Source organism: Rhizobium sp. NFACC06-2, assembly GCF_900101425.1.
Taxonomy (GTDB): domain Bacteria; phylum Pseudomonadota; class Alphaproteobacteria; order Rhizobiales; family Rhizobiaceae; genus Agrobacterium; species Agrobacterium leguminum.
This window is the reverse complement of record NZ_FMVA01000003.1, coordinates 344,038-401,329: the sequence shown is the minus strand read 5'-3', so window position 1 is coordinate 401,329 and position 57,292 is coordinate 344,038. Positions and strand designations below refer to the sequence as shown.

Here is a 57,292-nt window from a genome sequence, read left to right as displayed (position 1 = left end):
ACACCGATGGCGATGGGATTGGTGCCGTGGAAACGCATGGCGCCATCGTGCAGGCGCACGAAACTGTCGGAGTTGCAGAAGGTGAGGCCGATATAGCCCTGCCGCGCCGCTTCCAGCGCATAAGCGCCGGCCGGGCCGAAATGCGATGAGTTGCGGATCGCCACCGCGCCAATGCCGAATTTTTCCGCGAGCGTCATGGCGCTGTCCATGGCCGCATAGGTGGCGCGGGCGCCATGGGCGTGGTCGGCGTCGATCGTCTCCACCGCGCCGAAGCCCGAAACGCGGCGGATCTGCGGCCGCCGATTGAGACGCCCGCCTTCGAGCGCGGTGATATAATGCGCGAGCAAGCGCACACCGTGGCTGTCCACACCAAGCCTTGTGCCATGCATCATGGCGCGGGTCGCCGCATCGGCCGTTTCGTCATCGGTGCCAGCGGCCAGAAAAACGGTGCGGCAAAACCGCTCCAGCTCACCCAGGCTCGCCAGAACGGTGGCTTTTTCATTGCTGTGCGCCATGAGGGAATCCTCCCAATTCCAGAATCCATGCCGCACAAGCTATTCACGGGGCGCGTTTTTGCAATCGAATATCGCGCGCCCCGAAGGCTCAATCAGTCTTCCGCTCCCATGGCATCGTAAGAAGAGCGTTCGCCGGCGATAATCGCACGTTTGCCGACATGGTTGGCAGGCCCGACAATGCCTTCCTGTTCCATGCGCTCGACCAGCGAAGCGGCACGGTTATAACCGACAGACAGGCGGCGCTGGATATAGGATGTGGAGCACTTCTTGTCGCGCATCACCACCTTGACGGCCTTTTCATAGAGATCGTCGCTGTCGTCCTCACCCATGGCGGTCTTGTCGAAAACAGCGGCTTCCTCTTCCGCCTCTTCGTCGGTTTCGTCGGCGTCTTCGGTAACGGTGCCGAGATATTCCGGACGTCCCTGCGTCTTCAGATGCGCGACCACCTTTTCCACTTCCTCATCCGAAACGAAGGGACCGTGGACGCGGGCGATGCGGCCGCCGCCCATCATGTGCAGCATATCGCCCTGGCCGAGCAGATGTTCCGCGCCCTGTTCACCAAGGATGGTGCGGCTGTCGATCTTCGAGGTCACCTGGAAGGAGATACGGGTCGGGAAGTTCGCCTTGATCGTACCGGTGATGACATCTACCGACGGGCGCTGGGTTGCCATGATGAGATGGATGCCGGCCGCACGCGCCATCTGCGCCAGACGCTGGATCGCACCTTCGATTTCCTTGCCGGCCACCATCATCAGGTCGGCCATTTCGTCGACGATGACGACGATATAAGGCATGGCCGTGAGGTCCATTTCCTCCTGCTCGTAGACCGCCTCGCCGGTGGCGCGGTCAAAACCACTCTGCACGTTGCAGAACACCGTCTCGCCCTTGGCGCGGGCAGCAGCGGCCCTTGCATTGTAGCCGTCGATATTGCGCACGCCGAGACGCGACATCTTGCGATAACGGTCTTCCATTTCGCGCACGGCCCACTTCAACGCCATGACCGCCTTTTTCGGATCGGTAACCACAGGCGTCAACAGATGCGGAATACCGTCATAAACGGACAGCTCGAGCATCTTGGGATCGACCATGATGAGACGGCACTCTTCCGGCTTCAGACGATAGAGCAGCGAAAGGATCATGGTGTTGATGGCAACCGACTTGCCGGAGCCGGTGGTGCCGGCGACCAGAAGGTGCGGCATCTTCGCCAGTTCGGCGATGACAGGTTCGCCGCCGATGGTCTTTCCGAGGCAAAGCGCAAGCTTCTGGCGGGTTTCAGCGTAATCGGTCGCTTCGATCAACTCGCGCAGATAAACCGTCTCACGCACCGGATTCGGCAGTTCTATGCCGATGACATTGCGGCCGGGCACGACGGCGACGCGGGCCGAGAGCGCCGACATGGAGCGGGCGATATCGTCCGAGAGACCGATGACGCGCGAGGACTTGACGCCGGGGGCGGGTTCGAACTCATACAGCGTGACGACGGGGCCCGGACGGACATCGATGATCTCGCCCTTGATGCCGAAATCCTCCAGCACGCTTTCGAGAAGCCCGGCGCTCTGCTCCAGCGCTTCCGGCGTCATGGTCGTGGTCTGCTGGACGCGGGCCTCCTGCAGAAGATCGATGGAGGGGTACTCATATTCCCCTTCGGCAAAAACCGGAGCTTCGCGGAACATCGGCTGCGAGGCCTGGATGGGCGCGCGCGGCGTGAAGCGCGGCTCGGCCGCAACTCTCTCAACCGGCTGAACCTGCTCCACAGGTCTCGGCGTTTCGACAACCATCGGCGCTTCCGCGACGGGCAGCGGCGCGACTTCCTGTTCTACCGCCGGAAGGGCGGCAGGAACGACGGACTGGCGCACGCCGATCTCGCGGTAAAGCCGGATTGCGGAACCGCCCGGCACGGTGACGACCGGAGGTTCGGACGAAAGCACGATCGCAGCCGCTGCCGGCGACAAGACGGCTGCCGGCGCGACTATCGCTGGCGCCGTGACGACCGAATTTGCAAGAACGGCGCGCGTGGACGCAGAAACGCCCTCGCCGGCACCGCCCGGCAGATCGAGCGTCATCACTTCCCAGAAAAGCTCATCCGGCAGATGGGCGGCGAAAGCCGGAATGGCGGCCTGAGCGGCCTCGACAGCAGGCGCGACGGATTGCGGGTGAACCGACGGGGATGCCTGCGGCACAGGCGCTTCCACGGCTACGGAGATACCCTCCTGAACCGGCATCTGCGCAGCGGCAGCCGCCTCCTCCGCCTGCTTGCGGGCAAGCTCCAGCCGCAATTTGTAAGTCAGCGCCCTGGCGCCCCGGGCCTCCGGCGGCTGCGGCAGAAACGGCATGCGCGGCGGCGGCACGCGCTGCTCCGCCGGTTTCACGACCGGTTGGGAGACAGGAGCAACCTTCTGCTGCGCAGCCGCCGCTTCCTGCTCCACCGTTTCAGGCAGCGCTACAGCCGGCATTTCCTCTTCCGGAATATTGGGTGTCTCGACCGGCATGCGCCGGGCAAAGGCGCTTTCCGGCGTGCGGGTGAAACGCACATTCGGGCCGAGCACGAAAGCATTCTGCCAGCCGGGCATCTCGGCGCGGCCTTCAATGGCATCGGCTGCGCTGACATCGGCATTCGGCCGGGATGCCGCGCCCGCCTTCATTCCCGCCGTCTGCTGACCGGCAACCGACTGGCCGCCGGCATGACGAGCCTTCTCGCTCCCCTCCCCTACGCTATTGGACGAATTCTGGAATCTGGATCGGGAGAAACTCATGGCAGCGTGCACACTCATCATAAACGTACATATTTCGGTCTCCCTGAAATAGAAAATAAAGGTTAATTACCCCTTTCCAAACGGGGCCGCCGCGGCAGATTTTCGCTCCGCCCACAGGCGCAACGGGACACACACGGCCGAAACGCCGGTGTCCCAACCACCTAATTTCATTGCGTTAAATCAATTTTCCGGAACATCGCCGCCGGCAGGACCGCAGCACGAGAAAAGCGCATTGCCGCCAGAAAGCATATTGTTTCCGCAAAGGCCCACGCAACGTAAAATCATTGCTGTAAAGCCCGCGAATTAACGTGGACACTGCCGAGGTTGCAGTCTTAAGATCGGCCGCCGCGGACCAAGTGGAAAGGCCCGCCCAGCCCTCGTTTCCGGAGTGAATCATGTCGCCTGTCCACCTGTCCCGTCGCTCGCTTCTCAAGACGTCACTCCTTCTTGCCGCAACCACGGGTTTGGCGGGCATCGCCGCCGCGCAACAGGCGGCACCCGGCGGAAGGCTGATCGTCGCGGCCGATTCGGAGCCGAAGAACCTCAACCCGGCGATCGTCGCCTCAAACGGCGTGTTTTATATTGCCAGCAAGATCGTCGAGCCGCTGGCCGAGGCCTCCTTCGATGGCAAGGACGGGCTCATGCCGCGGCTTGCGACCGAATGGCAGGGATCGGATGACGGTCTCAGCGCCACTTTCAAGCTGCGCGAAGGCGTGTCCTGGCATGACGGCAAGCCGTTCACCTCGGCGGATGTCGCCTTTTCGGCGCTCTCCATCTGGAAACCGCTGCAGAATCTCGGACGGCTGGTCTTCGCCAATCTCGAGAAGGTGGACACGCCGGATGAACACACGGCGATCTTCCGCTTCTCCAAGCCGACACCCTTCCAGCTCATCCGCAACGCGCTGCCGGTCGTTACCAGCGTCGTGCCGAAACATCTTTATGAAGGCACCGATATCGCTACCAACCCGGCCAATACCAAGCCGGTCGGCACCGGGCCTTTCGTCTTTGCCGAATACAAGCCCGGTGAATATTACCGCCTGACCCGCAATCCCAATTACTGGGGCAAGGACGAACCGCAGCTCGAAGAGATCATCTACCGCGTCCTGCCGGACCGGGCGGGTGCGGCCTCCGCGCTCGAAGCAGAGGAAATTCAGCTCGCCGCCTTTTCGGCCGTGCCTCTGGCCGATCTCGACCGCATCTCGAAGGTGCCTGGCATCAAGGTCATTGCCGATGGTTACGAGGCGCTGACCTATCAGCTGGTGGTCGAAGTCAACCATCGCCGCAAGGAACTGGCCGATCTCAAGGTCAGAAAGGCCATCGCCCACGCCATCGACAAAAAATTCGTCATCGACAAGGTCTTCCTTGGTTACGCCACGGCATCCACAGGCCCGGTGCCGAAGAACGCCCCTGAATTCTACACCGACAATGTCGAGACCTATGATTTCGATGTGGCCAAGGCCAATGCCCTGCTGGACGAGGCGGGTTATGCGCGCGGCCCGAACGGAACACGTTTCTCGCTGAAACTTCTGCCGGCGCCCTATTTCAACGAAACGAGGCAGTTCGGCTCCTATCTTCGTCAGGCGTTGCAGGAAATCGGCATCGATGCCGAGTTGGTCAACAATGATTCAGCCGCTCACCAGAAGGCCGTCTACACCGATCATGCCTTCGACCTCGCCATCGCGCCGCCGGTCTTCCGCGGCGACCCGGCAATTTCCACCACCATTCTCGTGCGTTCCGGCATTCCGGCGGGCGTCGGCTTCTCCAACCAGGGCGGTTACGAGAACAAGACGCTGGACGAATTGATCGACAAGGCGGCGATAACGGTCGATACCGCCGCGCGCACGGCGCTTTACAAGGATTTCCAGAAGCAGGTCGCCGCCGATCTGCCGCTGATCAACGTTGCCGAATGGGGCTTCATCACGGTGGCGCGCGATACCGTCAAACATGTCGCCAGCAATCCCCGCTGGGCCGTTTCCAACTGGGCGGATACGGCGGTCGATACGTAAGGACGCATCGTGAAGCGTGCAGTAACATTGCTGAAGCGAAGAGCAGTCAGCGCCATTCCGGTGCTGCTGATCGTTCTCATCTTCACTTTCGTCCTGCTTGAAAATGCATCCGGAGACGCGGTGGACGCCTATCTCGTCTCCATTGGCGGCGGCGATGCCGGGCTCAGGGATGTGTTGCGCGAACAATACGGCCTGAACGGTTCGGTATTTGCCCGTTTCTGGCTCTATGCCAGCTCGGTGCTGCGGCTCGATCTCGGCTGGTCCCTTGCCTTCGACCGACCGGTGCTGGGGTTGATCCTCGAGCGGCTGCCGAACACGCTTCTCCTGATGGGCAGCGCCACCGCATTCGCCTTCATCCTCGGCACCGGGCTTGGCATCGTGGCCGGCGCACGTCCCGGGGGGCTGACGGATCGCGTGCTTTCAACGCTTTCGCTGGCACTTTACGCCACGCCCGGCTTCTGGCTCGGCCTTGTGCTGGCCATCGTCTTTGCCGTTCAACTCAAATGGCTGCCCACCTCAGGCATCGAAACCATCGCCTCGGGCAAGCAGGGATTTGCACGGGCGCTCGATATTGCCCGCCATCTCGTGCTGCCGGTCGCCAGCCTCGGCCTCATTTATCTCGCGCTGTTCCTGCGCGTCATGCGCACTGCCATGGCGGCGGTCTGGCCGCTGGATTTCGTGCTTTTTGCGCAATCCAAGGGGCTTTCCAAACGGCGGATCGTGCTGCGCCATGTCGCGCGCAACGCCGCTCTTCCGCTTGTCACCGTGCTGGGCCTGCAGGCTGCAACCATGCTGGGCGGCAGCGTGGTGATCGAAAGCGTCTTCGCCATTCCCGGTTTCGGCCGGCTGGCGCAGGAGGCGGTCAGCGGCCGCGACACGCCGCTTTTGATGGGCATTATTCTGACAAGCGCCGTCTTCGTCATTCTCGTCAATCTCGCCGTCGATATTGTCTATGCCGTTCTCGATCCGCGCATCGGCAGCGGGGAGAGACAGGCATGAGTTTCGCTCTCCGGCTGCTGCGCAGTTTCGAAGGCGCCACGGGCACCATCATTCTGGTGCTGCTTGCCGTGGCGGCGCTTGCCGCCCCCCTCCTCTTTCCGGGCGACCCGCTGGCCATTGTCGGCGAACCGCTGATCGCGCCCTTTACGGATGCCACCCTGCCGCTGGGCACCGACCGGCTGGGCCGCAATGTGCTGGCCGAGCTTGCCCATGGCGCGCAGGCCTCCCTGCTCGTCGGCATGGGCGCCGCCGCCGCCGCGCTGGTGATCGGCACCGTCATCGGCACCATCGCCGGTTTTGCGGGCGGCCTCGTGGACGAAGCATTGATGCGCGTCACCGACGCTTTCCAGATCGTGCCGAATTTCCTGCTCGCGCTTGCCTTCGTCAGCACCATCGGACCTTCCATGCCCATCGTCATTCTCGCCATTGCGCTCGGCGCATGGGCGGATCCCGCGCGGCTGATGCGGGCGCAGGTGTTGAGCATCCGCGAGCGCGACTACGTGCAATCCGCCCGCGCCATCGGCATGCATCCGCTGGAGATCGCCTTCCGGCAAATCCTGCCCAACGCTCTGCCGCCCGTTCTGGCGTTGGCCGCCATCATTGTCGCGGCAGCCATTCTTACCGAAGCGGCGCTGTCCTTTCTCGGGCTTGGCGATCCCAATATCGTCACCTGGGGTTCTATGATCGCCGAAGGACGCAACGTCCTGCGCTCGGCCGCGTTTTTGTCCGTCATCCCCGGCATCGGCCTTCTGGTCACGGTTCTCGGCGTTTATCTTCTCGGCGAAGGCATCAACAGGGCGATGGCGACGAGGAGGCTAGCGCCATGAGCGGAAATGCGCTGTGCCGGATCGACGATCTCAGCGTTTTTTATGCGGCAGGCGATGCGCCGGCCTTGCAGAATGTCTCGCTGACGATCCGGCAGGGGCAAAGGCTGGCGATCATCGGCGAAAGCGGTTCGGGAAAATCCACGCTCGGCAGAGCCATTGCCGGGCTTCTTCCCGGCAATGCGCGGGTTTCCGGCGATATTTCCTGGAGCCGCGATAACGGCCTGTTTCACGCCAGGCCACAGCCGGGGCGCGATATCGGCACGATCTTTCAGGATACCGGCGCGACACTCAACCCGGTTCTCACAATCGGCGAACAGGTGGCGGAAGGCGCCGTGCGGCATCTCGGCCTGTCATGGAGGCAAGCGCGCGATCTTGCCCGCGACCTTCTGGACCGGGTGCGGCTGCCGCACCCTTCCCATCTGCTCACCGCCTATCCGCACCAGCTTTCCGGCGGCCAAAGGCAGCGCGTGGCGATTGCCGCCGCCATTGCCGCCAGTCCTTCGATCCTGGTTGCCGACGAGGCCACGAGCGCGCTCGATACGGGCAGTCAGGCCGCAATCGCCACGCTGCTGGACGATCTGGTGCGGCAGGAAAACAAGACGCTGGTCTTCATCACCCATGATATCGGCCTCGCCTCCAGCCTTGCCGACGAGATCGCGGTTCTGCGCGCGGGGCTGCTGGTGGAACACGGCCCGACGCGGCGGGTGCTTTCCGCACCCAGCCATGACTATACGCGTGCGCTGCTTGCCGATTATCTCGATCTTTCCACGCCACCGTTCATCAGCGAGGCCGCGTCATGAACGAAGCCCTTCTGAGCGTCGACGGACTATCGAAAACCTATCGCACCGGCGCAAGAACGGTGGCGGCGCTTTCCGACATCTCCTTTTCGCTTCAGCCCGGCGAGACCCTGGGACTTGCCGGTCCCTCCGGCTGCGGGAAATCGACGCTGGCGCGCATTCTGATGCGGCTGATCCCGGCCGATGAAGGCACGATCCATTTCAAAGGCCTTGACTGGCTGGCGCTTGACGGCGGCAAGCTTCGCGCCGCCCGCCGGCATATGCAGATGGTGTTTCAGGACACGCATGGCGCCTTCAATCCGCGCGCCAGCGTCGAGGATGCCATCAGCGAACCGTTGCGCATCCATCGCATGGTCAACAGACGCGAGCGTGCGGCGGAAATACGCCGCCTTCTCGAGCGCGTCGGCCTGCCAGCCAGCTATGCCGGCCGCTCGGTCTTCAAGCTTTCCGGCGGCCAAAGGCAGCGTGTCGCGATTGCACGGGCGATTGCACTCAAACCGTCGCTTCTCATTCTGGACGAAGCCGTCTCCGCGCTCGATGTTTCGGTTCGCCGGCAAATCCTCGAACTGCTGGTGGAAATACAGCGGGAGACGGCCGTGTCCTGTATTTTCGTTTCCCATGATCTCGCAGTCATCCGCGCCGTCTGCCACCGCGTCGCCATCATGGAAGCGGGGCGGATCGTTGAAATCGGCAGGACGGGAAATATCGTCTCGGCGCCGCAATCCTCGACCGCCAGAACCCTGATCGACGCCGCACCGCGCCTGACCATTGCCACGTAAGGAAAAGACATGCCCGTTCCGGATTATGCATTGCTGCTCGACCCACCCGCTTTTCCCGCGGAGCGTTACGCCATTCTGGCTGATCGATTGGCAGCCTTGATGGGCACGGGCAACGACGTCCTTCTCATACAAGCGGAAGCCGTGCTGGCGCTTGAGGCGGCGGCGACAAGCCTTGCCCGACCGGGTCTTAGAGCGCTCAACATCGTTACCAGCCCCTATGGCGCATGGTTCGGCGGCTGGCTCGCGAGAGGCGGTGCGACGGTGCGCAACCTGACCGCCAGCCCGGCAAAGCCGGTCACGCTGGAGGAGGTGGAACGGGCGCTGAACGAGGGTCCGGGCTTCGATCTTCTCGCTATCGTCCATGCGGAATCGGCAAGCGGCATTCTCAACCCCCTGCCCGCCATTGCCGCGCTCGCTCGGCAAAGGGGCATCGTGACCCTTGTCGATGCCGTCGCCTCCATCGGCGGCCATGCCTTCGAGGTCGACCGGCTGGGTCTCGATATCGCCGTCATCGGCCCGCAAAAGGCGCTGGCCGGCCCGGCGGGGGTTTCCGCCATTTCCGTCAGCGAAAAAGCGTGGGAACTTCTTTCGCATGGTGAGGCGCCGGAAAACTCCATGCTCTCGCTTCTGGACCAGAAAAAACTCTGGCTCGATGCCGGCCGGGGCGCGCTGCCCGGAACGCCTGCTCCACTGGAATTCTACGCGCTGGAGGCCGCCCTCGACCGGATAGAGACGGAAGGTCTGGCATCCGCCAACGAACGTCACGAAAGGGCGGCGGCCGCCACCCGGAATGGCATCAGGGCGCTCGGTATCCCGACCTGGGTGGAGGAGACACACGCCTCCGCCCTCGTTTCCACGGCGATCCTGCCGGATACCGTGGAAGCAAAGGCGTTCCTCGCTGCTGCATCCCAAAAGCACGGCGCAGATATTTCCGCCGGTGTCGGCCCCGGCGCGGAACGGCTGATAAGGCTCAATCACACCGGTCGGAGGGCGCATCCGGAGGCGGTGAAAGCCAATATCGCGGCCTTCTCCAGCGCCCTGAAGAGCCTCGGCCATGCCGCAGATGCCGATTCCGCACTGGAAGCGACTGAAAAGGTCTATTCTGACACCCCTGCCAACGGCGTCTAACGCCGTTAATAAACGTTCGTTGCGCCAAATCCGGCAGCGTTGGAATGTCAGTCACGACATTGTTGTTAAAAATGGTAGACAAATTCTTCGACCAATCTTGACGAAATCATGGCAACGCGCGAAACTTAACGCTACGTTAACTCGCGTGAAGAAGGGAAATGGCCATGGTAGCAGGGTTCAACATGCTCTCCTTTGACCTCTTTGGCATCGGCCGAAGGATGCCCGTCGTCAATGAGCGGGTGGAGACCGAGTTTCAGGACAAAACACCGCGCAGACCCGATGACGAGTCGCACGATGACGACCGCGATCAGGAATATGAACTGTTCTTCTGGTCGCTTTATCCGGTGATCTGAGCCATTCACAGCGGCTTGCGGGTATGAACCTTGCCAAGCACCGCCGGTTCATTCAATGATTGCCGCATGCGCCGGCCCGAAAAGAACTCTGCGAACAGAGACTTGCAACTGTTGCGCCGCCTTCTGCGGGCCAAGGATCATATGGACGCGGCGCCCCATGAGGCTTGGCCTGTTTCACGCCTTGCAAGCGTCAGCGGTGCCTCGCAGGCGCACTTCGCGAGATCGTTTCGCGATGCTTTCGGCATACCCCCTCACCGCTATCTGCTGACCCGCCGCGTGGAGCGCGCCGTGGCGCTGTTGCGTGACACGGACCTTCCGATCATCGACATCGCGCTGCAAACCGGCTGGAACAGCATCGGCACGTTCGGCCGTGTTTTCCGCGACGTGACGGGGGAAAACCCGAGTGAATTGCGGCGCAGGATGCGGCTTTTGCCTGCCGAGCTTGAGCAGGTTCCCCATTGCTTCGTCAGCGCCGCGCATCGTCCCCATCTCACAATCGCAGTTTCGGAGAAGCGCCGGCGAACGGAAAGCGGTAGGCACGGTGAGTGAAAGGGAGATAGCTCATGAAAAATGGTGTTCAACTTGTCGGCCTTTATGTTCATGACCAGGACGAAGCGCTGCAATTTTATGTCGAAAAAGTCGGATTTCGTCTGCATACGGACGCACGCAACGGCGATTATCGCTGGTTGACCGTGCAGCACCCGGACCAGCCGGATTTCCAGCTGGGCCTGTTTCGGCCGCAGGCCCCGACCGTTGATGAAGCGACGGCACAGGATCTGAATGAAGCCGTGGCCAAAGGCGCCATGCCGCCGCTGGTTCTGGTGGTCGAGGATTGCCAGAAAGCCTTTGACGCCATGCACAAACGCGGCGTCGAATTCACCCAGGAACCGATCGCCCGCTACGGCTCGGTGGATGCGAGCTTCCGCGATCCTTCCGGCAATGGCTGGAAGCTCGTTCAGGCCCGCTGAAGCGCCGATGTGTCACATTCCATCATGGATGTTTTTTCTTGGGGGCGACTTTGATCTTGCGAAACTGGATAAGGCAGGGCCATCGGTGGCTGGGCATTCTGCTGACCGTCACCATTCTGGCGAACTTCGCTTCGATGGCCTTCGGCCCGACGCCACCGGTGATCGTCTTTGCTCCGCTGGTGCCGTTGACTTTGCTTGTTCTCAGCGGGCTTTACATGTTCTTCCTGCCATATCTGGGAAAGCCGCCAGCCCCATCGGGGAAGTAAGCAGGTAAGCAATGAGGCTATCGCGCCCTTCGGCCGCCCGCACGGTTCACGCGGTTGCGAAGCACGGTATCCAAAATGTTTCGGCCCCGGGTTTTACCCCGGGGCCGATTAAAACGCGGTCGGCAAAAACTGCCTTGTCTTAGTGGTTGTCGCGCGGCAGGCCCTTGGTCTGGGCGATGCGCTGATACTTCACGGCCGGTTCCAGAACCGCGCCGGTTTCCATCTGGCTGACGATACCGCGCTGGATTTCCTGCCATGGCGTCTGGTGATCGGGGAACTTGTAACCGCCCTCGGCGGAAAGCGCCTCGTAACGCTTGGCCAGTTCCTCGCCGGAAATCAGGATATCCGCCTTACCGCGGCCCACGTCGATGCGGACGCGGTCGCCCGTCTGCAGGATGGCGAGACCGCCGCCGGCCGCCGCTTCGGGCGAAGCGTTGAGGATGGACGGGCTGCCCGACGTGCCGGACTGACGACCATCGCCGATGCAGGGCAGCGAATTGACGCCTTCCTTCAGAAGATAATCGGGCGCGCGCATGTTAACCACTTCCGCCGCACCCGGGTAACCGATGGGACCGGCGCCGCGCATGAAGAGGATAGTGTTGGCGTCGATCTTCAGCGACGGATCGTCGATGCGGTGATGGTAGTCCTCCGGACCGTCAAACACCACGGCGCGGCCTTCGAAGGCTTCCGGGTCGTTCGGGTTGGAGAGGTAACGGTTGCGGAACTCTTCCGAGATCACGCTCGTCTTCATGATGGCGGAGGAGAACAGGTTGCCGCGCAGGACGCGGAAGCCGGCACGTTCCTTGAGCGGCTGCTCATAGGGACGGATGACCTTCTCGTCTTCGATGATCGCGCCACGGCAGTTTTCGCCGATGGTCTTGCCGTTGACGGTCATGGCGTCTTCCATGATCAGTCCCTGGTTCATCAGCTGATTGACGACAGCGGGAACACCGCCGGCATGGTAATAATCCTCGCCGAGATATTCGCCTGCCGGCTGCAGGTTGACGAGCAGCGGCACATCTTCGCCATAGGTCTGCCAGTCATCCACCGTCAGCTCGACGCCGACATGGCGGGCAAGGCCATTCAGATGGATCGGCGCATTGGTGGAGCCGCCGATGGCCGAGTTGACGCGGATGGCGTTGATGAAGGCATCCTTGGTCATGATATCGGAAGGCTTCAGGTCTTCCTTCACCATTTCGACGATGCGCAGGCCGGTAAGGTAGGAGACTTCCTGACGGTCGCGGTAAGGCGCCGGGATGGCGGCGGAGCCCGGAAGCTGCATGCCGAGCGCTTCGGCCAGCGAGTTCATGGTCGTCGCCGTGCCCATGGTGTTGCAATAGCCGGTGGAGGGAGCCGACGAGGCGACGAGCTTGACGAAGCCCTGATAATCGATCTCGCCCTTCGCCAGCAATTCGCGCGCCTTCCACACGATGGTGCCGGAACCGGTGCGCTCGCCACGGAACCAGCCGTTCAGCATGGGACCGACGGAAAGGGCGATGGCCGGAATGTTGACGGTGGCCGCCGCCATAAGACAGGCAGGCGTGGTCTTGTCGCAGCCGATGGTCAGGACGACGCCATCGAGCGGATAGCCGTAAAGCACTTCCACGAGGCCGAGATAGGCAAGGTTACGATCGAGACCGGCGGTCGGGCGCTTGCCGGTTTCCTGGATCGGATGCACCGGGAATTCGATGGCGATGCCGCCCGCTTCACGGATGCCTTCGCGCAGGCGGTTCGCCAGTTCCAGATGGTGGCGGTTGCAGGGCGAAAGGTCCGAACCGGTCTGCGCAATGCCGATGATCGGGCGGTCGGACTGAAGCTCGGCCTGGCTGAGACCGAAGTTCATGTAACGCTCGAGATAAAGCGCGGTCATATCCGCGTTAGCGGGATTGTCGAACCACGCGCGCGAGCGAAGCTTGCCTCCCTTGCCCTGGGTTGCGGGAAGATTGTCGGATGTAGTCATGATGCGGGTCTCCAGCCGGAAGTGGCCAACGGTAAAATATTACGAAATGCGCCAAGCTTATGTTGTGCGCAAGGAAAATGGAATCAGCTTTCGGAGATCACGCATAACCGACAGAGCAGCCCCAGACGAGTGATTTGGGGCTGTTCTTCGGCTTTAGCCGAATATTTTTCGGCATTTACGATGATACCGGCGTCGCGCAACGGCCTCTTCCTCCCTGCCTTACCGGAATGCGTCTGGCCCGATGGCCCGGCACTCCGCCTCAGTCTGATATCTTTATTTATATTACTATTAGATGCCGTCATTGACTGTCAAGCCACATCGCGGGCCATTTTCGGCGTGTTCAAACAGGGAAAGAGTATAATTTATTTCCACCCAAACCATTGATTTATTGTATTTTATGACAAAATTTAGTCTCAGTTCGTGAAAGCCAAATTGTGAAAAGGCTAAAAAACCACTTTTCAAGAGTATTACTATATGCTCATAGTGTCGCCGTCACGCTGACATCATCTCTGGGAGGATAAGATGAGAAAAGCTCTTGCGGCATTCACTGTCGCCGTTTCCGCATGCCTTGCATCCAGTGTTTCCGCACAATCGCTTACCGTCGGCTTCTCGCAGATCGGCTCGGAATCCGGATGGCGCGCGGCTGAAACCACCGTCACCAAACAGCAGGCCGAAAAGCGCGGCGTCACGCTGAAATTCGCCGACGCGCAGCAGAAGCAGGAAAACCAGATCAAGGCCGTTCGCGGCTTCATCGCGCAGGGCGTCGACGCGATCCTGATCGCTCCGGTCGTCGCAACCGGCTGGGACGCCGTGCTGAAGGAAGCCAAGGAAGAAAAAATCCCTGTCATCCTGCTCGACCGCCAGATCGAGGCGTCGGACGATCTTTACCTCACCGCCGTAACCTCCGATCAGGTTCATGAAGGCAAGGTTGCCGGCGACTGGCTGGTCAAGGATGTCGGTTCCAAGGACTGCAAGGTCGTTGAATTGCAGGGCACGACCGGCTCTTCGCCCGCCATCAACCGCAAAAAGGGCTTCGAAGAGGCGATTGCCTCGCACAAGAACATCAAGATCGCGCGCTCGCAGACGGGTGACTTCACCCGCACCAAGGGCAAGGAAGTGATGGAAAGCTTCATCAAGGCCGAAGGCGGCGGCAAGGATATCTGTGCGGTCTACGCTCACAATGACGACATGGCCGTCGGCGCGATCCAGGCGATCAAGGAAGCTGGCCTCAAGCCCGGAACCGACATCAAGGTCGTTTCCATCGATGCCGTGCCTGATATCTTCAAGGCCATGGCGGCCGGCGAAGCCAACGCCACCGTCGAACTGACGCCTGACATGGCCGGCCCTGCCTTCGACGCGCTCGAAGCCTATCTGAAGGACAAGAAGGCCCCGCCGAAGTGGATTCAGACCGAATCCAAGCTCTACACGGCGTCCGATGATCCGATGAAGGTCTACGAGGCGAAGAAGGGCCTGGGGTACTGAGCCATTTCTTCGGAGGAACGGCGCATTGGTTTGCGCCGTTTCTTTCGGTCGTTAAACGAGAGGCGAAAGCCCGATACTGAGTGATTTTATGGAGCGAGCGGGTGCGGCCTGCTTCTTCTCCCCGCCGGGGAGAAGGTCGCGGCAGCGGGATGAGGGGGCAAGGGTCAAGATAAACCGAGGGCTAGCCCCCTCATCCGACCCTTCGGGCCACCTTCTCCCCGGCGGGGAGAAGAAATCTGCGGCACCGACTTGCCCCATACGCAATCACTTTATCAAGACCCATCGCAATGCGGAATCTGCTCAATGTCCGAAACGGCACCACTTCTGGAAGCACGCGCCATCGGCAAATCCTTTTTGGGGATCACGGCGCTTGATGGCGTCGATTTTTCGCTTGGACATGGTGAAATCCATGCCCTGCTGGGCGAAAACGGCGCGGGTAAATCGACGCTGATCAAGATGCTGACCGGGGTTTACCACCGCGACAGCGGTTCGATCTTTCTGGAGGGAAGCGAGATTTCGCCCGCCAATGTGGGCGAGGCGCAGACGCTCGGCATCGGCACGGTCTATCAGGAAGTGAACCTTCTCGAAAACCTGACGGTTGCCGAAAACCTGTTTCTCGGCCGCCAGCCCCGCCGCTTCGGGCTGATCGACCGCGGCACGATGCAGAAGAAATCGCAGGCGCTGCTTGCCCAATACGGGTTGTCCATCGACGTCAACGCGCTGCTTTCCAGCTATTCCGTGGCCATTCGCCAGATCATCGCCATTGCCCGCGCCGTCGACCTTTCCGGCAAGGTGCTGGTGCTGGACGAACCGACCGCCAGCCTTGATGCCCATGAGGTCGAGATGCTGTTCGGCGTCTTGAGAAACCTGCGCGCACGCGGCATCGGCATCGTCATCATCACCCACTTCCTCAACCAGGTCTATGACATAGCCGACCGGGTGACGGTGCTGCGCAACGGCCGCCTCGTCGACACCCGGGATATCGGCAGCCTGCCCCGTTCCGAACTCATTTCGATGATGCTCGGCCGCGAGCTTCAGCACATCACCCATGAACATCAGGCAACCGAAGATACGGTTGCCGAGGGCGAGCCGCCGATCCGTTTCGAAGGTTATGGCAAACGCGGCAGCATCGCCCCCTTCGATCTCGGCATCCGCCCCGGCGAAATCGTCGGCGTCGCCGGGCTGCTCGGTTCTGGCCGGACAGAAACAGCCTTCCTGCTGTTCGGCATCGACCGGCCGGATACCGGAAAGGCTGTCATCGACGGCCAGACGGTGGCGATTTCTTCGCCGGAAGCCGCCATCACCGCCGGTTTCGGTTTCTGTCCGGAAGAGCGCAAAACCGATGGCATCATCGGCGACTTTTCCGTCACCGACAATATCGCGCTGGCGCTTCAGGCCCGGCAGGGTTGGGCCCGACCACTGTCGCGGCGGCAGAAAGCGGAACTGGCCGAAAGCTTCATCAAGTCGCTCGATATACGCCCGGCCGATCCCAACCGGCCGATCAAATTCCTGTCCGGCGGCAACCAGCAGAAGGCCATTCTGGCGCGCTGGCTCGCCACCCACCCCCGGCTGCTGATCCTCGACGAGCCGACACGCGGCATCGATATCGGCGCGCATGCGGAAATCCTGAAAATGATCGAAAAACTCTGCAGCGAGGGCATGTCGCTCGTGGTCATCTCCTCCGAACTGGAAGAGCTTACCGCCGTCGCCCATCGTGTGGTCGTGCTGTCCGACCGCCGCCATGTCAGCGAATTGAAGGGCGGCGAAGTGACCGCCGACAACATCATGCGGGCGATTGCCGATGCGGCAAAAACGGAGGCGGCGTGATGGTGGCTGTGACACGACGCTTCAAAAGGCTTGCTCCCCAGCTTGCCGCACTCTTCATCATTCTGGCAGCGATAACAATCCTTTCGCCGGGTTTCCTGCATGTCTCGTTCCAGAACGGCAGGCTCTATGGCAGTCTGGTGGATATTCTCGTGCGTGCCGCACCGGTCGCGCTTTTGACCATCGGCATGACGCTGGTCATCGCCACCAAGGGCATCGATCTGTCCATCGGCGCCGTCATCGCCATCTGCGGCGCGGTCGCGGCCACGCTCATCAGCAATGGCCATTCCATTCCTTCGGTCATCGTCATCTCGCTTGCAGTGGGCGTCGCCTGTGGCCTGTGGAACGGCGTGCTTGTCGCCCTTCTCGACATACAGCCGATCATCGCCACGCTGATCCTCATGGTGGCGGGGCGCGGCATCGCCCAGCTCATCACCGAAGGCGTCATTCTCACCTTCAACAACGACAGCTTTTCCGCCATCGGTTCCGGCTCGTTCGCGGGCATTCCGCTGCCCGTCATCATCTGGGTGGCGGCGGCGCTCACGATCGGGCTTCTGGTGCGCAAAAGCGCGCTCGGTTTCCTGATCGAGGCGACCGGCATCAATCGTCGCGCGGCAGCGCTTGCCGGCGTGCGGGCGCGCTTCTTGCTGTTCTTCGTCTATGCGGTTTCCGGCCTCTGCGCGGCCATCGCCGGCATGATCGTCACCGCCGATATTCGTGGCGCGGATGCCAACAATGCCGGGCTGTGGCTGGAACTGGACGCCATCCTCGCCGTGGTCATCGGCGGAACCTCGCTGAATGGCGGGCGCTTCTCCATCACCGCCTCGCTGATCGGCGCGCTGATCATCCAGACCATCAATACCGGCATTCTCGTCTCGGGCTTCCCGCCGGAATTCAACCTCATCATCAAGGCCGGCATCATCATGGTGGTGCTGACGCTACAATCGCCGGCGATCATGACGGTGCTTGGCTTCGTGAAAGCGCCGAAGCCACACGCCAAACCGGCGGCCACCAATGGCATGACCAAGGAAGGAACCGCGCGATGATCCACAGCCGCAACCTGCCCTTCCTCACCACGCTGACGATCTTCGTCATCGCCTATCTCCTCTGCGTGCTGCAATATCCGGCGATCTTTTCCACGCGGGTGATCGGCAACCTTCTGACTGACAACGCCTTCCTCGGCATCGCGGCCGTCGGCATGACCTTCGTCATCCTGTCGGGCGGCATCGATCTGTCCATCGGTTCAGTCATCGCCTTTACCAGCGTCTTCGTCGCCGTCATGGTCGGCACCTATAATATCCACCCGCTGCTCGCCTTCGCCATCGTGCTGGTTGTCTCGACGCTGTTTGGCTGCCTGATGGGGGCGATGATCCGCTTCCTGTCGATCCCGCCCTTCGTGGTGACACTGGCGGGCATGTTTCTGGCGCGCGGCGCGGCTTACCTCATTTCCACCCAGTCCGTGCCGATCTCGCATCCCTTCATCGATGCGATACAGGGCTTTTATTATCGCTTTCCCGGCGGCGGCAGGCTGACGGCACTGGCCATGCTGATGCTTCTCGTCTTTGCCGCCGGCATGCTGATCGCCAGCCGCACCCGCTTCGGCGCCAATGTCTATGCGCTTGGCGGCAACCCGCAATCGGCCGAGTTGATGGGCGTGCCGATCGGGGCTACGACCATCGGCATCTATGCGCTTTCCGGTTTCCTCTCCGGTCTCGCCGGCATCGTCTATACGCTCTACACCTCGTCAGGTTATTCGCTGGCGACGGTGGGCGTGGAACTCGACGCCATCGCCGCCGTCGTCATTGGCGGCACTCTGCTAACCGGCGGCACGGGGCTTGTGGCAGGAACCTTCATCGGCCTTCTGATACAGGGCTTGATCCAGACCTACATCGTTTTTGACGGGACGCTTTCCTCCTGGTGGACGAAAATCGTCATCGGCGTGCTGCTTTTCGTCTTCATCGTGTTGCAGCGCGCAATCATCTGGTATTCAAACAGGAGACTGGCCGGACCGCATCCGGCATAATTGCCAAGGGAGGCTTGTTTGGGGCTGCTCGAAACGACGATAAGCGGGCGAAAACGCCGGAACAGCCACGCCCATGTGGTCTCCGAACTCGGCAGCGCCATCGTCTCGGGCAGAATTGCGGAAGGCTCCCTGCTGCCCAATGACGCGGAACTCTCCATGCGCTTCGGCGTCTCGCGCACAGTGCTGCGCGAAACCATGAAGACGCTGGCGGCCAAGCGGCTGGTGGAGCCCAAGGCGAAAGTGGGCACCCGCGTTCTCGACCGCTCAAGCTGGAACTTCTTCGATCCGGATGTGCTGGGCTGGCGCTGCGAGGCCGGCATAGACCAGGAATTCGTCACGCATCTGGCGGAGATCCGTCTGGCGCTGGAGCCGGCAGCGGCAGCAGCAGCGGCCCTGCAGGCCTCCAATGACGATATCGTTTCGCTTTACGTCATCGCTGCAAAGTTCGACAATCCGAAACATACGCCGGAAAGCATCGCCAAGGTCGATCTCGAATTCCACCTCGCCGTGGCGCATATGTCCGGCAACCCCTTCATGCGCTCGGCAAGCGGGCTGATCGAAGCAGCACTTGCCATTTCCTTCCAGCTCTCGTCGCCGGCCGCTTCGCCTGGCACCATCGCCGAAATCGCGTCCAATCATCTGCGCATAGTCCACGCCATTGCAGCGCGTGACGCGGATGCGGCGGTGAAAGCCATGCGTCATGTGATCGAGGTCGGTAAAGACCGGACGCAGAAGGCGATCAAGACGGTTTGAGGAGGAGGAGGACCCGCAGGGGATGCGGGTCCGGTTTCTTCGACCAATTATCCCTGCGATGCTTCGACCTGCGGAACCACGCCACGGCGCGACGCCATCAGCGATGCACCGAGAAGGGCGGCAATCGCCACAAAGACGAAAACCATCGTCGCCCCCTGAAGATCGATCAACAGGCCGCCCAGAACCGCACCGCTGGAAATGGCGATCTGGAACGTGGTGAGCAGCAGCGCACCGGCGCTTTCCGCCTCATCGGAAGCGGCCCGCGTGATGAAGCTCTGCACACTGACCGGGAGCGCACCGAAGGCAAAACCCCAGGAGGCGATGGCAAGGCCGGCAATCAGGGGCGACGCACCCGCAACGACGAGAACGGAAGCCGATGCCGCGATGAGAGTCGCGGCAAATGTCACGGCCCATGCCGTATTTTTCTCGGAGAGGAAACCGCCGAAAAGATTGCCGAAAAAGCCGCTGACACCATAAACCAGAAGGACGAGGGAAATCGCCTCGACGCCAAGAAGCGTCACATCTTCCAGGAATGGACGGACATAGGTGAAGCCGGCAAAATGACCCGCAACGATGAACAGCGTCGTCAGAAGGCCGATCCGAACCTGCGGCCGCTGCAACAGCCGGAACATGGTGGAAAGACCCGGTGCGCCAGCCGGCGGCAGCGACGGAACGGTGAGCAATTGCACGAAAAGTGCGATGACACCGAGCGCACCCGCAACCACAAAGGCCGAGCGCCAGCCAAGCGTCGCGCCGATCCATGCGCCCACCGGCGCTGCACAGACGGTGGCAACCGAAACCCCTGTCAGGATAATGGCCATGGCGCGCGGCATCTTCTCAAGCGGCACCAGCCTCAGCGCCAGCGCCGCCGACATGGCCCAGAAGCCGCCAAGGCCGATGCCAAGCAGGACGCGCGAGGCGAACAGCATGAAAAGACCGTTGGCGAAGGCGGCCAGCGTGCTGGAAATGATCAGCAGTGTGGTCAGCCCAAGCAATGTCCAGCGGCGGTCGATGCTGCGTGTGCCGATGACGACGCCGGGGCCGGCGACCGCCGCGACCAGCGCCGTAACGGTGATGGATTGACCGGCAATGCCGGAGCTGACGGCGAGATCGGCCGAAAGCGGCGTGAGAAGGCTGACCGGCAGGAACTCCGCCGTCACCAGCCCGAAAACGCCGAGCGAAAGCGAAACCACGGCCGCCCATTTCGCATCCGGCTCTGTCTTGCGCGGCACATATTCAAGCTCGTTTATGGTCCGGTTGTTCATGAAAATCTCCTGATGCGCATTCCCGGAATGCGCCCTGAATCGGAAAGGCAAAGTGGTGAAACCGGTGGGAGTCCGGTTCAACAACCGTAAATCGATGCACATAAGCTATGCGTGACATCCCGGCGTTTCCATGCTAGAAAATCCATATTCCTTAACCAAACATCCGAATTTGCGAGCAAGCCATGAATGATGCCCTGACCGAAATGTTGCGCGGCCTGAGGCTCGATGGTGTCGAATACGGCCGGTGCCGCATGGCCACACCCTGGGCGACGGCTTTTCCCGAACAGGAAGCCGCGCGGTTTCATTTCATCGGCGTCGGTCAGGCGAAATTGCTGAAACCTTCCGGGGAATGGCTGACGCTGACCTGCGGCGACGCCGTGCTTCTGCCGCGAGGGCACGCCCATGTGCTGGGCAGCGGCGAAGATGTGAAGCCCGCCCTTTTCGACCGCTTCGGCAAGAAGGAAGTCTGCCAGGGCATCTTCGACATGGAATGCGCGAGCGCCGGCGGCGATACGGTGGCCTTTACCGCCTCGATGCGTTTCAACATGGACAACCTGCACCCGCTGCTGCAGCTGATGCCGGATGTGATGCTGACCAGCGATCTGGCCAAAAGCGACCCGGCTATCCCCCATCTGCTGGAAGCCATGACGCGCGAGGTGGAACTGAACCGCGTGGGCGCGGGCGGCATTCTGGCACGGCTTGCCGATGTGCTGACCGCGACATTGATCCGCACATGGGTGGAATATGGCTGCGGCGATTCCAGCGGCTGGCTGGCCGCCGTGCGCAATCCCGAACTCGGGCGGGTGCTGGCCGCCATCCACCTCAACCCCGAAAAGGACTGGAGCGTGGAGGAGCTTGCCTCCCTGATGGGCGCATCCCGCTCCAGTTTCGCGGAACGCTTCACCCGCGTGGTGGGCGAAAGCCCGGCCCGTTATGTGGTGCGCGTGCGCATGCATCAGGCGCGGCTGTGGCTGCGCGAAGGCATGCGCGTGACGGTGGCAGCGGAAAAGCTGGGCTACGATTCCGAAGCCTCCTTCAGCCGCGCCTTCAAACGCGTGCTCGGCGCGCCGCCCAGCCAGTTCCGCAGGAAGGACACGGCCGGGCTGGAGGATGCGGCATAGGAATGTGTCTCAGTGGAAATTGCGGGAAATGACCTTTATCCGCTCCACCTCATCTTCATCATCGACTGTAGCCGGCGGGCGTTTCCTAATGGTGCGATGATCCTCCGGCGGCATGCCGTGGTGGAACTCATCGCCGCGCCCATGCGGCAGGGGAAAGGCGCGGTTGCGCTCACCCACACTTGCCAGCGCTTCCGACAAATCGGTCAGCCGGTGGGCGACCAGATGCACCACCTCGCCTTCCCGCTGGATCTTGCCGTAAATGCCTACCATGCCGGCAGACAGCACCACACGCCGGTATTTTTCGAAGGTCTTGACCCAAAGGACAGCATTGGCAATGCCGGTCTCGTCCTCCAGTGTCATGAAGATCACGCCCTTTGCCGAGCCGGGACGCTGGCGCACCAGAACCAGACCCGCCGTTTCCAGCCATGTGCCATCACGCACACGCACCGCCTCCGCGCAGGTAACAATGCGGCGGCGGGAAAGATCGCGCCGCAGGAAGGTCATGGGATGTTCGCGCAGGGTCAGCCCCACATGGCCGTAATCCTGCACAACCTCGCCACCATCCGTCATGGGCCGGAGCGCGACGGAGGGTTCCTGAAGTTCGTCCACGACAGTATTTTCCCGGCTGGCGGCGGCGGCGAAAAGCGGCAGCGGCTCATCCCGCAAAGCCTTGATGGCCCAGAGCGCTTCGCGTCTGGCAAGCGAAAGCGACGGCAAAAAGGCATCGGCTTCGGCCAGACAGACCAAGGCAGCAGCAGGAACGCCCGCCCTTCGCCAGAGATCATCCACCGAGGCAAACGCCCGGTCCTGCCGGCCGGCGACGATATCGGCAGCGTGATTGTTGGAAAGCCCCTTCACCAGGCGCATGCCGAGCCGCACGGCATAACGCTCTTTACCATTGGCATCGCTCTTGCCGGTCGGTTCCAGCATGCAATCGAAGCGGCTGTTATTGACGCAGACCGGGCGCACCTCCACGCCATGATCGCGCGCATCGCGCACGATCTGCGCCGGGGCGTAAAATCCCATGGGCTGCGAATTGAGAAGCGCCGTGCAGAAAATATCGGGATAATGGCACTTCAGCCATGAAGAGGCATAGGCAATCAATGCGAAGGAGGCTGCATGACTTTCGGGAAAACCATAACTGCCGAAACCTTCGAGCTGTTTGAAGATGCGTTCGGCGAAGTCCTGCTCATAACCGCGCTCCACCATGCCATCGATCAGATCCTGTCTGAATTTGGAGATGGTACCGACATTCTTGAAGGTTGCCATGGCACGGCGCAACTGATCCGCCTTGCCGGGTGAAAACCCCGCGCATTCGATGGCGACGCGCATGGCCTGCTCCTGAAACAGCGGAACGCCCAGCGTCTTGCCCAGAACTCTTCGCAATTCTTCCTTCGGATAATGAACCGGCTCCTTTTCCTGCCTTCGGCGAAGGTAGGGATGCACCATATCGCCTTGAATTGGGCCAGGACGAACGATAGCCACCTGAATGACGAGATCGTAGAATTCCTTCGGTTTAAGCCGCGGCAGCATGGACATCTGCGCCCGGCTTTCAATCTGGAAGGTGCCCAGCGTATCGGCCTTCTGGATCATGGCAAAAGTGGCATCGTCCTTGGGCGGCATGGAAGTGAGATCGTATTTCTTGCCGTCCCGTGCCTCCAGCATGTCGAAGCCGCGTTTCATGCAGGAGAGCATGCCGAGCGCCAGACAATCCATTTTCATGAATTTGACGATATCGATATCGTCCTTGTCCCACTCGATGATCTGGCGGTCATCCATGGCAGCGGGCTCGATCGGCACCAGCTCATCCAGCCGGTCATGGGTCAAAACAAAGCCGCCCGGATGCTGGCTGTGGTGACGCGGTGTGCCGACAAGCTGATTGGCAAGTTCAAAGGCAAGTTGCAGGCGGCGGTCCTCCATATTGAGGTTCAACTCTTTCACCTGCTTTTCGCCGACCCCCTCGCTCCACCGCCACACTTGCGAGGAGAGAAGTTTGGTCAAATCTTCCGGTAACCCCAGAACCTTACCGACATCCCGCAGCGCCCCACGCCCGCGATAACGGGTAACAACCGAACAAAGCGCAGCCTTGTCCCGACCATAGGTGTCATAAACCCACTGGATGACCTCCTCACGCCGCTGATGTTCGAAATCCACGTCGATATCAGGCGGTTCGCGCCGTTCTTCCGAGACGAAGCGTTCGAACAGGAGATCAACCTTTACAGGATCGATGGCGGTTATGCCGAGCACGTAGCACACCACCGAATTGGCCGCCGAGCCGCGTCCCTGGCAGAGAATATCCTTCCCGCGCGCAAATTGGACGATGGCGTTCACCGTCAGAAAATAGGGGGCGTATTCCAGCCGGCCTATTAGCCCCAGCTCATGATGCAGCGCCTTTTCCACCTTCTCCGGCAAGCCCTCGGGATAACGCACCGGCACCCTCTCCCAAACCATCTTCTCCAGCGCCTGCTGCGCTGTCAGCCCCGGCAGGCTGCGCTCCTCGGGATATTGATAGACCAGCTCCTCCAGCGAAAATTTGCAGCGCTTCGCGATTTCGAGACTGTGGGCCAGCGCCTCGGGGTAACGGGCAAACAGCCGGTGCATTTCCTCCGGCGGCTTCATATAGCGGTCGGCATGCCGCTCGCGCCGGAAACCAGCCTCGTCGATGGTGCAATTGTGCCGGATGCAGGTGACGACATCCTGCAGCATGCGCCGTTCCGGCACATGAAAAAGCACGTCATTGGTGACAACAGTCGGCACACCAGCCGCTTCGGCCATAGCTGACAGTTCGAAAAGCCGCATCTGGTCGTTGGGGCGTCTTCTGAGGCTAAGCGCCATATAGGCCCGGTCCGCAAAAGCTGTCTTCAGCCGGCGCAGGCGAAGCGCGCATAGATCGTCGGCCAGATCGGCGAGCAGCACGACGATCAGGCCTTCGCCATAGGCAACGAGATCGTCCCAAGCAAGCCGGCATTTTCCCTTGCCGCCCCTTTTCTTGCCGATGGAAAGCAGCCGGCAAAGCCGGCCGTAGGCCGGGCGATCCATGGGATAGGCAAGCACGGAAAGATCATCGTCCAGATCGAGCCGGCAGCCGATGACAAGGCGGATGCCATGATTATTGGCGGCTTCATAAGCGCGGGGAATGCCCGCAAGGCTGTTGCGGTCCACGATACCAAGCGCCTCGATGCCGAGTCTTTTGGCCTGTTCGAAAAGCTCATCGCAGGAGCTTGCGCCGCGCAGGAAGGAAAAATGGGTGGTCACCTGAAGTTCGGCGTAAAGCGGCGTATTCATGCGAAAACCCCGTGGATGAACCAGCCCTGCGAGCCGGTCTCGGCATGTTCGCCGTCGCCGGAGCGGAAAATCCAGAAGCGCTCGCCGCTTTCATTTTCCACCGTGAAATAATCGCGCACGGCAGCCTTTTCCCGGTCGCGTTTCCACCATTCGCCGAACACCCGCTCCGGCCCGTCGGCGCGCCGCACATTGTGGCGCACGCCTTTCCAGAGGAAATAACGCGGCGGATGGTCCGGCAGCAGCGCCAGCGTTTCGATGGGTTCCGGCCTTGTAAAAAGCCTGACCGGACGCGGCCAGTGGCCGGGCCAGCCGAGCCTATCCTCTGGTGCCAGCGCCGCAACGGGGGCAACGGAGCGTTCCGGCACATCGCTTGCCACCGCCGCATAACGATAGACCCGGTGGCCACGATTGAGGATGACATCGACCGTATCGGCGATGTCCGCACGGCCTTCCTCCAGAAGCGAGGATCGGGCCTGCGCGGCGACAAGCGGCTCGGCATGGGTGGCGGTCAGCACCATCATCTCAATGCCAAAGCCGGGATCGATGGTGTCGATACGGTCGGTCAAAAGCCGGACAAGCTGTTTGACATCGCGCACCGGTCTGGACGCGCCGGCCCGTATGGCCTGCAGGCCGCTATCCACCCGGTGCAGCACCAGATCGACCCGGCGTGCGCCGAGGCCGCGCTTTTCCAGCGCGACACAAAGCTCCGCAACCAGTTTTTGCGTATAGCGGGCAATCGTCTCCGCCGCCGCGATCGGCTCGGGAAAGGCGCGACGCACCTCCACCAGTTCGGCCACACGCACCGGTTCGATGGGTTCGCCGATCTCGCTGAGCGCCTGGGAAAGACGGCGCACGAGTTCGGGGCCGAAACGCAGGGTGAGCGGCGCACGCGGTGCTTCGGCAAGCTCGCCGATGCTGCGAAAACCGAGCACCTTCAACTCGGAAACGATCCGCTCTTCCAGCCTCAACGCGGCAAGTGGCAAGCCGCTGATCGCCACCCGCTGCCCGCCCAGCGGCACGATGCTGATCGCCTGACGGCCAAAACGCGCCAGCGCATGGGCCGCGCCCCAGCTATCGGCAATGGCGGCGCGGGCGGCAAAGCCTGCGGCATGCAGGCGGTTGACCATGCCGCTCAGCATCAGCGTCTCATTGCCGTGCAGATGGTCCGCACCCGCCGTGTCCAGCACCAGCCCGTCCGGTTGGTCGGCGGCGACGATGGGTGCATAGATGCGCAGGAAATGAAAGGCCAGCTGCTGCAGGGCGCGGGCATCTCCATCCGCATCCAGATCTTCCACGAGAAGACCCGGCACCAGCGCCTGCGCCTTGCTGACCGGCGTGCCGTGCCGGATGCCCGCCGCCTTTGCCGCCTTGTCGAGCGCCAGCACCAGCCGGCGGCTGCCCTGGCGGCCAATCATGACCAGCGGCTTTTCAACCGGCGGCGCGTCCTTGCCCGAAAGACGCCGGAAACGATCCGTCGGCCATGTCGGCAGGTAGAGCGAGACGACCCTTTGCATCACAGGCTTCCACTTCAAATTCGGCACTTTCGCCGCCGCGACATCGCAAAAGTTCCAGAAACCAGCGCGGCCTGCCCACCCCCGGTACCGGCAAGGGGGATGAGGGTCGGACGGAGATGCGCCAGCGGGTCATCGCTGCCGTCGGCTCGCCGAACAGCGCCGCATCGGTCGCACGCCGGAAACGACGAATGGCGATGCCGGTAACACCGGAGTTTTCCGCCGCCAGTTGCAGCCGCCGCGAGGCGTTCATCGGCAGCTTCGCCAGCTCGCCCATCACCGCGCCGAAACCGTTGCAGCGTAAGCCCTCCTCGAAACAGTCGAGCACACCTTTTTCATCGCGGCATTCAACGATGATGACCCGGTTCTGCGACAGGCCGGCCTGCGTCAGCCCCGGCATGAACAGATCCCGGCGGGTGACACACCATAAAACCTTGCCGGAAAGCCGTGCCGCCACACCGGCCGCAAAAAGGGCGGCCGCCGCGCCATCGGCAGCGCCATTGCCGCCGCCGCTCACCTCATGCAGGCAACCGAGCTTCAGCCCGCCTCCCGGCAGGCGATGGTCGATGGCATCCACGCCGAAAGGCAAGGTCTCGTGCAGGCGCGGAGCGCCGTTATCGATCCTTTCCAGCCTTTCACGCAGCTCTTCGACAACGAGCAACTGATCCGCGCGCTTTTGCATGGCATGACAGGTTTCAATTCCGGTTATTCATCTTTATTGTTCCTGTTTTGTTCCTATTTCAGCAAAGAGTCAAGCAATAGGCTGCCGGTCTTCAACAGTTTGCACGGGAAGAGAGGATTCTGGCCTTGCGGCCCTCTGCCCTGCCGTTAAAACGGAATTGTTCGCTCGCCGCCTGTTTTACCCTGACAGCCGCCGGCAAGGGACATTATGGTTTGGAGGAAACCGCCGATGATCGCCAGCATTCTGATTGCCGTGGTTGCGGCCATCCATATTTACATCGTCATTCTGGAAATGCTGCTGTGGGAAAAACCAGCCGGCCGCAAGGCCTTCGGTCTTTCCGCGGATTTTGCCCGGCAGACGAAAGTACTGGCCGCCAATCAGGGACTATATAACGGTTTTCTCGCAGCGGGGCTGATCTATGGGCTGATGCAGGGCGATGAAGGGCTGAGCTTCAAGGTTTTCTTCCTGACCTGCGTTCTGGTGGCCGGTATTTTCGGCGCCATCACCGCCAATATGAAGATTCTGTTCATTCAGGCATTGCCGGCATTGTTCGCGCTCGGCTTCCTCTGGATCGGAGCATGAACCGATGAGCGCATGGAACGATCACAGCGCAAAAGACGCCCTCAACCGGATTTTCATGGCGGCAGTGGCAAGCGCCGATCCGGCAAAGGTGCTGCAACACCACCTTCCCTCCCCGCCCAAAGGCCGCTGCGTGGTGGTGGGCGCCGGCAAGGCTTCCGCCGCCATGGCTGCCGCGCTCGAAGCGGCATGGCCGCATGTCGATCTTTCCGGTGTGTTGGTGACGCGTTACGGTCATGCCGTCCCGACTGCGCACATCGAGATCATCGAGGCTTCCCATCCCGTGCCGGACGATAAAAGCGCGGAAGCGGCAAAACGCATTCTCGCAGCCGTTGAAGGCCTGACTACCGACGACATGGTCATCGCGCTGATTTCCGGCGGCGGTTCGGCGCTGATGGTGGCACCGGCAGAAGGCATGACGCTTGCCGACAAGATGGCCGTCAATCGTGCCCTTTTGGCCAGCGGCGCGACGATTTCCGAAATGAACGCCGTGCGCAAACATCTCTCCCGCATCAAGGGCGGGCGGCTGGCGCTGGCTGCCAAACCGGCCAAGGTCGTTTCGCTGCTGATTTCCGATGTGCCGGGCGACGACCCCTCCGAAATCGCCTCCGGCCCGACGGTCGCCGATCCGAGCGATATTGAAACCGTGCGGGAAATTGTCTCCCGTTATGCGCTCGATCTTCCCGAAAACGTGCGCAAAGTGCTGGAAAAAGGCGAGGAAACCCCGAAGGCCGGCGATATCGACGAGGATATCCGGCTCATCGCGGCTCCTTCGCTCGCCTTGCAGGCGGCAGCGGATGAGGCCGTGAAACTCGGCCTTACGCCGCTCATCCTCGGAGATTCGCTGGAAGGCGAATCCAGGGATGTCGGCGCTGTCATGGCCGGCATCGCGCTTTCCGCCAGTCGCAAGGGCCTGCCGGTGAAAGGCCCGGCCGTGCTGCTTTCCGGCGGTGAAACCACAGTGACGCTGAACAGGGGCGTTGGCGGCAAGGAACCGGCCGGCAAGGGCGGCCGCAATACGGAATTCCTGCTCAGCCTTGCGCTGACGCTCAAAGGTGCGGACGGTATCTGGGCGATTGCCGGCGATAGCGACGGCATAGACGGCGTGGAGGATGCGGCGGGTGCGGTGGTGACACCGGACACGCTTGCCCGCATGCGCAAAGCCGGTGTCGATCCGCGTCAGTCGCTCGTGGGCCACGACAGCTACACCGCTTTCAAGGCAGCAGGAGACCTTGTCGTGACGGGGCCGACGCTGACGAATGTGAATGATATCCGCGCGATTTTGATCGGGTGATAGCGGAGAAGTTCGCAACGATTACGGGCTTTCCCGCGCGTGGATCGCGGAGGGAAGACGTTTTGACTATGCCCTCGGACAGGAGTAATCTGGCGGGATATCCTTTGGAGCCTCAGCCATGCGACCTGGAGTGCTCATACTTGGCCTGATCATGGCCCTTATTCCGACTTTGGCGGATGCCCACAATTGCAAATGCCGAAATCGCGGCGTCATGTTCCAGCTCGGCCAGACATCCTGCCTGAAGGTCGATGGCAGTTCTTATCTCGCGCGCTGCGAGATGAAGCTCAATGTTTCGTCCTGGACCAAGCTTCAGGACGGTTGCCCCATAACGGAAAGGGTGCAGACGCAATCAACCCGCGTCAATTGATCCTATCGGCAGATGACGCCAAGGGCATCTTCTCCCCGGCATCGGGGAGAAGAAATATGCGGCAACCTTGTCTTACAGCTTCACCCAGCCGCCATTCTTCTTGCCGGACTCGATGCAGGCCGTGACGAAAGCGACACCCTTAACCCCGTCGTCCAAGGTCGGGTAAATCACCGCCTTGTCGAGCGCCGAGCCGGTGCGGCGGGCTTCGATGGCATGCGCAGCCTCGGTGTAGATGGTGGCGAAGGCTTCGAGATAACCTTCCGGATGGCCGGACGGAATGCGGGTGACGCGCGCTGCGGCAGCCCCTGCCCCGGCGCCGCCGCGGGTGATCAACTGCTTGGGTTCGCCAAGCCTCGTGAACCAGAGATAGTTCGGGTCCGCCTGCGTCCACTCTATGCCGGCCTTGTCGCCATAAACACGAACCTTCAGCCCGTTTTCGTGACCGACCGCAACCTGGCTGCACCAGAGCAGCCCCTTGGCCGCCTGCTTGCCGCCCTTTTGCTTGAAGCGCAGCATCACATGCGCATTGTCGTCCAGCCGGCGGCCTTCGACAAAGGTGTGCACATCCGCCGCCAGCTCATCCGCTTCCAGACCGGAAATGAAGCAACCGAGATTATAGGCATGGGTGCCAATATCGCCGGTGGAGCCGCCGACGCCCGATTGCGCCGGATCGGTACGCCAGACGGCCTGTTTCGCGCCGGTCTGTTCCACCGCTTCCGTCAGCCAGTCCTGCGGATATTCCATCTGCACCAGACGGATATTGCCGAGTTCACCGGCCTCCACCAGTTCGCGCGCATGCCGCACCATCGGATAGCCGGTATAATTATGCGTGAGGATGAAGAGGGCATCGGCCTTGTCGGCCACCTGCTTCAGCTTTTTGGCATCTTCCAGATTGGAGGTCAGCGGCTTGTCGCAGATGACATGGATGCCGCGCTCCAGAAACGCCTTGGCGGCCGGATAATGCACATGGTTGGGCGTAACGATCGCCACCGCCTCTATGCCATCCTCGCGCAGCGCTTCCTTTTCGGCCATTTCCTCGAACGAACCGTAGCAACGCTCGGGATCGAGCCCCAGCTCACGGCCGGAGGCGACGGATTTTTCCGGCGTCGAGGACAGGGCCCCCGCCACGAGATCGAAGCGATTGTCGAGTCGCGCGGCCATGCGGTGAACGCCGCCGATAAATGCGCCCGAACCGCCACCCACCATGCCAAGGCGAATCCGCCTGTTCGCCTTGTCGGTTGTCTTTCCTTCAATAGCCATAATATCTCCCCTGAAATGCTCTCAAAGCCCAAGCATACGGCGGTTGGCCGCATCGTCCGTGCCGCTCGATGCGAAATCGTCAAAGGCTTTTTCCGTGACGCGGATGATATGCGCCTTGACGAATTCGGCTCCTTCCCGAGCACCGTCTTCAGGATGCTTCAGCGCGCATTCCCATTCGACCACGGCCCAGCCATCGAAATCATTGGCCGCCATTTTCGAGAAGACGGCACCGAAATCCACCTGCCCGTCGCCCAGCGAACGGAACCGGCCCGCGCGGTTGACCCAGCCCTGATAACCGCCATAAACGCCCTGCCGCCCGGTCGGATTGAACTCCGCATCCTTGACGTGGAACATCTTGATGCGGTCTTTGTAGATGTCGATATTGTCGAGATAATCGAGGCATTGCAGAATGTAATGCGACGGATCGTAGAGCATGTTGGCGCGCTTGTGGTTCTTCACCCGCTCCAGGAACATCTCGAACGTCACGCCATCATGCAGGTCTTCGCCGGGATGGATTTCGTAGCAGACATCCACACCCTGCTCATCGGCATAATCGAGGATCGGCGTCCAGCGTTTCGCCAGCTCGTCGAAGGCTGTTTCAACCAGACCGGCCGGACGCTGCGGCCACGGGTAAACGAAGGGCCAGGCAAGTGCGCCGGAGAAGGTCGCATGCGCCTTGATGCCGAGATTTTTCGACGCTTTCAGCGCCAGCTTCACCTGCTCCACCGCCCATTGCTGGCGGGCCTTCGGATTGCCGCGCACTTCAGGCGCTGCAAAACCATCGAACGCCTCGTCATAGGCCGGGTGAACGGCAACCAGCTGGCCCTGCAAGTGGGTGGAAAGCTCGGTCACCTCGACACCGTTCTGGCGCGCGACCCCGGCAAATTCGTCGCAATAATCCTTCGATTCCGCCGCTTTTTTGAGATCGATCAGCTGTCCGGCCCATGTTGGCACCTGCACGCCGGCATAGCCCTTTTCCGCCGCCCATTTGGTAATGCCGTCCCAGCTGTTGAAAGGTGCGGCATCGCCGGCAAACTGGCCGAGAAAAAGACCCGGCCCCTTGATCGTTCTCATAAAAATCTCCTCCTGCATCGATACAGTTTCGCGGTAATCCGCTTTTTTCCCAAGCGCCAAGCTAACCGCTCGTGATTTTCAAACAAGCCCCAAAAGCGGAGGGACGAGAGAATTTCCGCATTTCGTTGAAAATGCGGAAGGCGCTTAAAGCGCCAGTCCGCTCGCCCTGTCGAAGACGTGCACACGCTCATGGTGCACGGTGGCGGCAAAGGGAGTGTTGACCTTGACCGGCTGCTCGCCATCCACCACCGCCGTCACATGATCGCCCGCCAGTTCGAAGATCACATGGGTCTGTGCGCCCGTCGGCTCCACCAGCAGCGTCCGGCCCGAGAGCGACACATCACCGCCGATGGCCGAGCCGATATGTTCCGGCCTCAAGCCAATCGTCACCGGCTGGCCGCGTTTCACCTTTCGAGAGGCGGCAATGCGGATCGCGGTTCCGTCCTTCAGCCGGGCCGCCGGCTGGTCTCCCTCGCCATCGACCACACATTCGATGAGGTTCATGGCCGGTGAGCCGATGAAGGCGGCGACGAAGAGATTGGCGGGCGTCTTGTAGAGCTCGAGCGGCGTGCCCTGCTGTTCGATGCGACCGTGATTGAGCACCACGACCCGGTCCGCCAGTGTCATCGCCTCGATCTGGTCATGGGTGACATAGATGGAGGTGGTGCCGACCTTCTGATGAAGCGCCTTGATTTCGCTGCGCATCTGCACGCGAAGCTTGGCGTCCAGGTTGGACAGCGGCTCATCGAACAGGAAGACGGCCGGATTGCGCACCACCGCGCGGCCCATGGCGACACGCTGGCGCTGGCCACCGGAGAGTTGCGAGGGCTTGCGGTCGAGAAGCTTGCCAAGATCGAGCATGCGGGCGGCCTCCGCCACGCGCTCCTCGATGACGTTTTTCGGCTGGCCGGCGAGCTTCAGGTTGAAGCCCATATTTTCGGCCACCGTCATATGCGGATAAAGCGCATAGGACTGGAACACCATGGCGATGTTGCGCTCGCGCGGGGTCATGCCGTTGACAACCTTGTCGCCGATGAGGATATCCCCATCGGTGATTTCCTCCAGCCCGGCGATCATGCGCAGAAGCGTGGACTTGCCGCAACCGGAAGGGCCTACCAGCGCGATGAATTCACCATCCGCTATATCAAGCGAGATGCCGTGGATGACATCGAGCGCGGCATAGGACTTGGCGATATTCTTAAGTTCGACGGAAGCCATGTTTTGCTCCTTTCAGGTCACGATTTGACGGCACCGGCCGTCAGGCCCGCGATGATGTGTTTCTGTGCGAGGAAGAAGACGATAACGGTCGGCAGGATCGTCAGCGTGATGAAGGCGAGAACGAGCTGCCATTCGGTGCCGAATTCGCCGCGATAGACCATGATGCCGAGCGGCCAGGGATATTTCGATTCCGAATTCAGCATGATCAGCGGCAGGATGTAGCTGTTCCAGCTGCCAACGAAGGAAACGATGCCGACGGTCGCCACGATCGGCCGCGAAAGCGGCACGGAAATGTGCCAGAAGAAGCGCAAGTATCCACAGCCATCCACGAAGGCCGCCTGAAACAGCTCTTCCGGCAGATTGCGGAAATAGTTGCGGAACAGGAGAATGCTCATGCCGAGCCCGAAGGCCACCTGCGGCAGCACCACACCCCAATAGGTATCGAGCAGGCCAAGATCGCGGATGCGGATAAACAACGGCAGGATGGCGGTGGCCGCCGGGAACATCAGCCCCAGCAGGAAATAATTGAGCAGGAAGGACGAGCCGAAGAACTTCACATGCGCGAAGGTGAAGGCCGCCATGGCCGAAACGGTGAGCGTCAGGAACACCGTTAACAGCGCGATGACCAGCGAATTGAAGATCTGCAGCCAGTAACGTTTGCCGAAGAGGATATCGCCGTAATTGGCCCATTGCCATTCCGCCGGAATGCCGAACGGATTGACGCGCAGGTCTCCCAGCGTCTTGAAGCCGCCGAGTGCGGTGGTGAGCAGCGGGATGAGCACGATGGCCGCAATCAGGCTCAGCGATATATAAAGATAAAGCTTGGTTTGCAGCGGCATGCGGACGGAGGTGGATGTGTCAGTCATGGCGCATGAAAATCCTTTTGTAACCGAAGGCGAGCGTCACGCAGATGACGAAGAGAACGACGCCGACCGCGCTGCCGAGCCCCACCTGCATGCGCATGACGCCGTAGGTGTAGAGGAAGGTGACCATGGTCTGCGTGGAGTTGGACGGCCCGCCGCCGGTGAGCGGCATGATCATGTCGAAAAGCTGCAGCGAGCCGATGACCGCAAAGAAGACGGAAAGGCGAACGGTGGAGCCGAGCATCGGCAAGGTGACGTATCGGAATTTCTGCCAGCCGGAAGCGCCATCGATTTCGGCTGCTTCCAGCACATTCTTGTCGACGGATTGGAGGCCGGCGATGAACAGCATCATGTGAAAGCCGAAATATTTCCAGACGATGACGCCGAGCACGGCATAGATCGCCACATCCTTGTCAGCCAGCACATAGGGATTGGCAAAACCGAAGAAATTGGAAATGGCGGCAAACAGGCCATAATCGCCATCATAAACGAAACGCCAGATCAGACCCGCCGCGACGTCAGCGAGAACGTAAGGCAGAAAGAACACCAGGCGGAAGGCAACGACGCCGGGAATGCGGTGCGCCAGCATCATGGCGAGCCAGATGGCCAGCGGAATCTGTATCAGGATCGAAATGAGGATGATGAGGCCGTTATTGATCAGGGCCTGCGAGAATGCGGCATTGCCGAAAAGCACCTGGAAATTCTTCAGGCCGACAAAATCGGTCGGCGTGCCGTAGCCGTTCCAGCGGTAAAGGCTGTACCACGCCGCCTCGCCCATGGGCAGGATGACGAACAGGGTAAAGAGCAGCAGTGCGGGCGGCAGGAAGACCAGAAGGGTCAGCGCCCGGTCATGCGCGACCGAGCTTTGCTTGCGCTTTGTCTTCGCCGCGCCGCGCGCCGGTATCGACGCAGAAGTCATGGAAATATCCGTCATCTCTATCCGCTTTCATGGAGGCAGATAAGCAGCGCCGCACATTCGCGGCGCCGCCATGGAAACCAGATCAGCGCAGTTCGAATGCGTCCTGAATCTGCTGGGCACCCTCTTCGGCAGTCATCTGGCCGGAAACGATCTCAACCGAGATATCGTTGACGACACGACCGACGGCAGCGCCGAGCGTCTGGTCAAAGAAGTTCTGGTGCCAGGTGGAAGCAGCCAGCTGCTTGGCGGAATCCGCCAGCAGCGGGTTCTTCACCGCACCGGCAGCCCCTGTGGCAACCGGCAGGATCATACCGGCGGTCGCCATTTTCTCTTCGCTTTCCTTGCTGGTAAGGAAGGTGGCGAAATCGATCGCTTCCTTGGACGCGTTTTTCGTGACAGCCCAGCCGTTCAGGCCGCCTAGCGTATCTGTGGCCTTGCCCGCACCGCCCTCAACGACCGGGAAGGCGAAGCGGCCGATATTGTCTGCGGCCAGCCCCTTGCCGTCACCGGCATTCTTGCGCTGGTTGGCTTCCGTATTGTCGAAACCGAGAATAATCGCTGCCTTGCCATCGCCAAAGACGCCCAGTGCCTGTGGCCAGGTTGCACCAAGATACCCCGGCTGGAAGGGTTCGAGCTTGCCGAACTCGGCCAGTTGCTGACCCGCCTTGATAATCGCCGGATCCATAAAGCCTTCGCCTTCACCCTTGCGGGCTGCGTCAAACACGGCCTGGCCGCCATTGCGCATCACGAGATAGCTCCAGTAGAAGTGGATCGGCCATTTCTCACCGCCGCCACCTGCAATCGGCACGATGCCGGCGTCTTTGATCTTCTTCACCGTCGCGCTGAAGTCCGCCCAGGTCTTAATGTCCTCGGCCTTCACACCGGCCTTGGCGAAAAGCTCCTTGTTATAGAAGAAGCTGACGAGGCTGACACGATAAGGTACGGCCCAGACCTTGCCGTCGAAAGACAGGCCGTCAATTGCGGATGCGTTATAGGCCTGGCGCAGCTTGCCGCCATCGGCGTCGAAAACCTCGGTCAGATCCTTCAGCGCACCGGTTTTGGACTGTTCCTCAAGAACGCCGCCGCCCCAGCTATAGAAGAAATCCGGCACGTCGTTGGATTGCAGCAGCGTCGGCAATTTCGCCTTGAAAGCCTCGTTTTCGAGGAACTGCAGCTGAATATCGACATCGGGGTGCTTGGCCTCGTATTCCTTGGCGATCTCCTCCCAGACAGCCACGGATTTTGGGTCCAATTCCACATGCATCCATTTAACGACGGTCGCCGCCGAGGCGCTGGCCGCGCCGAGCATCAGGGCTATGCTTGTCGTTGCGGCAAAGGCGATCCGCCTGCCGCTCAGGCTTGCGCCTGCGTGCCAATAGGTCATGTTCGTGATCCTCCCTGGGGTTCCTCACCATTTATTCCCCAATGCGGATTAATTCACCCCACACCCTGCCCAATGTCAAGGCGGGTTGCTGATTTTTTACCCTGATGGCTTGACACAACCCTCCCGACAGACGTTATTTAATCCGCAATCCGATATAAATGCGTTTTAGATCGAAGCCGATCGCAGCAGGACCCCATGAAGACCGCAGACCCCGAATTAATGCGCGCGATCAACAGGCTGAGCGTGCTGGACAGCATCCGCCGCCATGGGCCGATCTCGCGGGTGGAAATCAGCGAAAGAACTGAGCTTTCCACCACCACCGTCTCGGCGATCACCGCCTCGCTGCTCGATGACGGGCTTATACTCACCCGTCATATCGGCGATATCCGCACCGAAGGCGCACGCGGCAGGCCGCGCGTGATGCTGGAACTGAACCCGGATGCCGCCCGCGTGGTGGGCGCCAAGATCGCCGCAAGCCGCATGGTCTTCGTCGTCACCGATTTCTGCGGCAACGTGCTTTCAACGCTTGCACTACCGATCCGTGTCGACCGCCAGCCCATCGGCGTCATCGCCGATCTGGTGGAGGACGGGGTGCGGCGCTGCGTCGTTGATGCCGGTCTTTCGCTTGAGGATGTGGACATGGTCTGCCTCGGCCTGCCCGGCGTCATCGAACATCGCACCGGGAAAATTCGCAGCAGCCCGATTTTACGCGAAGTGAACGTCAATTTCGCCGAGGAAATGACCGCACGGCTGAATTCGCCGACCATCATCGAAAGCGACGCCCACGCCATCACGCTCGCCCATCACTGGTTCGGCCATGCGCGCGATCTGGAAGACATGGTGCTGATTTCGCTCGAACAGACGCTCGGGCTTGGCGTGCTGCACCAGAACCAGCTTTTTCGCGGCGCTGGCGGTCTCAGCCACAATCTCGGCGACCTCGTCATCGGCCTTGCCAATGAGGGCACGGTGCGGCTGGCGAGCCAGGCGGGCGAAAACGCCATTCTGGGCTCCCGCCCGGCGGATGGGCGCTTTGCCGAGGCGATCCGGCTCGGCCGTGGCATGCAGCATGCCCATGCATTGATTGCGGCGGAAGACCACGACCTCATCGCGGCCGCTTTGCGCGCCGGCGCAGCGCTTGGCCTGACGCTTGCCAATATCGTCACGCTGTTTGCGCCGCCGCGGGTCATCATCACCGGCTCCAGCCTCGAGCTCGGAGAACCCTTCATCGCCAGTATTCGTGACAGCTACAATGCCGCCGTGCCGCCTTCGCTGGCCGGCGTCGCCGAGCTGGTTTTCGACATTGCGAGCGACGAATTATGGGCGCAGGGGGCTGCGGCCGTCGCGCTTTACGAACTTTACGAATCGCCATGGAACACCACGGGACCGGCGCTTTAACCCACGGGTTGAGCACGGGCTTCGGCATTTCTGATTTACGGGAGGAAATCACATGAACAGGGTCGGTATCGGCATCATCGGCTGCGGCAACATCTCCAGCGCCTATCTCAAGGCCATGGCGTCGTTTCCCATTCTCGACATTCGCGGTCTTGCGGATATGAACGAGGAGGCCGCAAAGGCCCGCGCCGATGAATTCGGTCTCCAGGCAAAAAGCATCGACGCGCTTCTCTCCGATCCTTCCGTGGAGATCATCGTCAACCTGACCATTCCCAAAGCGCATGTGGAAGTTGGCCTGCGCGCGCTGGACGCGGGAAAACATGCCTATTCCGAAAAACCGCTCGGCATCAATTTCGCCGAGGGCAAGCGGCTTGCGGATGCGGCAAAGGCAAAGGGCCTTCGCATCGGCTCGGCCCCGGATACTTTCCTCGGCGGCGGGCACCAGACCGCACGCCGGCTGATCGATGAGGGCGTGCTCGGCCAGCCCGTGGGCGGCACGGCCACCTTCATGTGCCCCGGCCACGAGCGCTGGCACCCCAACCCGGCCTTTTATTACGAGGTCGGCGGCGGGCCGATGCTGGATATGGGACCCTATTACATCACCGATCTCGTCAACCTGTTCGGCCCGGTCGCCAAGGTTGCGGGCTTTGCCATCGCGCCGCGCAATGAGCGCCTCATTACCAGCGAGCCGAAGAACGGTGAAAAAATCCCCGTCCACGTCGCCACACATGTGTCCGGCGTGCTGGCTTTTGAGAACGGCGCCGTGGTGCAGGTGGGCATGAGCTTCGATGTGGCAGGCCACAAACATGTGCCGCTGGAACTCTATGGCACCGAAGGTACCCTGATCGTCCCCGATCCAAATCATTTCGGCGGCGAGGTGCAATTGCTGAAAAAGGGCGGCCAGTTCGAGCCGCAGGCGCTATCATCCCCCTATGCGGACGGCAATTATCGTTCGATAGGCGTAGCGGATATGGCCCATGCCATCCGCGAGAACCGCCCGCATCGCGCCAATGGCGATCTTGCCCTGCATGTGCTGGAGGTGATGGAAGCCTTCCAGACCGCATCGGACACCGGCACCGCCGTTTCCATCACCACCAAGGCGGAGCGCCCTGCTCCGCTTGAAACATCGCTGGTCAACGGCCAGCTCGGCAAATAATTCGGAGGAGGAAATAAATGCGCGAAGCACTTATCGTCTGGGGCGGCTGGAGCGGCCACGAGCCGCAGGAATGCGCCACCATCGTCAAGGACATGCTGGAGGAGGACGGTTTCAAGGTCTATGTGGAGCACTCAACCGAGGCCTTCGCCGATCCTTCGGTGCATGATCTGAGCCTCGTGGTGCCCATCGTCACCATGTCGAAGATCGAAAAGGAAGAGATCAAGAACCTGACGGCCGCCGTGGAAAACGGCGTCGGCATTGCCGGTTTTCATGGCGGTGCGGGCGACAGTTTCCGCGAATGCGTCGAATATCAGTTCATGATCGGCGGCCAATGGGTCGCCCATCCCGGCAATATCATCGACTACCATGTCAACATCACCCGCCCCGACGACCCGCTGATGGAGGGGATTTCCGATTTCCCCTATACGTCGGAGCAATATTACATGCATGTCGACCCCTCCAACGAGGTGCTGGCGACGACGAAATTCACCGGCGATCATGCCTGGTGGATCGACGGCGTGGTGATGCCGGTGGTCTGGAAACGCAAATACGGCAAGGGCCGAGTTTTCTATTCGGCGCTCGGCCATCAGGCCAAGGAGTTTTCCGTGCCGCAGATGAAAACCATGTTCCGCCGTGGCGCGAATTGGGCGGCGCGTTGAGGTTGTCGGTAGGAGGCGGCCAAGTACTCTCTCCGTCATGCCGGACTTGATCCGGCATCCAGCAGCCGCGCGTCTGCGCGGCGTCAGGAGTCTTTCACGATCAAGGACTTGATCGCGCTGGACCCCGGATCAAGTCCGGGGTGACGGAGAATGGCTGTGTGAACCGCCCTCTCCTCAACCCCGAACGATTTCTTCCGCCGCCATCGCCACGCTGAGAACATGATCGTCCGTGCCGTGCAGGCCGGAAAGCAGCAGGCCGACCGGCATGCCCGCATCGCCCGTTCCGCAGGGGATCGAAACACCGCAGAGATCGAAAAAATTGCCGATCTGGGTGTTACGCAGGGTCTTCGCATTCATGGCGAAAAAGGCATCGTCACTCTCGAGAAGCGGCGCGACTTTGGCCGCGACATGCGGCAATGTCGGCGATACCAGCAGCTCTTGCCTGCCAATCATGCCGGAAAACGCCGCCGTCATGCGTTCGCGCGCCTCGATGATGGCGATATAGTCCGGCAGGGAAATATTCGCGCCGAGCCCTGCTCTGGCCACCACGCGCGGGTCCATGCGGGCGGCGTCGGCACCTTCCAGCCGGGTCTTGTGCAGGGCGAAGGCCTCTGCCGTCACCAGCGCACCCTTTTCCCTGATAAGATCGAACAGTTCCGAAAAAATCGGGAATGCCTGCCGCCGCACCGAAGCGCCGGCGCGGACGAGACGTTCCACCGCCTGCTCGAAAGCGGCTGCGACGCCATCCTCGATGCCATCGAAAAAGACAGTTTCCGGCACCACCAGAGACAGGCCGGAAAGGGGTGCGCGCGTGAGATCGGCAGCCGCCTTGCCGCGCATGGCGGCATCCACCCAGACGGCATCCTGTACGGTGTGCGTGAGCGGGCCGAGCGAATCAAGGCTTTTCGCCAAGGGATAAACGCCGCGCATCGAATAACGGCCACGACTTGCCTTGTAACCCACCACGCCGTTGAAGGCAGCGGGAATACGCACCGATCCGCCGGTATCTGTGCCGATCGCCACCGGCACCAGACCAGCAGCCACGGCGACACCCGCACCCGACGAAGAGCCGCCCGGCAGGCGGTGACCATCCGTAGAAGCAGGATTGCGGGGCGTACCGTAATGCGGATTGATGCCGAGACCGGAAAACGCGAACTCGCTCATATTGGTACGGCCGATGCAGATCATGCCTGCCTGTTTCAGCGCCGTCACCGCATCCGCGTCGCGAGACGCAGGCTTGTCGTTGGCAAGCACCGTCGATCCCGCCGTGGTCGCCATGCCTTCAAGGTCAAACAGGTCCTTCCACGCCACCGGAATACCATCGAGCACACCACAGGAACGGCCCTCACCAATGCGTTTTGCCGCGGCTTCCGCCTCCGACATCGCACGCGCCGCCGTCAACTCGACAAAAATCGCGCGATCGTCCCCGCCGCCGATCGCATCCAGCGTCTCTTCCACAAGGGCACGCGGATCGAGATGGCCGCTCTGGAGGAGAACGGAAAGCTGCGCGATGTTTTTGCCTTTATGAGCCATGATATCTTCCCTGAAAGCAGCATGTTGCGCACAACATGCCGTTTATCGGCCAGTTGGCAAGGCCAATCGCCGCGCTATCGATGACCGGCATGCCGGATCGGAAAGCATGGCAGCGATCGCAGAATTTTGGAGTTTATCCTTGACGATTCATTTCCAACCTCCGATTTTTTCAACCTGAGGTGCAGGAACGCCATCTCTTATATAAGCTACGACTATAAAAAGACGGATTAATTCTTAATCGCATCTAAACTTTGTTGAATTATTTAGCAGACAGCATTGAAATGCATGCCCTATAAAATTCCATAAAACAATTATAACGCGACATCGCGGGGGACTATCGCGAATGGAAGACACTGCCTATCGCGGGACAGATAGACAGGTTGAACCGGGCCACACGCTTCGCTCGCCAACGCAGCCGGAAACCGGCCGGTTTTCGCGGCGGCGTTCGCTCGCCAGCAAGATAACCCTGATATTCCTCGGCGGCGTGATCTTTTCCTACAGCATCGGTGCGCTTGTCGGCTGGTATATGTTCGTCGCCGCCGCCAGCGAGCAATGGCTCAACCAGGCCCGCGTCAATTCGCAGATCGCCAGCGCCACGCTTCGCAGCATCTACACTTATGTCAGCGTGACCGCCGATGCCGACGGGCAGGTCAACGGCATATTGACCGACAAACCCATCGGCGACGACGAATCCATTCTCGTCACCGGCTTCAACCCCAGCGATGTTCTCGCGCTTATCGGCGCGCAGACCAAGAATGCCGTCTGGCTTTTCCGTTATGACGAGGCAGATTCCGGATTCCGGCAGATCGCGGCGGCTTTCGACAACGCCACCGATGACGATGAAAAGCCGCTCGCCACCGATCCCATCTTTTCCCGGGATGCGGTCGCCGCGCGTTTTTCCACCGGTTTTGCGACCATCGGCGAATCCAGCCACTATATCGGCCTGCTGCCGATCATCAGCACGGAAACGAAGAAACCCATCGGCGCGGTCGCCGTCAGCATCGGCGGCTCGGACGCGCTTTATGGCGCGCAGCGCAAGCTCATCTATAATTCGCTCGCCGCGCTGATCGTGGTTTTGACTGTCACCGGCGTGCTTGTGACCGTCATCGCCCGGCATTTCCTGAAACCGGTCCCGGCGCTGGTGCAGGCGACGCTTCGGATCGCCCGCGAGGAAACGGATGTCGCCACGCCGTTTCAGGAGCGGCGGGACGAGATCGGCGACATGGCCACCGCCATCGAGACGTTGCGCGAGGCGGTTCTGGAACGCGGACGCCTGCGGCAGATTCGCGATATGGCGCAGCAGCTGGAACATATGGCCCATCACGATGCGCTCACCGGACTTCCTAACCGCGTGCTGCTGATGAAGACGCTCGAAAACCGTCTCGAACAGCTTGCCGCGTCAGGCCAGCCGTTCAATGTCATGCTGCTCGATCTGGACCGCTTCAAGGCCGTCAATGACACACTTGGACACGCCGCCGGCGATGCCCTGCTAGTGGCGGTGGCCTCACGGATTTCCGCCGTGCTGGGTGAAAACGACATGGTGAGCCGTCTCGGCGGCGACGAATTCGCGATCATACAATCGGCAAACGGCGACTGCGAGAGCGACGCGGCGATGCTGGCCGCGCGGGTGGTGCATGCCGTCTCGCGCAGTTTCGGTCTCGAAGGCAGCGATATCAGCATCGATACCAGCATCGGCATCGCCTGCGCGCCGGGCCACGGCACATCCGCAACGCAGCTTCTGCAACATGCCGATCTCGGCCTTTACCGGGCGAAATCCATGGGCTGCGGCTATTTCGTCTTTTATGAGCCAGGCATGGACATGGCGGCGCAGCACAAGCATGCGCTGGAAATAGACATGAAATCCGCGCTCGAAAACCAGGAGTTCGAGCTGCACTATCAGCCGGTTGTCAATCTGCAGAGCGGTCGCATCGTCGCTTATGAAGCGCTGGCCCGCTGGCGACACAGCAAGCTTGGTCTCATCGCACCGGACCGCTTCATCGCGCTTGCCGAAGAAAACAACTTCATCAAGCCGTTGGGCGAGTGGGTTCTGGCGCAGGCCTGTAGAGATGCGATGACATGGCCGAAGGATATCAGACTCGCCGTCAATCTATCCGCCGTTCAGCTCAGCAATGACGACATCGTACCGATAGTGGACCGGGCGCTTGAAACATCCGGCTTCCCGGCGGAACGGCTTGAACTGGAAGTGACGGAAACGGTCATGCTGGAGCGCGACAACAGCGCCCGAGCCCTGAAACTGCTGAAGGAAAGGGGCGTTCGCCTCGCGCTTGACGATTTCGGCACCGGTTATGCGGGGCTCAGCACGCTCACCCATGTCGCCTTCGACAAGATCAAGATCGACCGGGAATTCGTCTCCGGCCTGCCGTCCAATCCCATGTGTTCCGCCATCGTCAACACCGTCATCGACATGGCTGAACAGATCGGTCTTAAGGTCACCGCAGAGGGCGTCGAAAACAGGGAGCAGGTCGAAGCGCTCAAGCTTTCCGGCTGCGACGAAGCGCAGGGCTATTATTTTGCCGAGCCCGCGCCGCTTGCCCGCATTCTCAAGAACCGCGCCGTCATCGCTCCAATTGCGAAGGATGAATTCGGCGATATCGGTAGACCGACACAGGAAACCTATTGCCCACCGCAAAAAGCCATTTGAGAAACCGGCCGCCGGCCCAGAGGACATAAAATGCGTCTTTCAGTATTTTGCCTTTTCCTCACATGCCTTGCTCCCATCACGCCTCTCCAGGCTGCCGGCGAAGGCGATACGCTTCAGCAGATCGCCAAAACCGCAAAGATCCGCATCGGCTATCGCGAAGCCGAACCGCCCTTTTCCTATCAATTGCCGAATGGGGAGATCACCGGTTTCTCGACCGATCTTTGTCGGGCGATCAGCGAAGATATTCGCAGGAAACTGAAGCTCGACAGGATCGAACTCGAATACGTCAAGGCGACACCCGCAACCCGCTTTATTCTTGTCCGCGGCGGCCAGATCGACATTGAATGCGCGGCCACGACCAATAATAGCGAACGCCGCAAAATCGTGGATTTCTCCTATCCCAATTTCATGACCGCAACGCAGTTTCTCTCCCGCAAACAGGACAATCTGAAAAGCCTTGCCGATCTTGCCGGGCGGTCCGTCACATCCGCTTCCGGCACGGTCAATATCGAGCAGCTCAATGCCGTGAACCGGGCAAAGAACCTCAATATCTCGGTGATGCCGACGAAAACCAATGAGGAAGCCTTCGAACTCGTGGTTTCCGGCAAGGCCTCCGCCTTTGTCATGGATGGCATATTGCTCGCGGCGCTCGCGGCAACGTCAGAGAATCCGGCCCTCTATGCGCTTTCTGAGGAAACGCTGAGCGCCCCCGAACCCTATGGCCTGGTTTTCCGGCGCAACGACCCCGGTTTCAAGGCGGCGGTCAATGAAAGCCTTCGGCATATTTTCACCGGGCCGGTCATTCATGGCCTTTATGAAAAGTGGTTCACCAAGCCCATTCCCCCAAACGGCATGAACCTGAACCTGCCGATGGCCGCCGCTCTGAAACAGGCATACGAACATCCGAGCGAATACCGGGACTGAGAGCGCAAGCCGTCCACCCGTATCGATTTTCATGAGAATGTTTTGACAGATTATTTGGCTGGAGATGCGCGATGCAGAGATCGACACTATGGCTTATGCTCATTTTTTCAAGTCTTCTTCCCGCCCAGGCGGTGGGCGAGGATGCCCAACCGCCGACACTTGAAACCATTGCCAGAACCGGCACCATCAAGCTCGGTTACGCCGATCGCAATATTCCCTTTTCCTATCTCGGCACCGGGCCGGAGCCTATCGGCTACAGCATCGAGCTATGCCTGAGAGTGGCGGATTCCATCAAGAAAAAGCTCGGCCTGCCGGAACTGAAGATCGAGTTCGTCAAGCGCACACCCAGCAACCGCATCATGCTTCTCAATGACGGTACGATGGACATGGAATGCGTGGCGAGCACGAATACGGAAGAGCGGCGCAAGGCCGTGTGGTTCTCCTACAGCCACTTCATCACCGGCACCCGTTATGTGGCGCTGAAATCGAGCGGCCTGAACACCGTCGCCGATCTCGCCGGGCGAACGGTGGTGGTGACGACGGGAACCATCAACATAACCCAACTCAACGTGCTCAATCGCAAACTGGGGCTGAACGTCGCTGTTCTGCAAAATGACAGCACCGAGGGCAGTTTCGACATGGTGACGGAAAACCGCGCCTCTGCCTTCGTCATGGACGATATACTTCTGCGATCCTTCGTTGCCGAGACCGGCAAGCCGGAAGACTACGTCATCTCCGACGAATATCTTGCCCCGCCGCAGCCCTATGGTTTGATGCTCCGCCACGGCGATACCGGCTTCCGCGACGCCGTCAACGAAGCGCTCGGCCAAATTTATGAGAGCGGCGAAATCGAGAAAATCTACGACAAATGGTTCAACGCGCCGATTCCGCCAAACGGCATCAACCTGAAGCGCCCGCTGCCCGGCGATCTGGCGGAGGCATTTCGAAAACCCGTCGATACGACAGCGGAATAAAAACGCCGCCCGGTATGGGGCGGCGTTTTTCAAGACGTATCTTACGCGGCGCGCAGATCGGCACCCAGGGGAATCTCGACATCGATCTCCAAGATGGAGACATGCTCGTCGCGATCCATCTTCACATGCACGCGATCATTGTCGATCTGCACATGTTTGGCGATGACGCCGAGAATTTCTTCCCTGAGGATGGCGACCAGATCGGAGCCGGAGGATGCCCTTTCGTGGGCGAGCAGCACCTGCAGGCGTTCGCGCGCAAGCGGTGCCGACTTCTGTTTGCGGAAAAGACTGAAGATGCTCATGCAGCCCTCCTTGCGAAGATCTTGGAGAAGATGCCACGCTTCTCGCCCGGAATGACCACCGGAATATCCTCACCGGACAGGCGGCGGGCGGCGTCGAAATAAGCCATGGCCGGTGCGCAGCGGGCATCCGCCAGCGTAACAGGCGCACCAACGTTCGAGGCCCGCAGCACATCCGTGCTTTCGGGAATGATGCCGAGCAGCGGAATGGAAAGGATTTCCAGAACGTCGTCGACCTTCAGCATATCGCCACGCTCGGCGCGGGAAGCGTCGTAACGCGTCAGAAGCAGGTGCTTCTCCATACGCTCGCCGCGTTCTGCTTTCAGCGTCTTGGAATCCAGCAGACCGATGATGCGGTCGCTGTCGCGCACCGAGGAGACTTCCGGATTGGTGACCACGACGGCCACATCCGCATGGCGCATGGCCAGCGTCGCGCCGCGTTCGATGCCGGCGGGGCTGTCGCAGATCACCCAGTCGAAGTGCTTCTTCAGCTCGTTGATGACCCATTCGACACCTTCCGGCGTCAGATTGTCCTTGTCGCGCGTCTGCGAGGCAGGCAGCAGGAACAGCGTCTCGAGGCGCTTGTCGCGGATCAGCGCCTGCGTCAGCTTGGCATCGCCCTGGATGACGTTGACGAGATCGTAAACCACGCGGCGTTCAGCACCCATGACGAGATCGAGGTTGCGCAGGCCGACATCGAAATCGACGACCACGACCTTCTCCTTGTTCTGCGCCAGTGCGGCGCCAAGCGCTGCGGTCGAGGTGGTCTTTCCCACCCCGCCCTTGCCGGAAGTTACAACGACTACCTTCCCCATATGGCTCTCCTGTTCCTGTGTTGTTTCTCTGTTATCAGCCAAGCTTTGCGGCCTTGATCGTATCGTTTTCCAGCCAGAGTTGAACGGGCTGGCCGCGCAGCTTGTCGTCAATGTCCTCGGCCACCTTGTAGACGCCGTCGATGGCCAGAAGCTCCGCTTCGAGCTTGCGGCAGAAGATGCGCGCCGAAACATTGCCGAGCGAACCGGCCATGGCGCGACCGCGCAGGGCGCCGTAAATATGCACCGAACCGCCGGCGATGATTTCCGCTCCCGAGGCGACCGAACCGATGACGGTCACGTCACCCTCGGGAAACATGATCGACTGGCCGGAGCGAACCGGCTCGTTGATGACCAGCGACGGCACGACGGCCCTGACCTCACCGGCAGCACGCGGCTTTTCCTCCGGCAACTCGGCAGCGATGGCGACCGGCTCAACCTCGACATCGGAAGCGGGCTTTCCGCCCTTCAGCGACGGCGGCATGCCCGGCTCGATCATCGAGGGGCGAACGCCCTCGATACCCATGATGCCGACATTGCGCTCCGTCAGCGCCGCCAGCAGCTCCTTCAGCCCCGCCTTATCAAGCGACAGCTCAGACACATCCAGAACCACCGGACGCGACAGGAAGAAGCCCGCCGAACGGGCGGCAAGATCATCGAGCCTTTCCAGCCATTGATCGACCGGAGATTCGGGAGACAGGACGACTGCGAGGAAGGAGCGGCCTTTGATACGGATCGAACGCTGGTCTGTTAGCACTTTGGTCATCTTGGTAAACAAATCGTTGACAATTAGGTACCTCGAATATGGTTAACAAATGGTTAACGCCGCCCCTGAAGCGGCGGATTCGTTAAGAAAATTCCGCCCCGAAAAACCTCATGCGAAACATTCAAAATCCATCATTACCTCTTGATTTAACGCGTTTCCGGCACGTGTGAAAACTCACGATAGCAGCTCATCCTTGCTGCAACCTGACGCCCGGCATCGCGAGATGGGCACGTCATGTCCCCTACCCCAACCCGGCGAGTCGCGGAACACGCGAACGTCCGATTCCGGGACAATATCCGCCTTCGGCCAGATGACCGCATTATGCCTTCAAGGTGGAAAAGCGATTCCGTTATCTCCGCCGATGCTGTAGAGACAGGCGTCCCGACAGCTTCAACGGAAGAATGAGATGCACAGCAAAGTCCCGCCGCAGAACCAGATATTTTCGCAAGACTATGCGGCCTTCCTGTTCGACATGGATGGAACATTGCTCAACTCGATTGCGGTGGTGGAGCGGGTCTGGCGTGAATGGGCCGTGGACAACGGCATAGAGCCGAACGCTTTCCTGCAGCGCATCCATGGCATGCGCGCGTCGGAAGTGGTGCGCCGCGAGGCCGTTCCCGGTCTGGATGTCGCGGAACAGGCGGCGATGCTGCTGCAGAAGGAAATGGACGATGTCGACGGCATCCTCCAGATTCCCGAGGCTGCCGCATTTCTCGAAAAATTGCCGGCCGGCAAATGGGCCATCGTCACCTCCGCCGCCCGCGCGCTCGCCGAACGCCGGCTGGCGGCCGCAGGCCTCACCCCGCCTCCGGTGATGATCTGCGCCGAGGACGTGGTGAACGGCAAGCCTGATCCGGAAGGATATAAAAAGGCGGCAGAAAAGCTCGGCGTCGCGCCTGAAAACTGTGTCGTCTTCGAGGACGCCCCCGCCGGAATTCAGGCCGGGGAAAGCATGGGCGCCACCGTGGTCGTCATCAACGCCACCCACTCCCATCTCATCGAAACGCCGCATCTTTCCATAGGCGGATATGGTGAGCTGGATGTCGTCATCGGCGAGAACGGCGCCCTGAGGCTCGCAGGTGGCAGGGTCTGAAAAGCCGATCTTTCTATCGGCTAACAAGCCATCCCACCCGACGCCATCCTCGGGCCTGTCCCGAGGATCTAACCACCTATCGTAAAACTGACCGGTAGCAGATGCTCGGGACAAGCCCGAGCAAGACGGCGGCAAGGTTTGTGAACTTTACCATCCTCTTAGGCACAAAGACTCGGGCTGGCTGAATGCCACTCCAAGCCGGAATGACGGAAGTGGTAAAAGCCCCGGAATAAGACAACGCCCGACCTGCTGAACCGCCACAAACTCCTCCCCACACTTTTCCACCAGCGGCCAATTGACAGCACCGCATAAATGCGCCCTAATAAAATTGGTAAGACCATCTTACCGCTTGCGCGATTGGGGGAGACTTTCGCGCTGGGAGGATATCATGTTTGTGGCTCTGGAGCCGCGCCGCCTTTACCGGCTGGTCGCGGAACAAATTCGTTTGCTCATCGAAAGCGGGGAACTGACCGAAGGCCAGCGCCTGCCGGCGGAGCGGGACCTTGCCGAACGCTTCGGCGTATCGCGGCCGACCGTCCGCGAAGCGCTTATCGTTCTGGAAGTGGAAGGCCATATCCATATCCGCATGGGTTCGGGGGTCTATGTCAGCGCAGCCGGCAAGCAGGCCAAGGAAAAGCCGCCGGTGCCGGATGCGCATGGGCCATTCGAAATCCTGCAGGCGCGCTGCATCATTGAGAGTGCGATTGCAGAGGAGGCAGCACGGCTTGCCACGCCGGAATGCATCGCCAAGCTCGATGATATCATCGAACGCATGGCCGGCGCGCTCGACAGCTCGCCACAGGCGCTCAATTTCGACCGGGCCTTCCACACCGCGATTGCCGATATCATCGGCAATTCGGCGCTGAACCGCTTTACCGGCCTGATCTATGACGAGCGCAGCCTGTCGCCCTTTTTCGAAAAGCTCGCCAGCTATTTCGAGGGGCCGCATACATGGAACCTTGCCGTTCAGGAACACCGCGCAATCCGCGACGCTATTGCCGCCAACGACCCGGAAGGTGCGCGTGAGGCGATGCGGCAGCACCTGACGCTGTCGCAAAAGAGATTTTCCGAAAGTTTCGGGGAGGAAACGATCGGGGAAGAGTGACCGCGCCGTAACCGGCGACGGGAAAAATGAGAAATCTGGCTTTAATTCGGGAGGAGTTAAAAATGAAAATCAGATTGTCGACTTTGATGGGCGCAACAGCCGCCATCCTGCTTTCCGCGCTCGCGGCGCAGGCGCAGACCACGCTGAAATGGGCGCATGTCTACGAGACATCCGAACCGTTCCACACCGATTCGGTCTGGGCTGCGGAAGAGATCGCCAAGCGCACCGAAGGCCGCTACAAGATCGATGTCTTTCCGGCCTCGCAGCTCGGCAAGGAAGCCGATATCAATCAGGGCCTGAAAATCGGCACCGTCGATATCATCATTTCCGGCTCCAGCTTTGCCGCGCGTGACTTCAAGCCGATCGGCGTCACCTACTTCCCTTACATCTTCCGCGATCCGAGCCATCTGATCGCCTATACCAAGAGCGATATCTTCAAGCGTCTCGCCAAGGGTTACGAAGACAAGACCGGCAACCACATCGCCGCCGTCAGCTATTACGGCACGCGTCACACCACATCGAACAAGCCGATTGCCGCCTGCGCCGACATGGCGGGGCTGAAGATGCGCGTTCCGGACGTTCCGGCCTATCTGGCCATGCCGCGCGCCTGCGGCGCCAACACCACCCCGATTGCCTTTGCGGAAGTCTATCTGGCGCTCCAGAACGGCACGGTCGACGCCCAGGAAAACCCGCTGACCACCATCGAGGCGAAGAAGTTCTTCGAAGTGCAGAAGAACATCGTCCTGACCGGCCATATCGTCGACCACCTCAATACGGTGATTTCGAAGAACCTGTGGTCTCAGCTCTCCGATGAAGACAAGAAAATCTTCACCGAGGTCATGCAGCAGGCAGCCGAGCGCACCACCAAGACCATCGAAAGCCGCGAAAAGAGCCTCGTCGAAGACTTCAAGAAGCGCGGTCTCACCGTCGCCGAGGTCGACAAGGCCGACTTCGAGAAGAACGTCCTCGAAAAAGTAAAGTTCGAGGACTTCGGTTACGACAAGGCCGACTGGGAAGCCATTCGCGCCGTCAAGTGAGCCAAGATCCGGTGCGGCCCCGTTGCCGCACCGCCCTTTCTCTCCAGACGGGATATCTCAATGTCGCAGGAAATCCATACTCAGGTCACGCCTGAGGAACTCGCCCATACGTTCGACGAGGCGCCGCCGGAGGTCGATCTCAAGGTCTATTCATTCGAAGACTGGGTCACGCTCGGCCTCTTCTGGCTGATGACGGGCTGCGTGTTCCTTCAGTTCTTCACCCGCTACGTGCTCAACGACAGCTACGCCTGGACGGAAGAAATCGCCGTCAACTGCCTGATCGGCGTCGTCTTTTTGGGTTCGGTCATGTGCGTGCGCATGTCGCGCCACATTCAGGTGGATGTGCTTTATCACTATGTGCCGCCACAGGTGGCCCGCGCCATGTCGATCCTTGTCGACGTGCTGCGCATCCTCTTCTTCGCCTACACCTCATGGCTGATGTGGCGCTATCTGGAAATCGTCGCCGATGAGGAAATGGTTACCGTGGCGCTGCCGCGTAACATCGTTTTCTACACGGTTCTGGCCGCTTTCGTTCTGATGTTCTTCCGCTCGGTGCAGGTCTTCATCGCCAATATGCAGCGTGGTTATTCCGTTCTGGAACGGCCCGAAGAATTCCAGAGCGCGGGAGATTGATCACATGCTGCTTCTTATCGGCTCCTTTCTTCTGCTGATGCTGATCGGCCTGCCCGTCGCGATCTCGATGGCCTCGGCCTCGCTGCTCTACATCGTGTTTTATAATGTCGCGCCTGATATCATCGCGGCGCAGCGCCTGATCGCGGGTGTGGAAAGCTTTCCGCTCCTCGCCGTCCCCTTCTTCATCCTTGCTGGCAACCTGATGAATACGGCGGGGGTTACGGGACGCATCTATTCCTTCGCCGTCGCACTCGTCGGCTGGATGAAGGGCGGTCTCGCACAGGTCAACATCATTGGCTCGGTGATCTTTTCCGGCATGTCCGGCACAGCACTTGCCGATGCGGCCGGTATCGGCACCATCGAAATCAAGGCCATGAAGGATCACGGTTATCCGGTCGAAGCGGCCGTCGGCGTCACCGCCGCCTCCGCAACGCTCGGCCCGATCTTCCCGCCGTCGCTGCCCTTCGTCATCTATGGCATGATGGCGAATGTCTCCATCGGCGCGCTGTTCATGGCCGGCATCGTTCCGGGCGTCGTGATGACGCTTCTGATGATGATCACGGTTGCGGTCTTCGCCTATATCAAGGGCTGGGGCTCCGATACGCCCTTCAGCCTCAGAACCATCTTCGGCGCATCGATAGAAGTCTTCGTGGTGATGATGGTGCCGCTCGGCATCTATATCCTCACGGCGTTTGGCCTGTCGCTCAACCTGTCGATCCTGATCGTGCTGGTGATATTGCTGGCCTGTGACTGGTATTTCGACTTCTCGGCCGTGATGGCGCTGATGACGCCTGTCATCCTGATCGGCGGCATGACCATGGGCTGGTTCACACCGACGGAAGCCGCCGTTGCGGCCGTCCTCTGGTCGTTGTTCCTCGGGCTTGTCCGTTACCGGACGATGACCTTCAAAACGCTGGCGAAATCGACCTTCGATACGATTGAGACGACCGCTTCGGTGCTCTTCATCGTCGCGGCGGCCTCGGTCTTCGCATGGCTGCTGACGGTCAGCCAGGCGGCGCAGCTTCTCTCGGCGGCGATCCTGACGATCACCGACAGCAAGTGGATTTTCCTCGTGCTGGTCAATCTCCTGATGCTGTTCGTCGGCTGCTTCCTCGATACCATTGCGGCCATCACCATCCTCGTGCCGATCCTGTTGCCGCTGGTGCTGCAGTTCAATATCGACCCGGTGCATTTCGGTCTCATCATCACGCTCAACCTGATGATAGGGCTGTTGCATCCGCCGCTCGGCATGGTGCTGTTCGTGCTCTCGCGCGTGGCGAAACTCTCCGTCGAACGCACGACCATGGCCATTCTACCCTGGCTGGTGCCGTTGTTCGTGGCGCTGCTGCTGATCACCTTCGTTCCGGCCATCACGCTGTGGCTGCCGACCGAAATGGGCCTGATCCGCTAGCGCCAATATCATCGCCCGCGCGGTTTCCCGCGCGGGCTTCTTCCTCCCATACACATATGAGGGCATCGTCATGCAGACACGCGTGGCACGTCTATACGGCCAGAGGGACATTCGCGTCGAAACGCAGGACCTCATCGAGCCAGGGCCTGGCGAAGTGCTGCTCGCCATGGCGGCGGGCGGCATCTGCGGCTCCGATCTGCATTATTATCAGGATGGCGGCTTCGGCCCGGTCCGGGTGCGCGAGCCGATCATCTGCGGGCATGAGGCATCCGGCCATGTGCAGGCGCTGGGAGAGGGTGTCAGCGGGCTTGCCATCGGCCAGCTTGTCGCCGTCAATCCGTCTCAGCCCTGTGGCCACTGCCATTTCTGCCTGAAGGGCCAGCCGATCCATTGCCTCGAAATGCGCTTCATGGGCAGCGCCATGCGCCTGCCGCATGAACAGGGCATGTTCCGCGACCGGCTGGTGGTTCCCGCCAAACAATGCGCGAGATTTTCAGAGGATACCTCACCGGCTGAAGCCGCCTGCACCGAGCCGCTCGCGGTGTGCCTGCATGCCGTGGCCCAGGCCGGCGATCTGGCAGGTGCAAAGGTGCTGGTGACCGGCGCAGGCCCCATCGGCCTGCTGACAATTGCCGCCGCCCGCCACGCCGGAGCAAGCATAATCGTCGCCACCGACCTTACCGATGCCGCACTTGAACGCGCCCCCGCCATGGGTGCCGACCGCACCATCAATGTCGCGAAAGACGCCGAGGCGCTCATCCCCTATCAGGACAATAAGGGTTATTTCGACGTCATTTTCGATTGCTCCGCAGCCGGTCCAGCACTTCGCACCGCCTTTGCCTGCGTGCGCCCGCGCGGCACCATCGTGCAGGTGGGCGTCACCGGCGACATCACCATTCCGCTCAACGCGCTGGTGGGCAAGGAAATCCTCTGGCGCGGCTCACAGCGTTTCCACGACGAATTCGCCATTGCCGCCGGGCTGATCTCCAGCCGCAGGATCGATGTGCGGCCGATCATTTCCCACAGCTTCCCGCTTGGCGAGGCGAAAGCCGCATTCGAACAGGCCGGAGACCGCTCTGCCGCCTGCAAGGTGCAGCTGACATTTTCCGCAGACTGATATTTGAGGATTTAAGATGAGACATACATGGCGCTGGTTCGGCCCGGTCGACAAGGTCACGGTTCAGGATGCGGCTCAGGCGGGCGCGGAAGGCATCGTCAGTGCGCTGCATCACATCGCCACCGGCGATGTCTGGCCGGTGGATGAAATCGCCAAACGGCATGAAGCCATCAAGGCCGGTGGCCTATACTGGGACGTGGTGGAAAGCGTGCCGGTCTCCGAGGATATCAAGACCCAGACCGGTGACTGGAAAACCCATATAACCAACTGGCAGGAAACGCTGCGCCGCCTCTCCGCCTCCGGCATCCGCACCGTCTGCTATAATTTCATGCCGGTGCTGGACTGGACCCGCACCGACCTGCGCTGGGAAACCAGACACGGCGCAAAGGCGATGCGTTTCGATCTCACCGATTTCGCCGCCTTCGACATTCACATCCTGAAACGTCCAGATGCCAAGGCCGATTATCCGGACTGGCTGGCGGAGGAAGCGGCAAAACGCTTCGCCGACATGCCGGACACGAAAATCGCCGCCCTCGGGCGTAATATCGGCGCGGGTCTGCCCGGTTCGGCGGATGGTTATACGCTTGCCCAGCTTCTGGAAAAACTGCGGTCCTATCACGGCATCAACCGCGAAAGGCTGCAACAGAACCTCATCGACTTCCTCTCGGAGGTGACGCCGGTTGCCGAAGAGGTGGGTATCAACATCTGCGCCCATGGCGACGATCCGCCATGGCCGCTGCTCGGCCTGCCGCGTATTCTCTCTACCGAAGCCGACTACGCCCATATGCTCTCAAAGGTCGATAGCCGCGCCAATGGCGTGACGCTCTGCACCGGTTCGCTGGGCGCGCGGGCGGACAATGACCTGCCCTTCATCGCCAGCCGTTTTGCAGATCGCATTCATTTCGTACATCTGCGCAATGTAACGCGCGACACCGACACCGTGCCCTGCTCTTTCTTCGAGGACGAGCATCTGGAAGGCGGAACCGACATGGTCGCCGTCATCGCCGCACTCCTCACCGAAGAAGCGCGCCGCCGGGCGGAGGGCCGTGAAGACCACACCATTCCGATGCGGCCCGATCACGGTCAGGAAATCCTCGACGACCTGACGCGCGGCGCACAACCCGGTTATCCCGCCATCGGCCGGCTGAAGGGGTTGGCTGAGTTGCGTGGCATCGAACGCACGTTATCGCACAGCCGTTTCGGGCTGGCGGGTGGGACGCGCTGAACAATGTTCCCGGCTGCGGGCGTTCCGTCAGCCTGCAGCCAGCCGCGTCCTGAACAGCAGGTAGGAAAAGGTCGCAAGCCCACCGGCGACGACGCCGGCGGCTTTCACGGCGGCGTCCATCAGATGCGGATGGCGGGTGGGCGACAGGAATTGCAACGCCTCGATGCCGAAAGCCGCCGCAATGCCTGCCACGATGATCGCCAGCCAGTAACGCGGATAGGCGAGCACGAAGGCGGCCGAGCAGAAGGCGAAGGCCGCGGCGCGGTCCAGGCCCACCGTCGTCAGCGTGTGCGGACGAAAGCCGATAGGGCAAACTGTAACGATCACAATCAGCAGAAAAACCGACCAGGCTACATATTTCGGGAGTCTATTTGTCATCATGGCGTCACAATAGAGCGCCGTGCGCGTAAACGGAAGCGGGACTTTTTCACGCCTCGCCCAATTAATCACACTTTTCGGTCAGATAGTTGAAAAACCGGCTTTCGCTCAGGCCCCACACGGGCTAAGGCAGAAGGCAACCGGGCAAGGATCGCGGCTGATGGCGTTTTCGCTGTCGCCTTTCGGTGCAACGTCACGGTGTCGGGTGGATTTTCCACACAGGATCAGATTTTCAGGGAAGAGCACAATGAGTTTCAAGCCGCACGGCAAACATCTGGTTGCAGGAGAATGGGTCGCAACGGAAGCTAAATTCCGCAGCGAGCCTGCACATGGCGAAGCTTTCGATTTTTCGGTCGGCACCGTCGATCTGGTGAATGCGGCCTGTGAAGCTGCCGAAGAAGCCTTCTGGAGCTACGGTTACACCACCCGCGAAGAGCGCGCCGCATTCCTCGACACCATCGCCGATGAGATCGAAGCACGCGCCGACGCCATCACCGAAATCGGCTCGTCCGAAACCGGCCTGCCCGCAGGACGTTTGCAGGGCGAACGCGGCCGCACCGTTGGCCAGCTGCGCCTTTTCGCCTCGCATATCCGCAAGGGCGACTATCTCGACCGCCGCCATGACGAGGCGCTGCCGGACCGCCAGCCGCTGCCGCGCCCGGATATCCGCCTGATGCAGCGCCCGATCGGCCCCGTCGCGGTCTTCGGCGCCTCCAACTTCCCGCTCGCCTTCTCCACGGCCGGCGGTGATACCGCTGCCGCTCTGGCAGCCGGCTGCCCGGTCGTCGTCAAAGGCCATTCCGCCCATCCCGGCACCGGCGAAATCGTTGCCGAAGCGGTTCTCGCCGCCGTCAAGAAGCACAATCTGCATCCCGGCGTCTTCTCGCTGATCCAGGGCGGCCGCCGCGATGTCGGCTCCGCGCTCGTGCAGCATCCGCGTATCAAGGCGGTCGGTTTCACCGGTTCGCTCGCCGGCGGCCGCGCGCTGTTCGATCTCTGCGCCCAGCGCCCCGAGCCGATCCCCTTCTTCGGCGAACTGGGGTCAGTCAACCCGATGTTCCTCCTGCCGGAAGCCGTTGCGGCTCGCGGCGAAGCCATTGCCAAGGGCTGGGCCGGTTCGCTCACCATGGGTGCGGGCCAGTTCTGCACCAACCCCGGCATCGCCGTCATCCTCTCCGAGCAGGCGGATGCGGTTGCTGAAACCGCACGTGCGGCCCTTTCGGAAGTCGGCCCTCAGGTCATGCTGACCGACGGCATCGCCGCTGCCTATCGCGACGGCCGTGACCGTATCGCTGCCGGCAACGGCGTGCGCGACGTTCTGACCACCACCTGCAACCTGCGCAATGCAACGCCTTACCTGTTCCGCGTTTCGGGCAAGGACTGGGTTGCCAACCATGCGCTTGCTGAAGAAGTCTTCGGACCGCTTGGCCTTATCGTGACGGTTGATAGCACCGAGGAAATGCTGGAAGTTGCCAAGAGCTTCGAAGGCCAGCTGACGGCAACCATGCATCTCGATGCCGGCGACGCCGAACTTGGTCGCAAGCTGCTGCCGATCCTCGAGCGCAAGGCCGGCCGCGTTCTCGCCAACGGTTTCCCAACCGGCGTGGAAGTCTCCGAAGCCATGGTGCATGGCGGCCCTTACCCGGCATCGACGAACTTCGGCGCAACCTCTGTTGGCACGATGTCGATCCGCCGCTTCATGCGCCCGGTTTCCTACCAGAACATCCCTTCGGATGTTCTGCCTGACGATATCCGCTAAAACTGATCGGGGCAGGCGCAGCGCTGCGCCTGCCCTTTTTATTCGGCTTTACCGCCCTTCGGGAAATACGGCCTGACGCTGAAGCGTCACCCGCCTACCCTT

51 protein-coding genes (1 of these 51 cut by a window edge) are annotated in these 57,292 nt (G+C 60.9%); 33 read left to right on the top strand and 18 right to left on the bottom strand.

Annotated elements, in window-relative coordinates; all coding sequences use genetic code 11:
• Both F3H58_RS08680 and F3H58_RS08675 read right to left on the bottom strand, forming a co-directional pair.
• On the bottom strand, positions 1-515 hold the start of the coding sequence (locus tag F3H58_RS08680; protein ID WP_188128835.1) for an Ldh family oxidoreductase. Its footprint begins 562 nt before the window's first position; only the first 515 of its 1,077 coding nucleotides appear in the window; it begins with the start codon at positions 513-515; its stop codon lies beyond the left edge, outside the window.
• Positions 516-607: 92 nt separating this feature from the next.
• Positions 608-3,289 carry a DNA translocase FtsK gene (locus F3H58_RS08675; RefSeq protein ID WP_149741903.1) on the bottom strand — a complete coding sequence of 894 codons (2,682 nt, stop codon included), beginning with the start codon at positions 3,287-3,289 and terminating at the stop codon, positions 608-610.
• Positions 3,290-3,663: 374 nt separating this feature from the next.
• On the opposite strand from F3H58_RS08675, the gene F3H58_RS08670 reads away from it, so the two are divergent.
• The 10 genes from F3H58_RS08670 (at position 3,664) to F3H58_RS08625 (ending at position 11,391) form a co-directional block, all read left to right on the top strand.
• Positions 3,664-5,274, top strand: coding sequence for an ABC transporter substrate-binding protein (locus F3H58_RS08670; protein ID WP_149741902.1), 1,611 nt, complete (start codon positions 3,664-3,666; stop codon positions 5,272-5,274).
• Positions 5,275-5,283: 9 nt separating this feature from the next.
• Positions 5,284-6,273 carry an ABC transporter permease gene (locus tag F3H58_RS08665; RefSeq protein ID WP_149741901.1) on the top strand — a complete coding sequence of 330 codons (990 nt, stop codon included), beginning with the start codon at positions 5,284-5,286 and terminating at the stop codon, positions 6,271-6,273.
• The gene (locus F3H58_RS08660; protein ID WP_149741900.1) at positions 6,270-7,100 is read left to right on the top strand and encodes an ABC transporter permease; all 831 of its coding nucleotides are present in this window, start codon (positions 6,270-6,272) and stop codon (positions 7,098-7,100) included. Before F3H58_RS08665 ends, F3H58_RS08660 begins: the two co-directional genes overlap by 4 nt.
• On the top strand, positions 7,097-7,900 hold the full coding sequence (locus F3H58_RS08655) for an ABC transporter ATP-binding protein (RefSeq protein WP_149741899.1): 804 nt from the start codon (positions 7,097-7,099) through the stop codon (positions 7,898-7,900). The genes F3H58_RS08660 and F3H58_RS08655 overlap by 4 nt, the downstream gene beginning before the upstream one ends.
• Positions 7,897-8,676 (top strand): ABC transporter ATP-binding protein, encoded by a 780-nt coding sequence (locus tag F3H58_RS08650; RefSeq protein ID WP_149741898.1) that lies wholly within the window; start codon positions 7,897-7,899, stop codon positions 8,674-8,676. The genes F3H58_RS08655 and F3H58_RS08650 overlap by 4 nt, the downstream gene beginning before the upstream one ends.
• A gap of 9 nt (positions 8,677-8,685) precedes the next feature.
• A complete protein-coding gene (locus tag F3H58_RS08645; protein ID WP_149741897.1) occupies positions 8,686-9,804 on the top strand; it encodes a pyridoxal-phosphate-dependent aminotransferase family protein in 1,119 nt (372 codons plus the stop codon).
• 158 nt (positions 9,805-9,962) lie between these two features.
• Complete coding sequence (locus F3H58_RS27185) at positions 9,963-10,157, top strand: hypothetical protein (protein ID WP_003523745.1); 195 nt, start codon at positions 9,963-9,965, stop codon at positions 10,155-10,157.
• Positions 10,158-10,223: 66 nt separating this feature from the next.
• Complete coding sequence (locus F3H58_RS08635; RefSeq protein WP_149741895.1) at positions 10,224-10,706, top strand: helix-turn-helix domain-containing protein; 483 nt, start codon at positions 10,224-10,226, stop codon at positions 10,704-10,706.
• Positions 10,707-10,720: 14 nt separating this feature from the next.
• Entirely contained in the window at positions 10,721-11,125 is a 405-nt protein-coding gene (locus F3H58_RS08630; RefSeq protein WP_003523747.1) for a VOC family protein, read from the top strand.
• A gap of 56 nt (positions 11,126-11,181) precedes the next feature.
• On the top strand, positions 11,182-11,391 hold the full coding sequence (locus tag F3H58_RS08625; RefSeq protein WP_286169306.1) for a hypothetical protein: 210 nt from the start codon (positions 11,182-11,184) through the stop codon (positions 11,389-11,391).
• 139 nt (positions 11,392-11,530) lie between these two features.
• Here F3H58_RS08625 and F3H58_RS08620 read toward each other — a convergent pair whose 3' ends face one another.
• Positions 11,531-13,351 carry an IlvD/Edd family dehydratase gene (locus tag F3H58_RS08620; RefSeq protein WP_065655500.1) on the bottom strand — a complete coding sequence of 607 codons (1,821 nt, stop codon included), beginning with the start codon at positions 13,349-13,351 and terminating at the stop codon, positions 11,531-11,533.
• Between the two features lie 522 nt (positions 13,352-13,873).
• On the opposite strand from F3H58_RS08620, the gene ytfQ reads away from it, so the two are divergent.
• The 5 genes from ytfQ to F3H58_RS08595 all read left to right on the top strand — a co-directional run bounded on the left by ytfQ (position 13,874) and on the right by F3H58_RS08595 (position 19,433).
• A complete protein-coding gene (gene ytfQ / locus F3H58_RS08615) occupies positions 13,874-14,833 on the top strand; it encodes a galactofuranose ABC transporter, galactofuranose-binding protein YtfQ (protein WP_020809449.1) in 960 nt (319 codons plus the stop codon).
• Between the two features lie 303 nt (positions 14,834-15,136).
• Positions 15,137-16,660, top strand: coding sequence for a sugar ABC transporter ATP-binding protein (locus F3H58_RS08610; RefSeq protein ID WP_149741893.1), 1,524 nt, complete (start codon positions 15,137-15,139; stop codon positions 16,658-16,660).
• Positions 16,660-17,703 (top strand): ABC transporter permease, encoded by a 1,044-nt coding sequence (locus tag F3H58_RS08605; protein ID WP_188128834.1) that lies wholly within the window; start codon positions 16,660-16,662, stop codon positions 17,701-17,703. The genes F3H58_RS08610 and F3H58_RS08605 overlap by 1 nt, the downstream gene beginning before the upstream one ends.
• Positions 17,700-18,680, top strand: coding sequence for a galactofuranose ABC transporter, permease protein YjfF (gene yjfF, locus F3H58_RS08600; protein WP_078052720.1), 981 nt, complete (start codon positions 17,700-17,702; stop codon positions 18,678-18,680). The genes F3H58_RS08605 and yjfF overlap by 4 nt, the downstream gene beginning before the upstream one ends.
• Positions 18,681-18,698: 18 nt before the next feature.
• Positions 18,699-19,433, top strand: a complete 735-nt coding sequence (locus tag F3H58_RS08595; protein WP_003523755.1) for a FadR/GntR family transcriptional regulator — start codon at positions 18,699-18,701, stop codon at positions 19,431-19,433.
• A gap of 47 nt (positions 19,434-19,480) precedes the next feature.
• Here the strand turns inward: F3H58_RS08595 and F3H58_RS08590 are convergent, their stop codons facing one another.
• The gene (locus tag F3H58_RS08590) at positions 19,481-20,698 is read right to left on the bottom strand and encodes an MFS transporter (RefSeq protein ID WP_035239784.1); all 1,218 of its coding nucleotides are present in this window, start codon (positions 20,696-20,698) and stop codon (positions 19,481-19,483) included.
• Positions 20,699-20,880: 182 nt separating this feature from the next.
• On the opposite strand from F3H58_RS08590, the gene F3H58_RS08585 reads away from it, so the two are divergent.
• Positions 20,881-21,819: an AraC family transcriptional regulator gene (locus tag F3H58_RS08585; RefSeq protein ID WP_149741891.1), complete on the top strand. Its 939-nt coding sequence runs from the start codon at positions 20,881-20,883 to the stop codon at positions 21,817-21,819.
• Positions 21,820-21,828: 9 nt separating this feature from the next.
• On the opposite strand, the gene F3H58_RS08580 is transcribed toward F3H58_RS08585, so the two are convergent.
• The 3 genes from F3H58_RS08580 to F3H58_RS08570 are packed head-to-tail and all read right to left on the bottom strand — an operon-like array spanning position 21,829 to position 27,297.
• Positions 21,829-25,104: an error-prone DNA polymerase gene (locus F3H58_RS08580; RefSeq protein ID WP_149741890.1), complete on the bottom strand. Its 3,276-nt coding sequence runs from the start codon at positions 25,102-25,104 to the stop codon at positions 21,829-21,831.
• On the bottom strand, positions 25,101-26,618 hold the full coding sequence (locus F3H58_RS08575) for a Y-family DNA polymerase (protein WP_188128833.1): 1,518 nt from the start codon (positions 26,616-26,618) through the stop codon (positions 25,101-25,103). Before F3H58_RS08575 ends, F3H58_RS08580 begins: the two co-directional genes overlap by 4 nt.
• A complete protein-coding gene (locus tag F3H58_RS08570) occupies positions 26,533-27,297 on the bottom strand; it encodes an ImuA family protein (protein ID WP_149741889.1) in 765 nt (254 codons plus the stop codon). The genes F3H58_RS08575 and F3H58_RS08570 overlap by 86 nt, the downstream gene beginning before the upstream one ends.
• Before the next feature lie 228 nt (positions 27,298-27,525).
• On the opposite strand from F3H58_RS08570, the gene F3H58_RS08565 reads away from it, so the two are divergent.
• The 3 genes from F3H58_RS08565 to F3H58_RS08555 all read left to right on the top strand — a co-directional run bounded on the left by F3H58_RS08565 (position 27,526) and on the right by F3H58_RS08555 (position 29,537).
• Complete coding sequence (locus F3H58_RS08565; protein ID WP_078052716.1) at positions 27,526-27,879, top strand: DUF1304 domain-containing protein; 354 nt, start codon at positions 27,526-27,528, stop codon at positions 27,877-27,879.
• A gap of 4 nt (positions 27,880-27,883) precedes the next feature.
• Positions 27,884-29,170, top strand: coding sequence for a glycerate kinase type-2 family protein (locus F3H58_RS08560; protein WP_149741888.1), 1,287 nt, complete (start codon positions 27,884-27,886; stop codon positions 29,168-29,170).
• Positions 29,171-29,288: 118 nt separating this feature from the next.
• Positions 29,289-29,537: a hypothetical protein gene (locus F3H58_RS08555; protein ID WP_149741887.1), complete on the top strand. Its 249-nt coding sequence runs from the start codon at positions 29,289-29,291 to the stop codon at positions 29,535-29,537.
• A gap of 72 nt (positions 29,538-29,609) precedes the next feature.
• On the opposite strand, the gene F3H58_RS08550 is transcribed toward F3H58_RS08555, so the two are convergent.
• The 6 genes from F3H58_RS08550 to F3H58_RS08525 all read right to left on the bottom strand — a co-directional run bounded on the left by F3H58_RS08550 (position 29,610) and on the right by F3H58_RS08525 (position 36,255).
• Positions 29,610-30,797, bottom strand: a complete 1,188-nt coding sequence (locus F3H58_RS08550; protein WP_149741886.1) for a Gfo/Idh/MocA family protein — start codon at positions 30,795-30,797, stop codon at positions 29,610-29,612.
• 21 nt (positions 30,798-30,818) lie between these two features.
• A complete protein-coding gene (locus tag F3H58_RS08545) occupies positions 30,819-31,871 on the bottom strand; it encodes a sugar phosphate isomerase/epimerase family protein (protein WP_065655529.1) in 1,053 nt (350 codons plus the stop codon).
• Between the two features lie 144 nt (positions 31,872-32,015).
• Positions 32,016-33,089, bottom strand: a complete 1,074-nt coding sequence (locus tag F3H58_RS08540) for an ABC transporter ATP-binding protein (protein ID WP_149741885.1) — start codon at positions 33,087-33,089, stop codon at positions 32,016-32,018.
• Between the two features lie 17 nt (positions 33,090-33,106).
• On the bottom strand, positions 33,107-33,955 hold the full coding sequence (locus tag F3H58_RS08535) for a carbohydrate ABC transporter permease (protein WP_078052712.1): 849 nt from the start codon (positions 33,953-33,955) through the stop codon (positions 33,107-33,109).
• Positions 33,948-34,886 (bottom strand): carbohydrate ABC transporter permease, encoded by a 939-nt coding sequence (locus F3H58_RS08530; protein ID WP_078052711.1) that lies wholly within the window; start codon positions 34,884-34,886, stop codon positions 33,948-33,950. Before F3H58_RS08530 ends, F3H58_RS08535 begins: the two co-directional genes overlap by 8 nt.
• 67 nt (positions 34,887-34,953) lie before the next feature.
• Positions 34,954-36,255, bottom strand: coding sequence for an ABC transporter substrate-binding protein (locus F3H58_RS08525; RefSeq protein WP_149741884.1), 1,302 nt, complete (start codon positions 36,253-36,255; stop codon positions 34,954-34,956).
• 195 nt (positions 36,256-36,450) lie between these two features.
• Between F3H58_RS08525 and F3H58_RS08520 the strand changes: the two genes are divergently transcribed.
• The 3 genes from F3H58_RS08520 to F3H58_RS08510 are packed head-to-tail and all read left to right on the top strand — an operon-like array spanning position 36,451 to position 39,462.
• Positions 36,451-37,650, top strand: a complete 1,200-nt coding sequence (locus tag F3H58_RS08520) for an ROK family transcriptional regulator (RefSeq protein WP_065655517.1) — start codon at positions 36,451-36,453, stop codon at positions 37,648-37,650.
• A gap of 52 nt (positions 37,651-37,702) precedes the next feature.
• Complete coding sequence (locus F3H58_RS08515) at positions 37,703-38,803, top strand: Gfo/Idh/MocA family protein (RefSeq protein ID WP_149741883.1); 1,101 nt, start codon at positions 37,703-37,705, stop codon at positions 38,801-38,803.
• Between the two features lie 17 nt (positions 38,804-38,820).
• Positions 38,821-39,462 carry a ThuA domain-containing protein gene (locus F3H58_RS08510; RefSeq protein ID WP_003523774.1) on the top strand — a complete coding sequence of 214 codons (642 nt, stop codon included), beginning with the start codon at positions 38,821-38,823 and terminating at the stop codon, positions 39,460-39,462.
• A 174-nt stretch (positions 39,463-39,636) separates the two neighbouring features.
• Here F3H58_RS08510 and F3H58_RS08505 read toward each other — a convergent pair whose 3' ends face one another.
• The gene (locus F3H58_RS08505; RefSeq protein WP_149741882.1) at positions 39,637-40,995 is read right to left on the bottom strand and encodes an amidase; all 1,359 of its coding nucleotides are present in this window, start codon (positions 40,993-40,995) and stop codon (positions 39,637-39,639) included.
• A gap of 343 nt (positions 40,996-41,338) precedes the next feature.
• On the opposite strand from F3H58_RS08505, the gene F3H58_RS08500 reads away from it, so the two are divergent.
• From F3H58_RS08500 to F3H58_RS08490, 3 genes are all read left to right on the top strand, one after another.
• On the top strand, positions 41,339-43,657 hold the full coding sequence (locus tag F3H58_RS08500) for an EAL domain-containing protein (protein WP_149741881.1): 2,319 nt from the start codon (positions 41,339-41,341) through the stop codon (positions 43,655-43,657).
• A gap of 30 nt (positions 43,658-43,687) precedes the next feature.
• Complete coding sequence (locus F3H58_RS08495; protein WP_149741880.1) at positions 43,688-44,581, top strand: amino acid ABC transporter substrate-binding protein; 894 nt, start codon at positions 43,688-43,690, stop codon at positions 44,579-44,581.
• A gap of 71 nt (positions 44,582-44,652) precedes the next feature.
• Positions 44,653-45,555, top strand: a complete 903-nt coding sequence (locus F3H58_RS08490; protein ID WP_149741879.1) for an amino acid ABC transporter substrate-binding protein — start codon at positions 44,653-44,655, stop codon at positions 45,553-45,555.
• A 41-nt stretch (positions 45,556-45,596) separates the two neighbouring features.
• Here the strand turns inward: F3H58_RS08490 and minE are convergent, their stop codons facing one another.
• Genes minE through minC form a run of 3 tightly spaced genes read right to left on the bottom strand, consistent with a single transcriptional unit; the run spans position 45,597 to position 47,432 of the window.
• Complete coding sequence (minE, locus tag F3H58_RS08485; RefSeq protein ID WP_020809474.1) at positions 45,597-45,857, bottom strand: cell division topological specificity factor MinE; 261 nt, start codon at positions 45,855-45,857, stop codon at positions 45,597-45,599.
• Positions 45,854-46,669 carry a septum site-determining protein MinD gene (gene minD, locus F3H58_RS08480; RefSeq protein WP_003506498.1) on the bottom strand — a complete coding sequence of 272 codons (816 nt, stop codon included), beginning with the start codon at positions 46,667-46,669 and terminating at the stop codon, positions 45,854-45,856. The genes minE and minD overlap by 4 nt, the downstream gene beginning before the upstream one ends.
• A gap of 34 nt (positions 46,670-46,703) precedes the next feature.
• Positions 46,704-47,432 (bottom strand): septum site-determining protein MinC, encoded by a 729-nt coding sequence (gene minC, locus F3H58_RS08475; RefSeq protein ID WP_003506496.1) that lies wholly within the window; start codon positions 47,430-47,432, stop codon positions 46,704-46,706.
• A gap of 406 nt (positions 47,433-47,838) precedes the next feature.
• On the opposite strand from minC, the gene F3H58_RS08470 reads away from it, so the two are divergent.
• The 7 genes from F3H58_RS08470 (at position 47,839) to uxuA (ending at position 55,053) form a co-directional block, all read left to right on the top strand.
• Positions 47,839-48,525, top strand: coding sequence for an HAD family hydrolase (locus tag F3H58_RS08470; protein ID WP_149741878.1), 687 nt, complete (start codon positions 47,839-47,841; stop codon positions 48,523-48,525).
• Between the two features lie 388 nt (positions 48,526-48,913).
• Positions 48,914-49,630: a FadR/GntR family transcriptional regulator gene (locus F3H58_RS08465; RefSeq protein WP_020809475.1), complete on the top strand. Its 717-nt coding sequence runs from the start codon at positions 48,914-48,916 to the stop codon at positions 49,628-49,630.
• A gap of 62 nt (positions 49,631-49,692) precedes the next feature.
• Positions 49,693-50,667: a sialic acid TRAP transporter substrate-binding protein SiaP gene (locus tag F3H58_RS08460; protein WP_078052583.1), complete on the top strand. Its 975-nt coding sequence runs from the start codon at positions 49,693-49,695 to the stop codon at positions 50,665-50,667.
• A gap of 60 nt (positions 50,668-50,727) precedes the next feature.
• A complete protein-coding gene (locus F3H58_RS08455; protein ID WP_059758143.1) occupies positions 50,728-51,300 on the top strand; it encodes a TRAP transporter small permease in 573 nt (190 codons plus the stop codon).
• A gap of 4 nt (positions 51,301-51,304) precedes the next feature.
• A complete protein-coding gene (locus tag F3H58_RS08450) occupies positions 51,305-52,711 on the top strand; it encodes a TRAP transporter large permease (protein WP_035220793.1) in 1,407 nt (468 codons plus the stop codon).
• 70 nt (positions 52,712-52,781) lie between these two features.
• Entirely contained in the window at positions 52,782-53,828 is a 1,047-nt protein-coding gene (locus tag F3H58_RS08445; protein ID WP_149741877.1) for an L-idonate 5-dehydrogenase, read from the top strand.
• A 16-nt stretch (positions 53,829-53,844) separates the two neighbouring features.
• Positions 53,845-55,053 (top strand): mannonate dehydratase, encoded by a 1,209-nt coding sequence (gene uxuA / locus F3H58_RS08440; protein WP_149741876.1) that lies wholly within the window; start codon positions 53,845-53,847, stop codon positions 55,051-55,053.
• Between the two features lie 27 nt (positions 55,054-55,080).
• Here uxuA and F3H58_RS08435 read toward each other — a convergent pair whose 3' ends face one another.
• Complete coding sequence (locus tag F3H58_RS08435) at positions 55,081-55,434, bottom strand: antibiotic resistance protein VanZ (protein WP_188128832.1); 354 nt, start codon at positions 55,432-55,434, stop codon at positions 55,081-55,083.
• Between the two features lie 244 nt (positions 55,435-55,678).
• On the opposite strand from F3H58_RS08435, the gene F3H58_RS08430 reads away from it, so the two are divergent.
• Positions 55,679-57,190, top strand: a complete 1,512-nt coding sequence (locus F3H58_RS08430) for an aldehyde dehydrogenase (NADP(+)) (protein ID WP_065655639.1) — start codon at positions 55,679-55,681, stop codon at positions 57,188-57,190.
• Positions 57,191-57,292: the final 102 nt, after the last annotated feature.

Excerpts from the sequence above, each read along its gene's own strand:
- F3H58_RS08675 (WP_149741903.1), bottom strand. The coding sequence starts at position 3,289 with ATGATGAGTGTGCACGCTGCCATGAGTTTCTCCCGATCCAGATTCCAG.
- F3H58_RS08670 (WP_149741902.1), top strand. The coding sequence starts at position 3,664 with ATGTCGCCTGTCCACCTGTCCCGTCGCTCGCTTCTCAAGACGTCACTC.
- F3H58_RS08660 (WP_149741900.1), top strand. The coding sequence starts at position 6,270 with ATGAGTTTCGCTCTCCGGCTGCTGCGCAGTTTCGAAGGCGCCACGGGC.
- F3H58_RS08655 (WP_149741899.1), top strand. The coding sequence starts at position 7,097 with ATGAGCGGAAATGCGCTGTGCCGGATCGACGATCTCAGCGTTTTTTAT.
- F3H58_RS08650 (WP_149741898.1), top strand. The coding sequence starts at position 7,897 with ATGAACGAAGCCCTTCTGAGCGTCGACGGACTATCGAAAACCTATCGC.
- F3H58_RS08645 (WP_149741897.1), top strand. The coding sequence starts at position 8,686 with ATGCCCGTTCCGGATTATGCATTGCTGCTCGACCCACCCGCTTTTCCC.
- F3H58_RS27185 (WP_003523745.1), top strand. The coding sequence starts at position 9,963 with ATGGCCATGGTAGCAGGGTTCAACATGCTCTCCTTTGACCTCTTTGGC.
- F3H58_RS08635 (WP_149741895.1), top strand. The coding sequence starts at position 10,224 with ATGCGCCGGCCCGAAAAGAACTCTGCGAACAGAGACTTGCAACTGTTG.
- F3H58_RS08630 (WP_003523747.1), top strand. The coding sequence starts at position 10,721 with ATGAAAAATGGTGTTCAACTTGTCGGCCTTTATGTTCATGACCAGGAC.
- F3H58_RS08620 (WP_065655500.1), bottom strand. The coding sequence starts at position 13,351 with ATGACTACATCCGACAATCTTCCCGCAACCCAGGGCAAGGGAGGCAAG.
- ytfQ (WP_020809449.1), top strand. The coding sequence starts at position 13,874 with ATGAGAAAAGCTCTTGCGGCATTCACTGTCGCCGTTTCCGCATGCCTT.
- F3H58_RS08610 (WP_149741893.1), top strand. The coding sequence starts at position 15,137 with ATGTCCGAAACGGCACCACTTCTGGAAGCACGCGCCATCGGCAAATCC.
- F3H58_RS08605 (WP_188128834.1), top strand. The coding sequence starts at position 16,660 with ATGGTGGCTGTGACACGACGCTTCAAAAGGCTTGCTCCCCAGCTTGCC.
- yjfF (WP_078052720.1), top strand. The coding sequence starts at position 17,700 with ATGATCCACAGCCGCAACCTGCCCTTCCTCACCACGCTGACGATCTTC.
- F3H58_RS08590 (WP_035239784.1), bottom strand. The coding sequence starts at position 20,698 with ATGAACAACCGGACCATAAACGAGCTTGAATATGTGCCGCGCAAGACA.
- F3H58_RS08585 (WP_149741891.1), top strand. The coding sequence starts at position 20,881 with ATGAATGATGCCCTGACCGAAATGTTGCGCGGCCTGAGGCTCGATGGT.
- F3H58_RS08580 (WP_149741890.1), bottom strand. The coding sequence starts at position 25,104 with ATGAATACGCCGCTTTACGCCGAACTTCAGGTGACCACCCATTTTTCC.
- F3H58_RS08575 (WP_188128833.1), bottom strand. The coding sequence starts at position 26,618 with ATGCAAAGGGTCGTCTCGCTCTACCTGCCGACATGGCCGACGGATCGT.
- F3H58_RS08570 (WP_149741889.1), bottom strand. The coding sequence starts at position 27,297 with ATGCAAAAGCGCGCGGATCAGTTGCTCGTTGTCGAAGAGCTGCGTGAA.
- F3H58_RS08565 (WP_078052716.1), top strand. The coding sequence starts at position 27,526 with ATGATCGCCAGCATTCTGATTGCCGTGGTTGCGGCCATCCATATTTAC.
- F3H58_RS08560 (WP_149741888.1), top strand. The coding sequence starts at position 27,884 with ATGAGCGCATGGAACGATCACAGCGCAAAAGACGCCCTCAACCGGATT.
- F3H58_RS08555 (WP_149741887.1), top strand. The coding sequence starts at position 29,289 with ATGCGACCTGGAGTGCTCATACTTGGCCTGATCATGGCCCTTATTCCG.
- F3H58_RS08550 (WP_149741886.1), bottom strand. The coding sequence starts at position 30,797 with ATGGCTATTGAAGGAAAGACAACCGACAAGGCGAACAGGCGGATTCGC.
- F3H58_RS08545 (WP_065655529.1), bottom strand. The coding sequence starts at position 31,871 with ATGAGAACGATCAAGGGGCCGGGTCTTTTTCTCGGCCAGTTTGCCGGC.
- F3H58_RS08540 (WP_149741885.1), bottom strand. The coding sequence starts at position 33,089 with ATGGCTTCCGTCGAACTTAAGAATATCGCCAAGTCCTATGCCGCGCTC.
- F3H58_RS08535 (WP_078052712.1), bottom strand. The coding sequence starts at position 33,955 with ATGACTGACACATCCACCTCCGTCCGCATGCCGCTGCAAACCAAGCTT.
- F3H58_RS08530 (WP_078052711.1), bottom strand. The coding sequence starts at position 34,886 with ATGACGGATATTTCCATGACTTCTGCGTCGATACCGGCGCGCGGCGCG.
- F3H58_RS08525 (WP_149741884.1), bottom strand. The coding sequence starts at position 36,255 with ATGACCTATTGGCACGCAGGCGCAAGCCTGAGCGGCAGGCGGATCGCC.
- F3H58_RS08520 (WP_065655517.1), top strand. The coding sequence starts at position 36,451 with ATGAAGACCGCAGACCCCGAATTAATGCGCGCGATCAACAGGCTGAGC.
- F3H58_RS08515 (WP_149741883.1), top strand. The coding sequence starts at position 37,703 with ATGAACAGGGTCGGTATCGGCATCATCGGCTGCGGCAACATCTCCAGC.
- F3H58_RS08510 (WP_003523774.1), top strand. The coding sequence starts at position 38,821 with ATGCGCGAAGCACTTATCGTCTGGGGCGGCTGGAGCGGCCACGAGCCG.
- F3H58_RS08505 (WP_149741882.1), bottom strand. The coding sequence starts at position 40,995 with ATGGCTCATAAAGGCAAAAACATCGCGCAGCTTTCCGTTCTCCTCCAG.
- F3H58_RS08500 (WP_149741881.1), top strand. The coding sequence starts at position 41,339 with ATGGAAGACACTGCCTATCGCGGGACAGATAGACAGGTTGAACCGGGC.
- F3H58_RS08495 (WP_149741880.1), top strand. The coding sequence starts at position 43,688 with ATGCGTCTTTCAGTATTTTGCCTTTTCCTCACATGCCTTGCTCCCATC.
- F3H58_RS08490 (WP_149741879.1), top strand. The coding sequence starts at position 44,653 with ATGCAGAGATCGACACTATGGCTTATGCTCATTTTTTCAAGTCTTCTT.
- minE (WP_020809474.1), bottom strand. The coding sequence starts at position 45,857 with ATGAGCATCTTCAGTCTTTTCCGCAAACAGAAGTCGGCACCGCTTGCG.
- minD (WP_003506498.1), bottom strand. The coding sequence starts at position 46,669 with ATGGGGAAGGTAGTCGTTGTAACTTCCGGCAAGGGCGGGGTGGGAAAG.
- minC (WP_003506496.1), bottom strand. The coding sequence starts at position 47,432 with ATGACCAAAGTGCTAACAGACCAGCGTTCGATCCGTATCAAAGGCCGC.
- F3H58_RS08470 (WP_149741878.1), top strand. The coding sequence starts at position 47,839 with ATGCACAGCAAAGTCCCGCCGCAGAACCAGATATTTTCGCAAGACTAT.
- F3H58_RS08465 (WP_020809475.1), top strand. The coding sequence starts at position 48,914 with ATGTTTGTGGCTCTGGAGCCGCGCCGCCTTTACCGGCTGGTCGCGGAA.
- F3H58_RS08460 (WP_078052583.1), top strand. The coding sequence starts at position 49,693 with ATGAAAATCAGATTGTCGACTTTGATGGGCGCAACAGCCGCCATCCTG.
- F3H58_RS08455 (WP_059758143.1), top strand. The coding sequence starts at position 50,728 with ATGTCGCAGGAAATCCATACTCAGGTCACGCCTGAGGAACTCGCCCAT.
- F3H58_RS08450 (WP_035220793.1), top strand. The coding sequence starts at position 51,305 with ATGCTGCTTCTTATCGGCTCCTTTCTTCTGCTGATGCTGATCGGCCTG.
- F3H58_RS08445 (WP_149741877.1), top strand. The coding sequence starts at position 52,782 with ATGCAGACACGCGTGGCACGTCTATACGGCCAGAGGGACATTCGCGTC.
- uxuA (WP_149741876.1), top strand. The coding sequence starts at position 53,845 with ATGAGACATACATGGCGCTGGTTCGGCCCGGTCGACAAGGTCACGGTT.
- F3H58_RS08435 (WP_188128832.1), bottom strand. The coding sequence starts at position 55,434 with ATGATGACAAATAGACTCCCGAAATATGTAGCCTGGTCGGTTTTTCTG.
- F3H58_RS08430 (WP_065655639.1), top strand. The coding sequence starts at position 55,679 with ATGAGTTTCAAGCCGCACGGCAAACATCTGGTTGCAGGAGAATGGGTC.